At 34.8% G+C, this 57,455-nt stretch carries 61 protein-coding genes, 1 other RNA gene, 3 pseudogenes and 1 riboswitch (2 of these 66 cut by a window edge); of the genes and pseudogenes, 17 read left to right on the top strand and 48 right to left on the bottom strand.

Annotated features, from left to right (window positions below):
* From CIB29_RS11520 to CIB29_RS11585, 14 genes and pseudogenes are all read right to left on the bottom strand, one after another.
* On the bottom strand, positions 1–545 hold the start of the coding sequence (locus CIB29_RS11520) for a hypothetical protein (protein ID WP_094549827.1). It extends 3,580 nt beyond the left edge of the window; only the first 545 of its 4,125 coding nucleotides appear in the window; it begins with the start codon at positions 543–545; the stop codon falls past the left edge of the window.
* Positions 546–880: 335 nt separating this feature from the next.
* A complete protein-coding gene (locus CIB29_RS11525; protein WP_094549829.1) occupies positions 881–1,087 on the bottom strand; it encodes a hypothetical protein in 207 nt (68 codons plus the stop codon).
* 28 nt (positions 1,088–1,115) lie between these two features.
* The gene (locus CIB29_RS11530; protein ID WP_094549831.1) at positions 1,116–1,997 is read right to left on the bottom strand and encodes a coiled-coil domain-containing protein; all 882 of its coding nucleotides are present in this window, start codon (positions 1,995–1,997) and stop codon (positions 1,116–1,118) included.
* Positions 1,998–2,013: 16 nt separating this feature from the next.
* Entirely contained in the window at positions 2,014–2,955 is a 942-nt protein-coding gene (locus CIB29_RS11535) for an MvdC/MvdD family ATP grasp protein (RefSeq protein WP_094549832.1), read from the bottom strand.
* Positions 2,955–3,434: a hypothetical protein gene (locus CIB29_RS11540; protein WP_094549834.1), complete on the bottom strand. Its 480-nt coding sequence runs from the start codon at positions 3,432–3,434 to the stop codon at positions 2,955–2,957. Before CIB29_RS11540 ends, CIB29_RS11535 begins: the two co-directional genes overlap by 1 nt.
* A gap of 361 nt (positions 3,435–3,795) precedes the next feature.
* On the bottom strand, positions 3,796–4,008 hold the full coding sequence (locus tag CIB29_RS11545) for a hypothetical protein (RefSeq protein ID WP_073027609.1): 213 nt from the start codon (positions 4,006–4,008) through the stop codon (positions 3,796–3,798).
* Positions 4,009–4,592: 584 nt separating this feature from the next.
* Positions 4,593–5,306, bottom strand: coding sequence for an HAD family hydrolase (locus tag CIB29_RS11550; RefSeq protein ID WP_094549837.1), 714 nt, complete (start codon positions 5,304–5,306; stop codon positions 4,593–4,595).
* 122 nt (positions 5,307–5,428) lie between these two features.
* Positions 5,429–6,427, bottom strand: a pseudogene (locus CIB29_RS11555) (TnsD family Tn7-like transposition protein).
* 1,253 nt (positions 6,428–7,680) lie between these two features.
* Positions 7,681–8,280 carry a recombination mediator RecR gene (gene recR / locus CIB29_RS11565; RefSeq protein WP_094549843.1) on the bottom strand — a complete coding sequence of 200 codons (600 nt, stop codon included), beginning with the start codon at positions 8,278–8,280 and terminating at the stop codon, positions 7,681–7,683.
* A gap of 107 nt (positions 8,281–8,387) precedes the next feature.
* Positions 8,388–8,723 (bottom strand): YbaB/EbfC family nucleoid-associated protein, encoded by a 336-nt coding sequence (locus CIB29_RS11570; protein WP_094549845.1) that lies wholly within the window; start codon positions 8,721–8,723, stop codon positions 8,388–8,390.
* Positions 8,724–8,845: 122 nt separating this feature from the next.
* Entirely contained in the window at positions 8,846–10,480 is a 1,635-nt protein-coding gene (gene dnaX, locus CIB29_RS11575; protein ID WP_094549847.1) for a DNA polymerase III subunit gamma/tau, read from the bottom strand.
* Positions 10,481–10,738: 258 nt separating this feature from the next.
* Positions 10,739–11,003, bottom strand: an RNA gene (gene ffs, locus CIB29_RS11580) — signal recognition particle sRNA large type.
* 352 nt (positions 11,004–11,355) lie between these two features.
* Positions 11,356–11,478 (bottom strand): hypothetical protein, encoded by a 123-nt coding sequence (locus CIB29_RS19470; RefSeq protein WP_278335849.1) that lies wholly within the window; start codon positions 11,476–11,478, stop codon positions 11,356–11,358.
* Positions 11,479–11,637: 159 nt separating this feature from the next.
* Positions 11,638–12,036, bottom strand: coding sequence for a hypothetical protein (locus CIB29_RS11585; RefSeq protein ID WP_094549849.1), 399 nt, complete (start codon positions 12,034–12,036; stop codon positions 11,638–11,640).
* 292 nt (positions 12,037–12,328) lie between these two features.
* Here CIB29_RS11585 and CIB29_RS11590 point away from each other — a divergent pair, with 292 nt between their 5' ends.
* The gene (locus CIB29_RS11590) at positions 12,329–12,661 is read left to right on the top strand and encodes a hypothetical protein (protein ID WP_242965177.1); all 333 of its coding nucleotides are present in this window, start codon (positions 12,329–12,331) and stop codon (positions 12,659–12,661) included.
* Between the two features lie 165 nt (positions 12,662–12,826).
* Here CIB29_RS11590 and ribH read toward each other — a convergent pair whose 3' ends face one another.
* From ribH to ribD, 4 genes are all read right to left on the bottom strand, one after another.
* Positions 12,827–13,288, bottom strand: a complete 462-nt coding sequence (gene ribH, locus CIB29_RS11595) for a 6,7-dimethyl-8-ribityllumazine synthase (RefSeq protein ID WP_094549852.1) — start codon at positions 13,286–13,288, stop codon at positions 12,827–12,829.
* Positions 13,289–13,290: 2 nt separating this feature from the next.
* Entirely contained in the window at positions 13,291–14,502 is a 1,212-nt protein-coding gene (locus CIB29_RS11600; RefSeq protein WP_094549854.1) for a bifunctional 3,4-dihydroxy-2-butanone-4-phosphate synthase/GTP cyclohydrolase II, read from the bottom strand.
* Positions 14,503–14,582: 80 nt separating this feature from the next.
* On the bottom strand, positions 14,583–15,233 hold the full coding sequence (locus CIB29_RS11605) for a riboflavin synthase (protein WP_094549856.1): 651 nt from the start codon (positions 15,231–15,233) through the stop codon (positions 14,583–14,585).
* The gene (ribD, locus tag CIB29_RS11610; RefSeq protein ID WP_423241302.1) at positions 15,233–16,324 is read right to left on the bottom strand and encodes a bifunctional diaminohydroxyphosphoribosylaminopyrimidine deaminase/5-amino-6-(5-phosphoribosylamino)uracil reductase RibD; all 1,092 of its coding nucleotides are present in this window, start codon (positions 16,322–16,324) and stop codon (positions 15,233–15,235) included. Before ribD ends, CIB29_RS11605 begins: the two co-directional genes overlap by 1 nt.
* A 321-nt stretch (positions 16,325–16,645) precedes the next feature.
* Positions 16,646–16,762, bottom strand: a riboswitch (FMN riboswitch).
* A 230-nt stretch (positions 16,763–16,992) separates the two neighbouring features.
* On the opposite strand from ribD, the gene CIB29_RS18555 reads away from it, so the two are divergent.
* Together CIB29_RS18555 and CIB29_RS19640 are read left to right on the top strand one after the other, a co-directional pair.
* The gene (locus CIB29_RS18555) at positions 16,993–17,148 is read left to right on the top strand and encodes a hypothetical protein (RefSeq protein WP_157910283.1); all 156 of its coding nucleotides are present in this window, start codon (positions 16,993–16,995) and stop codon (positions 17,146–17,148) included.
* Between the two features lie 124 nt (positions 17,149–17,272).
* Positions 17,273–19,014: pseudogene (locus CIB29_RS19640) on the top strand (IS1634 family transposase).
* A gap of 103 nt (positions 19,015–19,117) precedes the next feature.
* Here the strand turns inward: CIB29_RS19640 and CIB29_RS11620 are convergent.
* Both CIB29_RS11620 and CIB29_RS11625 read right to left on the bottom strand, forming a co-directional pair.
* Positions 19,118–19,897, bottom strand: a complete 780-nt coding sequence (locus CIB29_RS11620; protein ID WP_094549860.1) for an acyl-CoA dehydratase activase — start codon at positions 19,895–19,897, stop codon at positions 19,118–19,120.
* Entirely contained in the window at positions 19,894–20,895 is a 1,002-nt protein-coding gene (locus CIB29_RS11625; RefSeq protein WP_094549862.1) for a 2-hydroxyacyl-CoA dehydratase family protein, read from the bottom strand. The genes CIB29_RS11620 and CIB29_RS11625 overlap by 4 nt, the downstream gene beginning before the upstream one ends.
* A 480-nt stretch (positions 20,896–21,375) precedes the next feature.
* Between CIB29_RS11625 and CIB29_RS11630 the strand changes: the two genes are divergently transcribed.
* Positions 21,376–22,233 carry a radical SAM protein gene (locus CIB29_RS11630; RefSeq protein WP_094549864.1) on the top strand — a complete coding sequence of 286 codons (858 nt, stop codon included), beginning with the start codon at positions 21,376–21,378 and terminating at the stop codon, positions 22,231–22,233.
* A 30-nt stretch (positions 22,234–22,263) separates the two neighbouring features.
* Here CIB29_RS11630 and CIB29_RS19580 read toward each other — a convergent pair whose 3' ends face one another.
* The 3 genes from CIB29_RS19580 to CIB29_RS11640 all read right to left on the bottom strand — a co-directional run bounded on the left by CIB29_RS19580 (position 22,264) and on the right by CIB29_RS11640 (position 24,267).
* The gene (locus CIB29_RS19580; protein ID WP_198543854.1) at positions 22,264–22,569 is read right to left on the bottom strand and encodes a transposase; all 306 of its coding nucleotides are present in this window, start codon (positions 22,567–22,569) and stop codon (positions 22,264–22,266) included.
* A gap of 19 nt (positions 22,570–22,588) precedes the next feature.
* Positions 22,589–22,738 (bottom strand): transposase, encoded by a 150-nt coding sequence (locus CIB29_RS19585; RefSeq protein ID WP_198543855.1) that lies wholly within the window; start codon positions 22,736–22,738, stop codon positions 22,589–22,591.
* 836 nt (positions 22,739–23,574) lie between these two features.
* On the bottom strand, positions 23,575–24,267 hold the full coding sequence (locus tag CIB29_RS11640) for a hypothetical protein (RefSeq protein ID WP_094549866.1): 693 nt from the start codon (positions 24,265–24,267) through the stop codon (positions 23,575–23,577).
* Positions 24,268–24,943: 676 nt separating this feature from the next.
* Here CIB29_RS11640 and CIB29_RS19645 point away from each other — a divergent pair.
* Positions 24,944–25,099 (top strand): accessory gene regulator B family protein, encoded by a 156-nt coding sequence (locus tag CIB29_RS19645; protein ID WP_278335850.1) that lies wholly within the window; start codon positions 24,944–24,946, stop codon positions 25,097–25,099.
* 37 nt (positions 25,100–25,136) lie between these two features.
* Here CIB29_RS19645 and CIB29_RS11650 read toward each other — a convergent pair whose 3' ends face one another.
* The 3 genes from CIB29_RS11650 to CIB29_RS11660 all read right to left on the bottom strand — a co-directional run bounded on the left by CIB29_RS11650 (position 25,137) and on the right by CIB29_RS11660 (position 27,249).
* On the bottom strand, positions 25,137–25,637 hold the full coding sequence (locus tag CIB29_RS11650; RefSeq protein WP_341444427.1) for an REP-associated tyrosine transposase: 501 nt from the start codon (positions 25,635–25,637) through the stop codon (positions 25,137–25,139).
* Between the two features lie 130 nt (positions 25,638–25,767).
* Positions 25,768–26,631 (bottom strand): hypothetical protein, encoded by an 864-nt coding sequence (locus CIB29_RS11655; RefSeq protein WP_094549868.1) that lies wholly within the window; start codon positions 26,629–26,631, stop codon positions 25,768–25,770.
* Positions 26,632–26,667: 36 nt separating this feature from the next.
* Entirely contained in the window at positions 26,668–27,249 is a 582-nt protein-coding gene (locus tag CIB29_RS11660; RefSeq protein WP_157910284.1) for a papain-like cysteine protease family protein, read from the bottom strand.
* 562 nt (positions 27,250–27,811) lie between these two features.
* On the opposite strand from CIB29_RS11660, the gene CIB29_RS11665 reads away from it, so the two are divergent.
* From CIB29_RS11665 to CIB29_RS18390, 3 genes are read left to right on the top strand one after another with little or no spacing between them, the layout of a single operon-like run.
* Positions 27,812–28,231 (top strand): accessory gene regulator ArgB-like protein, encoded by a 420-nt coding sequence (locus tag CIB29_RS11665; protein WP_242965179.1) that lies wholly within the window; start codon positions 27,812–27,814, stop codon positions 28,229–28,231.
* A gap of 5 nt (positions 28,232–28,236) precedes the next feature.
* Entirely contained in the window at positions 28,237–28,374 is a 138-nt protein-coding gene (locus CIB29_RS19755) for a hypothetical protein (RefSeq protein ID WP_479724524.1), read from the top strand.
* Positions 28,371–28,511, top strand: a complete 141-nt coding sequence (locus tag CIB29_RS18390; protein ID WP_117434607.1) for an AgrD family cyclic lactone autoinducer peptide — start codon at positions 28,371–28,373, stop codon at positions 28,509–28,511. Before CIB29_RS19755 ends, CIB29_RS18390 begins: the two co-directional genes overlap by 4 nt.
* Here the strand turns inward: CIB29_RS18390 and CIB29_RS11670 are convergent.
* Complete coding sequence (locus tag CIB29_RS11670; RefSeq protein WP_242965181.1) at positions 28,503–28,853, bottom strand: sensor histidine kinase; 351 nt, start codon at positions 28,851–28,853, stop codon at positions 28,503–28,505. The genes CIB29_RS18390 and CIB29_RS11670 overlap by 9 nt on opposite strands.
* 293 nt (positions 28,854–29,146) lie before the next feature.
* Between CIB29_RS11670 and CIB29_RS11675 the strand changes: the two genes are divergently transcribed.
* Positions 29,147–29,416 carry a GHKL domain-containing protein gene (locus tag CIB29_RS11675; RefSeq protein ID WP_094549874.1) on the top strand — a complete coding sequence of 90 codons (270 nt, stop codon included), beginning with the start codon at positions 29,147–29,149 and terminating at the stop codon, positions 29,414–29,416.
* Here CIB29_RS11675 and CIB29_RS18560 read toward each other — a convergent pair.
* Both CIB29_RS18560 and CIB29_RS11680 read right to left on the bottom strand, forming a co-directional pair.
* On the bottom strand, positions 29,405–29,545 hold the full coding sequence (locus CIB29_RS18560; protein WP_157910285.1) for a hypothetical protein: 141 nt from the start codon (positions 29,543–29,545) through the stop codon (positions 29,405–29,407). The genes CIB29_RS11675 and CIB29_RS18560 overlap by 12 nt on opposite strands.
* Positions 29,546–29,551: 6 nt before the next feature.
* Positions 29,552–30,130 carry an accessory gene regulator ArgB-like protein gene (locus CIB29_RS11680; RefSeq protein WP_242965183.1) on the bottom strand — a complete coding sequence of 193 codons (579 nt, stop codon included), beginning with the start codon at positions 30,128–30,130 and terminating at the stop codon, positions 29,552–29,554.
* Between the two features lie 388 nt (positions 30,131–30,518).
* On the opposite strand from CIB29_RS11680, the gene CIB29_RS11685 reads away from it, so the two are divergent.
* Positions 30,519–31,421, top strand: coding sequence for a hypothetical protein (locus CIB29_RS11685; RefSeq protein WP_094549876.1), 903 nt, complete (start codon positions 30,519–30,521; stop codon positions 31,419–31,421).
* Positions 31,422–31,842: 421 nt separating this feature from the next.
* A pseudogene (locus CIB29_RS11690) lies at positions 31,843–32,873 on the top strand (transposase); the annotation flags it as partial.
* A 134-nt stretch (positions 32,874–33,007) separates the two neighbouring features.
* On the opposite strand, the gene CIB29_RS11695 reads toward CIB29_RS11690, so the two are convergent.
* The 5 genes from CIB29_RS11695 to CIB29_RS18565 form a co-directional block, all read right to left on the bottom strand.
* Complete coding sequence (locus CIB29_RS11695; protein ID WP_094549878.1) at positions 33,008–33,448, bottom strand: hypothetical protein; 441 nt, start codon at positions 33,446–33,448, stop codon at positions 33,008–33,010.
* A gap of 21 nt (positions 33,449–33,469) precedes the next feature.
* Positions 33,470–33,883, bottom strand: a complete 414-nt coding sequence (locus CIB29_RS11700) for a hypothetical protein (RefSeq protein WP_094549880.1) — start codon at positions 33,881–33,883, stop codon at positions 33,470–33,472.
* Between the two features lie 544 nt (positions 33,884–34,427).
* Positions 34,428–35,417 (bottom strand): transposase, encoded by a 990-nt coding sequence (locus CIB29_RS11705; RefSeq protein WP_198543856.1) that lies wholly within the window; start codon positions 35,415–35,417, stop codon positions 34,428–34,430.
* Between the two features lie 100 nt (positions 35,418–35,517).
* On the bottom strand, positions 35,518–35,943 hold the full coding sequence (locus CIB29_RS11710) for a transposase (RefSeq protein WP_094549884.1): 426 nt from the start codon (positions 35,941–35,943) through the stop codon (positions 35,518–35,520).
* 167 nt (positions 35,944–36,110) lie between these two features.
* The gene (locus CIB29_RS18565; RefSeq protein WP_157910286.1) at positions 36,111–36,254 is read right to left on the bottom strand and encodes a hypothetical protein; all 144 of its coding nucleotides are present in this window, start codon (positions 36,252–36,254) and stop codon (positions 36,111–36,113) included.
* 277 nt (positions 36,255–36,531) lie between these two features.
* Between CIB29_RS18565 and CIB29_RS11715 the strand changes: the two genes are divergently transcribed.
* Complete coding sequence (locus CIB29_RS11715; RefSeq protein WP_094545964.1) at positions 36,532–37,725, top strand: IS4 family transposase; 1,194 nt, start codon at positions 36,532–36,534, stop codon at positions 37,723–37,725.
* A gap of 114 nt (positions 37,726–37,839) precedes the next feature.
* Here the strand turns inward: CIB29_RS11715 and CIB29_RS11720 are convergent, their stop codons facing one another.
* Positions 37,840–38,472: a hypothetical protein gene (locus tag CIB29_RS11720; protein WP_094549886.1), complete on the bottom strand. Its 633-nt coding sequence runs from the start codon at positions 38,470–38,472 to the stop codon at positions 37,840–37,842.
* Between the two features lie 658 nt (positions 38,473–39,130).
* Here CIB29_RS11720 and CIB29_RS19650 point away from each other — a divergent pair.
* Positions 39,131–39,619, top strand: coding sequence for an accessory gene regulator ArgB-like protein (locus tag CIB29_RS19650; protein WP_242965200.1), 489 nt, complete (start codon positions 39,131–39,133; stop codon positions 39,617–39,619).
* 295 nt (positions 39,620–39,914) lie between these two features.
* Here the strand turns inward: CIB29_RS19650 and CIB29_RS11730 are convergent, their stop codons facing one another.
* From CIB29_RS11730 to CIB29_RS11740, 3 genes are all read right to left on the bottom strand, one after another.
* Positions 39,915–40,250, bottom strand: a complete 336-nt coding sequence (locus tag CIB29_RS11730) for a transposase (RefSeq protein WP_094549890.1) — start codon at positions 40,248–40,250, stop codon at positions 39,915–39,917.
* A 177-nt stretch (positions 40,251–40,427) separates the two neighbouring features.
* On the bottom strand, positions 40,428–41,285 hold the full coding sequence (locus tag CIB29_RS11735) for a hypothetical protein (RefSeq protein WP_094549892.1): 858 nt from the start codon (positions 41,283–41,285) through the stop codon (positions 40,428–40,430).
* 36 nt (positions 41,286–41,321) lie between these two features.
* Positions 41,322–41,903 (bottom strand): papain-like cysteine protease family protein, encoded by a 582-nt coding sequence (locus CIB29_RS11740; protein WP_157910284.1) that lies wholly within the window; start codon positions 41,901–41,903, stop codon positions 41,322–41,324.
* Between the two features lie 562 nt (positions 41,904–42,465).
* Here CIB29_RS11740 and CIB29_RS11745 point away from each other — a divergent pair.
* From CIB29_RS11745 to CIB29_RS18395, 3 genes are read left to right on the top strand one after another with little or no spacing between them, the layout of a single operon-like run.
* The gene (locus tag CIB29_RS11745; RefSeq protein WP_242965179.1) at positions 42,466–42,885 is read left to right on the top strand and encodes an accessory gene regulator ArgB-like protein; all 420 of its coding nucleotides are present in this window, start codon (positions 42,466–42,468) and stop codon (positions 42,883–42,885) included.
* A 5-nt stretch (positions 42,886–42,890) separates the two neighbouring features.
* Positions 42,891–43,028, top strand: coding sequence for a hypothetical protein (locus CIB29_RS19760; RefSeq protein ID WP_479724524.1), 138 nt, complete (start codon positions 42,891–42,893; stop codon positions 43,026–43,028).
* A complete protein-coding gene (locus tag CIB29_RS18395; protein ID WP_117434607.1) occupies positions 43,025–43,165 on the top strand; it encodes an AgrD family cyclic lactone autoinducer peptide in 141 nt (46 codons plus the stop codon). The genes CIB29_RS19760 and CIB29_RS18395 overlap by 4 nt, the downstream gene beginning before the upstream one ends.
* On the opposite strand, the gene CIB29_RS11750 is transcribed toward CIB29_RS18395, so the two are convergent.
* The 3 genes from CIB29_RS11750 to asnB all read right to left on the bottom strand — a co-directional run bounded on the left by CIB29_RS11750 (position 43,157) and on the right by asnB (position 47,316).
* Positions 43,157–44,410: a sensor histidine kinase gene (locus CIB29_RS11750; RefSeq protein ID WP_094549894.1), complete on the bottom strand. Its 1,254-nt coding sequence runs from the start codon at positions 44,408–44,410 to the stop codon at positions 43,157–43,159. The genes CIB29_RS18395 and CIB29_RS11750 overlap by 9 nt on opposite strands.
* 14 nt (positions 44,411–44,424) lie before the next feature.
* Positions 44,425–45,153 carry a LytR/AlgR family response regulator transcription factor gene (locus CIB29_RS11755; protein WP_094549896.1) on the bottom strand — a complete coding sequence of 243 codons (729 nt, stop codon included), beginning with the start codon at positions 45,151–45,153 and terminating at the stop codon, positions 44,425–44,427.
* Between the two features lie 318 nt (positions 45,154–45,471).
* Entirely contained in the window at positions 45,472–47,316 is a 1,845-nt protein-coding gene (gene asnB / locus CIB29_RS11760) for an asparagine synthase (glutamine-hydrolyzing) (RefSeq protein ID WP_094549898.1), read from the bottom strand.
* A gap of 375 nt (positions 47,317–47,691) precedes the next feature.
* Between asnB and CIB29_RS11765 the strand changes: the two genes are divergently transcribed.
* Positions 47,692–49,308, top strand: coding sequence for a methyl-accepting chemotaxis protein (locus CIB29_RS11765; RefSeq protein WP_094549900.1), 1,617 nt, complete (start codon positions 47,692–47,694; stop codon positions 49,306–49,308).
* A gap of 170 nt (positions 49,309–49,478) precedes the next feature.
* On the opposite strand, the gene CIB29_RS11770 is transcribed toward CIB29_RS11765, so the two are convergent.
* The 7 genes from CIB29_RS11770 to CIB29_RS11800 all read right to left on the bottom strand — a co-directional run.
* Positions 49,479–50,699: an ABC transporter permease gene (locus CIB29_RS11770; protein ID WP_094549902.1), complete on the bottom strand. Its 1,221-nt coding sequence runs from the start codon at positions 50,697–50,699 to the stop codon at positions 49,479–49,481.
* A 5-nt stretch (positions 50,700–50,704) separates the two neighbouring features.
* Positions 50,705–51,916, bottom strand: a complete 1,212-nt coding sequence (locus tag CIB29_RS11775) for an ABC transporter permease (protein WP_094549904.1) — start codon at positions 51,914–51,916, stop codon at positions 50,705–50,707.
* Between the two features lie 53 nt (positions 51,917–51,969).
* Complete coding sequence (locus tag CIB29_RS11780; protein WP_094549906.1) at positions 51,970–53,721, bottom strand: DUF6583 family protein; 1,752 nt, start codon at positions 53,719–53,721, stop codon at positions 51,970–51,972.
* 24 nt (positions 53,722–53,745) lie between these two features.
* Positions 53,746–54,507, bottom strand: coding sequence for an ABC transporter ATP-binding protein (locus CIB29_RS11785; protein ID WP_094549908.1), 762 nt, complete (start codon positions 54,505–54,507; stop codon positions 53,746–53,748).
* A 153-nt stretch (positions 54,508–54,660) separates the two neighbouring features.
* Entirely contained in the window at positions 54,661–56,085 is a 1,425-nt protein-coding gene (locus CIB29_RS11790) for a peptidoglycan D,D-transpeptidase FtsI family protein (protein ID WP_242965185.1), read from the bottom strand.
* Positions 56,066–57,367, bottom strand: coding sequence for an FtsW/RodA/SpoVE family cell cycle protein (locus CIB29_RS11795; RefSeq protein ID WP_242965187.1), 1,302 nt, complete (start codon positions 57,365–57,367; stop codon positions 56,066–56,068). The genes CIB29_RS11790 and CIB29_RS11795 overlap by 20 nt, the downstream gene beginning before the upstream one ends.
* Positions 57,354–57,455: the 3' portion of an FHA domain-containing protein gene (locus tag CIB29_RS11800; RefSeq protein WP_094549912.1), read on the bottom strand. Its footprint extends 345 nt past the window's final position; only the last 102 of its 447 coding nucleotides appear in the window; its start codon lies off the right edge, out of view — the gene reads right to left on this strand; it ends in the stop codon at positions 57,354–57,356. Before CIB29_RS11800 ends, CIB29_RS11795 begins: the two co-directional genes overlap by 14 nt.

The following is a 57,455-nucleotide window of genomic DNA, read 5'->3' on the forward strand; positions in this document are numbered from 1 at the left end:
TTAAACCATTCATCCGTTAGTTTTAACAATATTTTATCACTACAAAAATCATTTCTTACTTGTTGTAATTCATCCTTTACTTCTTTTAATTGTAATTCTATGCTTCCTTTCGTCTGAATAATAGTATATATTAAATACCTATCATCTGGATTAACTTTATTTTTTGCAAAATTTTCTACAATGGAATAAATCATTTCAACAAAGCCCTTTGTTATATTCTTATCGGTAACTTTTGGCTTGTATCCATTTTCTTCACAATATGTAATAATGTTTTCAGTCATATTGTCTACAAATATTGCTTTTGGAAGTTTAGATATATCTGGCTGCAGTACATGTTCCATTATTTTAAATAAAACATTATAATTATTTACATAGTTATTAAACTGACTACTAACTATAATAGTGCCATCATTCCTTCTTTCAAATTCTATTGTTTTTTGTTTCAAGGTTTCTATTAATTTTTGCAAAGACTTTCTATCAATAAATTTTTTTAATTCTTCATACATTTTACTTGATGCTATACTTATTAAAAAATCAAATATCATAACATCATTTCTCCTTTTACGCTTATTTAATAATTAATCCTTTAGTAAGAAATTAATTTTCTAAATGAGCATATAATGGTTTTGATTTATATCTTTTTAAAGATGATTCCCTGTATAATATTATATTGTAGGATACTAATGCAGCCATCATAGTTCATCTGTTCTAGTTCTAAAGTTAGGTGGTTCATTTTGATATCATATCCATAAACTTGATATACGCATTATACAAAACTAGTGTTCTCACTTCAATTGTATTCCTATTGTATGCCTCGTTAGGTTCCACTTCATTATTTTCCATTAACTCCATTAAATAAACTTGTTCCGTTAGTATAGGGTTAAGGGGTTAGGGTTAAGAGGTCAGGTTCAGGAGCAAGGATAGCCATCCCTTTAATAAACAAATCCTTCATAATCCACTTATCATACAAATTACGAAGAATTTTTCTATTTCCTCTATCTACCCATAATAATTGCAATATTGTATACTGATTTAGTTTAGAAAAAGTATTCTTAAGATAGTCTGTAAGAACAGTAAATACCCCCATTGCTTTACCTTACCTTTCTCATAAGTATTTAATTACCTTCTATATTAATGCTATTCTCTATATTTTCTAATCTTTTTAACAAACTTTCATAATTTGTCTTATATAATTCTAATTCATTTGATAATCTGTTAATCTCTTCTTGCAACTTTTCATTATCTAAATTATTAATGTTATTACTAATTTGTTCTAATGTCTTATTCATAATATCTAATTTGCCTTGAATATCTTTTAATTCAACTTGATTTTCTATTTTTACTGTTGTAGCAGCATCAGAAGTTTTAAAATAGCCCCCAATACCTGTAATAAATCCAATTGTACTAACAATCAAAGCCAGCGCCAAGATATATCTTGCTGCTTTTAAAATATCAGCGGTATTGTCTCCAATATTTTGATTATATATTGCAGAATTTAATAGTTTCTTTGATATAACCTTTTTATCGAAATTATCCTTAGGAATATCTGATTTGAAGTCAAATACATCTGGTATAAAAAATGACTTCCTTCCTTTTACATTAACACACCTAAAGGAAATCAACATTGATAACACTAACAACACCATTGATATTGCTAATATTAATTTTGTAAGGATAATTGAAGTATTTATAAATGCGAAAGATATAAATGCAAAGAGAGCCGAAACATAAGACAATAACTTTATCGCTTTTTCTTCTAATTTATCAATTCTCTCGTTAGCATCATTATAAAATTCTCTGCAAACACTATATACCATATCAGTATCTTTAGATGTAAAGTCAGGTAATTCTTCATTAGGTTCTTTAGGTGTCTCATGAAAAGATATCGAATGTATAAACAGGAAACTAAAATCATCTACTAACTTCTTAACCTTTTTCAAATTAAACTTCTCTTTTTCTATCAAAGGACATAAATATTTATCTTGCCAATTATCCATTATCTCAGCCCCCCTTTTAGTGCAGTAATTCACTAATAATTGCATCGCTAATTGGCAAGTTAAGTTCCCGTTCCAACCATACCCATTCTCCAGCAGGGTTAGTTTCAAGAAAATAATATTCTCCTTCATGAGTTAATATAAAGTCGAATGCCGAATACACTAAATCTAATTTTTTATGCATTTCAAAAATTAAAGCCTGTAAATCATCAGGTAATTTATGTTCTTTGTAATCTTTTAATAGATTGGGTTTTCTCCAATCAGTTTTGTCTATATCATTAGTTTCTATTTCGACTGAAAATATTTGTTTGCCAATAACAGTTACTCTAATATCACGATATTTCTTTATTTTATTTTGTATAAGAACAGGAGATTCGAAAATTGCATCCTGTTCCAACCAGTCAGTATCTTTAATTTCAGAAGTATAAATTGAGTATGCTCCATTCTTTGTAATCTGTAATCCGTGACAAATTGGTTTAATAATGCAGTTGCTATTATTTTTTTTAAAATTTGTTATCTGCTTAGGGTCATTTGATAAAATGGTATTGGGTATCTTAAATCCTACTTCCTTGGCTACAGATAACTGATATATTTTTCTTTCCGCTTTATATGTAGAGAATAATGGATTAATCCATTTACAATTTAATGCCAAATACAGGCCTTCTAAAAAATCCCTTCTTTCTCCATTGATAAAATTAGTGTCATCTAAGTTTTGACAATTAGGAAATATTGTAGGAGCCCTTCTAAAGTAAACTGAATGTAGGTCCCTAAAGTTATACTTATAATCGTTATATTTCACACTAATATCATCAGTAAAATCAAAGGTTATGCTGTATTCTACAATATCTTCTGAGTTTAATCTCAAATATGGTATTTTTCTATCCTTAAAATTATATATCAAATAATCTATTGCTAAATCATCTTTATTCGTTACAAATAACACTTTAGGGTATATTAACATTATGATTTTTCACTCCTGTCTATAGACTCCCTAGTAAAAGTGGTTATAGTTTGAAAAAGCAAATTATCACTGCTACCTGACCTTTCCGTCCTATCTATTCCTTCTCTCGTCCTTGTTATTAATGTTTCACCAAATGCATTCATTTCATTTTCTTGCATATTTTCATCGTATCCGTAGGCTTTCTCCGACCTGTCTATTCCTTCCCTAGTCTCAGTAATTAAAGTTTTATCAGCGAAGGAGAGATTGTTTTCAATGCCTCTTGACCTTTCTGACCTATCAATACCTTCCCGTGTCTTTGTAATCAATGTTTCTGTTCTCCCACTAAGACTTGATGATTCAATATATTTTCTAATTAACGGCTCTCCTGATTCATCAACCCATAACCCTGATACAAAGTCATAACTTTTATTGGATGACTCAGCAGTTTCATTACAGCCACATTCAATCCTATATTTTAACAACGGACTTTTTTGGTTCATGTTTTAACTTCCTTTCTATAAATAATTTTTATATTATATATTTCGTCAAAAACATACAACTTCCTTTATGTTACATGTCAAAATGTGAATATTGTAAATACTTCACTATATAAAAAAGGCTGAACGTTTATGAAAATAGGCGTCCAGCCTTTAGCAAAAATATTTATTCTGACTCAATTAAATTCTCCAATCTATTTCTATATTTCCCTCATGTTCCTTCCGAATTCCAGCCGTTCTCCATCCTTTTACTCTTATCTCTTTTCTTAACTCCTAAACGCCCCACGTTTTCCGCCTAATCCTGAAAATATAACATTTCCTTCTCTAAAATATTTTAAAAAAACTTGTTATTAAATAATATAGTTTATCCTTTATGACATAGTGGACAACAAGTTGCGCATCCATCAGCGTCACTGTAAATTTCTTTTGCTTTCTCTACAGCACCCACACAATTAGCAAAATAACCTAGATATGTTTTGTTTGAAATATTCAGTTCATTCGCATGTTCCTCAGTATGTACTTCATGATGTAAACCAGGATTTCTGGTTTGGTCGTTATTAACATAGTAGTATGGCATTATTCTGCCTCCTTTCTAAAAATAATAGTAGTTGATATATTCATATGAAGCAAACGAAGTGAGTCTATATATAAGTCATTAAGAATGTATATCCTACTATAGATTGTATATTAAAAGTATAAATTTGTCAATAAATCCACAATTTTATTTCTTCTTGCCTAAATTTCTTCCGTACTTTCGACCATAACCTATATATTCCCATGTCAGATATCAATAATGTTTTCTTTACCCTTATTCCTTTCCCCTTACCCCTTAATCCTGCCTTCTGTGTAAACATCAAATAAACTCTTTCCCTTGCAAATAAAGTCGTTCCGTTGCAAAAAAACTTGTTCCGTGAGTATAGGGTTAAGGGGCAAGGTGCAAGGGTCAAGGATACCCTTCCATAAAAACAATCAATCCTTCATAATCCTTTTATCATGCGGATTACGAAGGATTTTATTTTTTCCCTTATTCCTTTCCCCTTACCCCTTCTCCCCCTATTTCGGAACATCTTTATTTTCATCCATTTTATCCCATCCATCAACCATGCGGGTTTGCGGGGATGAGATTAGAATGCGTTTATTTTATATTCACACAGATATTTTTCAGTCTGAATAAATATCTACTATCATATCTGTTATTTCTCTCATGCTTTTTATTTCTATACAGTCTATATTGCTATTAACAGATTTATTTTTTCTGTTATACCAAATTGGAAACATTCCAGCATTTTTAGCCCCTTCAACATCATGTTTATAACTATCCCCGATAAACCAAATATCCTCTGGCTTAAAACCTAATTTTCGTCTTGCTAAATCAAATATAATTTTGTTTGGTTTGCGTAAACAGTAATCACAACTCGATATTATGAATTCGAAATTCGGATGAAGTCCATGTTGTTCAAGTTCAAACTTTAAATTATCTGCAGTAAATGATGAATTACTTAATACACCATATTTTATTTTTAATCTGTCTAATTCATGAAATAAGTCTTGTATTCCTTCACTTGGCGAACTCTTATATGAATATTTAACAAAAATCTTTTCTATTTCATTAATATCTTTTTTAAACTTAATATCAACGTATTCAAATAATAACTTTTCAAAACTCATGAAACTAATTTCCAAATTAGTTTTATCACGCTTATCAAAAGTTTCCTTTGTCAATTCTTTTGCTAACTCTTGAATTTGTTCCGCAGTTATTTTATGTGGATTATCTGAAACTTCTAATATTCTTTTAATTCCTTCAATTGGATTATTATGATAATATTCTAAAACTGTATCTCCCAAATCAAATAGTATCCCTAAAGGTTTATTCATAAAACACCTCTTACTATTAATAATGAAGATTTAATTATTAATACCCAATATCATACAACTGTGTTTTCTATTTTTCGATTATATCATATGCATTTTAATAAATCATCCAAATATTACAATTCTTATAAACCCATATCCTCCAACACTCTTTTAATCTCCTCCACCACCTGCTTTCTATATTTGTTCCCTACTCCTACCATATCCACAATTGTATAAACCCCAAAATCTTTTCCTTCTTCCTTCAACTTCCTGACTGCCCACTGTATCCGTCTCTTGTGCAAATCTACAGGTATCTCTATAACGGAATTAATGAATGCCTTAGTCAATGATAATTTATCCAGTTGAAGGTCAAAACTTTTAAGTCCTGACATGGTTTTAATTAATCGCAGGCTGATTCTCTGAGGCTTTTCATCACTTTCTAGAATCTTTTGAACAGTTTGCCTTACACATTTAAGGATTACTTTATCCCTTGCTTCCCAATCAACATTGCTGTAAGCCTGAACATATTTCTTTGCAGGGGTGTTTTTCTCCCACCACTCCCTGTCATTTTTGCATAGCCAGACACAGGTGTATTTGGCCAGCCGCCACAACTCAAGCCTGCCTTTATCTGGATTTTCCCTGACTATCTGAAGCCATTTTTCCCTGTTAAACCGTCTCTTGATTTCAAACTCCGCAGAACTGATGCCTTTTTGCTTTGCTACCTTTCCGTTTTTCCCCTGCTCTTTTTTAAAAGCGTACCTTTTCACAGTTTTAATATCCGCATTAAGTTTCGCTGCAACTTCCTGAATGCTCACGCCGCTATCAAGCAATTCCCGAACCTTAGCCTCTCACAAAGGCCTATGCTTTGCAACCCTGACAAACCTGCGCTGCCCCTTACCCCTTTCACCTTGCTCCTTTGTCACTGTTTCCATATACTCAAACCCGCAGGAACAGGAGAAAAATCCATTCACATTTTTATTCCTGCGGCGGTACTTTATCAACAGGTTTTCCACTATAGGCTCAAGAAAGTGGTCGGCGGCAGGATTTAGGCAAACCCAGGGTCCTTCTCCGAAAGGTCTGTAATTTAACTCTTTTATAAAAAGTTCATCTGCTCCTATACCTAAAAACCTTGCCAGTACCAGACAATAACTTTATTTTCATTTTAATAGGACTTTCCTTTCTAGTAAAAATATTTTTTGTTTCTAAATTATAATCTATATGACTTTTGAAACAGAAAAAACAGGGCATGTTCTATAGAAAATGCAAATAAATCCCTTACATGAACTCCCTACAATTACCAATCATCTTATACCTTAAACCCATATCAAATCTCGTATTTCCAATGTTTGTCCTTGTTCCTTATACCTTTCAATACCACAACTTTATTTTTATTTTAATAGAACTTTAACATCCGTAAAAATACCTTTTCTTTTTCTAGAATTTCTTCTTCATCATTTCTGAAACAGAAAAAATATGCCAAGTTATTATAAAAAATAAATAATGTCCTAATTCCTTTTCCCTTTTATCCCCATTTCCCTTGTATTTTATATACTTTATCCCCATTCTTGCATCAAGAAATGTGAATAAAATCTTAATATAAGGACTTTATTTTCATTTTGATAGAACTTTACCGCTTATGAAACAACTTTTCTGTTTCTAAGAATTTTTATCCATATGATTTTTGGAAACAGAAAAAAAGCCCTATGTTATATCTAAAAAGTAAATAATGTCCTTTCATAAAATTCCTTTATTTCCCTTTTCCCTTAAAGCCTAAAAATACATGAAAGCCAATATTCTCAATACTTTCCTTTATCCTTTATCCCTTTAGATAATACTACTTTATTTTATTTTTGAAACAACTAATTAAGCCCTATTTTAAGCCTAAAATATTTCCTATTTTCCTTACCCCTTTTTCCTTAATCCTAACTATATGTAATCAAAACAAACTCCTATCAAAAATCAAATAAACTCCTTTCACAAATTCCCCTCAAACCCTTGATACTACTTACTTGTTATTCTCTTCCAATTTCCCATTTAATTCCTATTCACTTATTCCTTACTTCCTAAAGTCCTTTCATTCCTCAATTTTTGGGGCAAAAAATGAAAATAAAGTGCTTTTAGGATTGAGGGTTAAGGGGGAAGGATTAAGGAGAATATTATCCATTTCTCCTCTCCATTTTCTTTTCCATTCAATCTCTCAATTCCTTTATTTTACTGGGCTTGAGCCTTATTCCTTGTTCCTTATACCTATCAATCTTCTAAACAAAAAACCATAGTTCCAAGGTAATCCTCATACCTTTTCCCTATGGTCTCCTGAAACAACTTTATTTGCATTTTAAAAAGAATTTGCAAAATGAAAGGAGTTTATTTGGTTTAGACAAATCTTTGTCTTTATCTATATCTCTCTACGTCCTTCTATTGCTTTAGTAATCGTTACTTCATCAGCATATTCCAGGTCGCCGCCGATAGGGATACCGTGGGCAATTCTGGTAACTTTTATACCTAGCGGCTTTAAAAGCTTGGAAATATACATCGCTGTCGCTTCCCCCTCAATATTGGGGTCTGTTGCCATTATAACTTCTTTTACATTACCATCTTTTACTCTATTCAGTAGTTCTTTAATCCTTATATCTTCAGGACCTATACCTTCCATGGGAGATATTGCACCATGCAGTACATGGTACACCCCATTGTACTCACGGGTTTTTTCCATTGCGATTACATCTCTCGGATTTTCTACAACGCAAATGGTGCCTGCATCTCGTTTTTCACTGCTGCATACCGCACATGGATTTATATCTGTAAGGTTTTGACAGACTGAGCAATAAGTCATCCTGCTTTTTGCTCCCTGGATAGCGTCTATGAGATTTGCTATAGCAGAGGGAGATAAACTTAATACATGAAATGCAAGACGCTGGGCAGTTTTATGACCTATACCCGGCATTTTTTCAAATTCTTCTATCAATCTCGCCAATGGCGCAACATAATAACTCATCGTAATCACCCCCCAAAAGAATTGAGAATTGATAATTGAAAATTGAGAATTACAGTGTTAATTTTTAATTTTTAATTCTCAATTCTCCATTCTCAATTCTCTATTCATTAAAACATTCCCGGTATATTAAACCCTCCAGTAATCTTACCCATTTCTGAAGATACCATTTCGTCTGCTTTTCTCATGGCTTCGTTTACGGCTGCAAGTATTAAATCCTGTAACATTTCTACATCATCAGGGTCTACAACTTCCGGGCTTATTTTTATTTCCTGAATCTGTTTCTTTCCAGTTGCTATTACCGTAATAGCACCACCACCAGCAGAAGCTTCGACAGTTCTCTGTTCCAGTTCCTCCTGAAGTTTGGCCATCTCTTTCTGCATTTTTTGAGCCTGCTTTATCATGTTATTCATATTCCCCATGCCTGGGAATCCACCTCTAGCCATTATTATACCTCCTTATTTTTAGCTCAGAGTCCGGAACTCGGAATTTGGAAAGACAGCTCCGGGCTCTGGACTTGTTTTTATTCTAAGCATATCAAATATATTGCCATTAATCAATGATTATCTTATTCGTCATATATCTGCATTGTATCTCCCAATTCGTCTTTTAATCTGATGAGCTGATCTAGCATGTCTTCTTGGCTGGCTTTGCCATTTTGTTCTAGTTCTTTTTCCAAAAAGCATTTTACTTTTACAGGATTGCCGGATAATTTTTCAATTACCTGCTCCAGAAGTTCTATATTCTCACTTCTTGAAGATACCATTAGCTTATTAGTTGCAGAAGAATTTTTAAATATTATCCCCAAAGTACCTTCTACCGGTTCTACTTTTACGTCTGATAGGTGACCATATAGTGCAAGTTTTCCCATTCTTTTTACTTCATTAATGATTTCCGGCCATAAGTCTAAAGCTTTATTGATTTCTATATGAGTGGAACTATCCGCTTTTTTCACAGTTCTAGGTTTCTTTTCAGGCAATTTGTTTTGTTTGCTGTTATCCTCTTTAATTCCAACGACCGGCACTTTTTCATCCATCTTAACTGCTACTACCCCATTCGCCAGCTTGTACTCTAGTTCAGCAATTCTATCCAAAAGTGACTCTGTGGATGTATCCAGATTCTGCTGGCATAGTTTAATAACTGCAATTTCCAGTATAATCCTTGGGCTTGTTGCCCATTTTGCCGTTGAATGTGCTTCAGATAGTACTTTTATGCAATTTATTATTTTCTCCTGGGTGAAATTTATACTTTGCTCTTTTAGCCGCAATACTGTTTCCTGTGCTAACTCCAAAACATTTTCAGGCTTCTCCAGCACCTTACATAACAGCAAATTTCTAAAGTGTTCAATAAAATCATCCATAAAATGAATGATATCCCTTCCGTCCATTACAAGCTGATCAATTAACTGTACTGCCTTGTTAGGATTTCTATCAGCTACGCTTTGCGCTATATCAAATAAAAAAGAATTATCCACAACACCTAGAACTGCTGCTATATCTTCATATTTAATAGTATCTTTACTAAAAGCTATACACTGGTCTAAAATACTTAAAGCGTCTCTCATAGACCCGTCGGATACTCTGCCAACCAGCCGCAGCCCTTGTTCATCTATATTAATTCTATCTTTACTAATTACCTGTCTGAGTCTTCCTACAATATCGTCTACAGTAATTCTCTTAAAGTCAAACCTTTGACATCGCGATAATATGGTGGCGGGAATCTTATGGGGTTCTGTAGTAGCTAAAATAAACAAGACGTGTGAAGGAGGTTCCTCCAGGGTTTTTAATAATGCGTTAAACGCTCCGGTTGATAACATATGAACCTCGTCAATAATATACACTTTATATTTACTCCTGGCTGGTGAATACGCCACTTCGTCCCGGATTTCACGTACATTATCTACCCCATTATTGGATGCAGCATCTATTTCCACTACATCCATAATACTTCCATCCATAATACCCTTGCATATTTCACATTGATTACATGGATTGCCATCCTGGCTGTTAATACAGTTGATAGCCCTGCTAAATATCTTTGCCGTCGAGGTTTTACCTGTCCCTCGTGTACCGCAGAAAAGATAGGCATGGGCTATTCTCTGAGAGAGAATTTGATTTTTAAGCGTTTCAGTTATATGCTTTTGCCCTACAACATCCTCAAAAACCTGAGGCCTCCATTTTCTATACAGAGCCTGGTATGACATTGATACACCTTCTTTAGCTATAGTGGAGAGTGGAGAGTGAGGAGTGGGGAGATAAGTACCCTCAACCTACTTCCAACTACCTTTCTTTATAATATCATATTGCATTAAAAAAGGAAAAGACATTTAAAATAAACTGCTCTAAAAAAACCATACAACCATCATTTCATTAGCATAAATGAAAGAGAGTAGAGTTTCAGGAGTTTTGAGTATTAATTACTCCTCACTCCTGACTCCCCACTCCCTACTAAATATTAAAGGTCGTACACCCTTTTTCGAATTACCTTTACATGCGTTACTCCTGCAGTTAGCTCGGACCAGGCAACCTCACGGCACACGGAAGTATTCGCTTATCGCTGCTTCGTTCCCGACCTGACGAGGTTCACGAGTTTCCGTTGCGTAAGACCCAATCTTCATCACCACTTACAGAAGCCTGACCATACAAAGAATAACCCTCTAAAGGGAATTCGCCCTTGCTACAGCGGGTTGCAAGTACAGGGCACCGCTACCTCCCCGGCTAGTACGACCAAAACTTATTTCATTACAGAAATTGTGTACAGATAATAGAATCTCCAGTATTATTCATTTCTATACTATACACCATTCCGAATGAAATTTTAACAATATTAAAGGACATTTTCAGTGTCACAAAGTTTATTATAATACATTATGCAGAATAATTCAACTGCTAATTTTATAATAATATTGTTTAATCCATTGAATATTGTCAATATTTGTGTTATGATTTGCATAAGATTTTGTTGTTGCTACTTCATAACTCTGTTATGAGTAGCTTTCTTTTTTCTTTTTATTTTATCACACAAATACGTAATTTTACATCGGAAATTTGATAGATTTGCGGATTTTTTAAGCCGGCACTAACACATTTCTTGAATAAGGTCCTTGAAGATATCCTTTAGATAGGAACTGATATCTCCTACATTTTGAAAGTTGTTCCCTTTGATAATATCTCTAACCTGTTCTTTTGTTAATGTTGACATAAAGAATCTCCTCCTTAGCTTTAATTATTTCTAATTCTTGCCAAGAAGGAGATATTTAATCATCTATACACTAAATTTTTTACATCCTCTTTATGATGAATATTATGGCCAGAACATAGAAAAAAAGAATGAAGAATATCTTTCTTCCCTCTTGTGATACTACCTGTAACTATGCGGTACATAATGAAATTTAGCCTTATGTGCAATAATCTCTTTCTCTTTAAAAGCAGCTTTAAAACCATGTGAAAGCTTGGCAATGCATTCATCACAGTATCTGCCTGATTGTATTGAGGTTCCACAACACTCGCAGTGAAGAAATCCATTCTCCTTTTCAACAATTTGGAGTCGGCACTCCCTTAAATATCTTTTAATCTTACTTATTGATATATCCAAATTTGTTGCAACCTCATACATATTGGAATAAGGGTGCTGATACAGATATTCTTTTATCTTGTCAAATTCTTTTTCATCCAGTTCTTTACAAATTGGGCATATATCAAAAGTTTCATTTGACTGAAATATTTTACCACATCTTTTACAATTTTTAATTTGAAGCATGTTTTTCCCTCCCATTCTCTAACCACAAAAACAATAAACTTTTTTAATATAAGTATAAGACTTATAAGAAAAAATGTAAATGAATGGAATGTCTTAATTTTAACAGCCTTTATGCCTATATAAGTCAGGACTTAAGTCCTATGCCTTATAATTAAGTTTTATCGAATAATGTAAAAAATATCGATGTAGTTTGTTTGGCAAGGGGGCTTCTTTAGTCTTTCTGTCAGGGAAGAATTTAAATTTGAATAATACCAATATCATTTGCTGGTTATACTAAATTGAGGAGGTGTACATGATGCGTTTAATAGCTAGATTGCCAAATAAAGACCAGGTGAGCTTTCTTGTTGATTCCCTAAGAAACATCGGATTTGACCGTAAGGACATGATTATCAGCGACCTTGCAGAGGAACAAAAATGGAATACTCCTGAAGAAGCTGCTGAAGAAATATCTTTTATAAAAACTGAACGTGATGGTTTATGGGAGATGGGAACCTTTTCAGAAGGAATTAAGGGATTCAAAGGTGATACAGGAATAATTGTCGCCGTTAAAAGTCCCAAACATGAAGCTGATAAGGTTAGATCTATAATGAAACAATCGGGAGCAGTTGAAATTATTCAGGATTAGGGAGAGTTTTCATTTCATATATAGATATGTGCTTAAAAATGAGTCTTGGGATAGTGTAGAGTAAAAGGCTGGGAGACCCCAGCCTTTTACTCTGCACAGGTCCCCGTGTCTTCTTGTAATCGAAGAAAATTGTTTTTATATTTTCGAACATACCTATCAGCACTTTTAAATCTCTTTTAATAAATTTGCCATTTCAATTGCTGTTACAGCTGCCTCGTACCCCTTGTTGCCTGCTTTTGTACCTGCTCTTTCAATAGCCTGTTCAATGGTATCTGTTGTAAGTACCCCAAATATAATAGGTAGTTCTGTTTCCAATGATACATTGGCAATTCCTTTTGAAACTTCACTGGCAACATAATCAAAGTGGGGAGTGGAGCCTCTTATCACAGCCCCCAGGCAGATTACTGCATCATATTTTTTAGATTTTGCCATCTTTTTAGCTAACAACGGAATTTCAAAAGCTCCAGGCACCCATGCTATTTCAATTTCATTCTCTTCCACACCATGGCGCTTTAAGGCATCAATAGCTCCGGATAAAAGCTTATTTCCTATAAATTCATTGAATCTTCCTATGACAATACCAAATTTCAACCCTTGCGCAATTAACTTTCCTTCAAATATTCTCATCCTTATTGATCCTCCTTAAAATTTAGAATATGACCCATTTTTTCCTTTTTAATCCTTAAATAATATTCGTTTCTTTCATTGTGATTCACTTGTATTGGAACTCTCTCCACTATTTCTATTCCATGTCCCAGAATACCTGACAGCTTTTTCGGATTGTTTGTCATAAGTTTTATTTTCTTAACTCCAAGGTCTGATAAAATTTGCGCTCCTATCCCGTAATCTCTCATATCTGCCGGAAAACCTAAGGCTATGTTTGCTTCTACAGTATCCATTCCCTGGTCTTGAAGAGCATATGCCCTGATCTTATTGATAAGACCTATACCACGGCCTTCCTGGCGCATATATAGTAGTATACCCCGCCCTTCCTGATTAATTGCCTGCATTGCTGCTGCAAGCTGGTCCCCACAGTCACATCTGAGGGACCCGAAACAATCTCCTGTTAAACATTCTGAATGCACCCTCACCAGCACAGGCTCTCCATTTGTCACATCTCCCTTTACCAATGCTACATGATGTTCGCCATTAAGCTTGTTTTCATACCCAACAATTTTAAAATCACCATACTTAGTCGGCAATTGTGCTTCAGATACTCTCTCCACCAAGCATTCATTTTTTCTTCGATAAGCTATTAAATCTTCTATGGTAATTATTTTTAAATTATGCTCTTTTACATATTCCATCAGTTCAGGTACTCTCGCCATGGTACCGTCTTCATTCATAATTTCACATATTACTCCTGCAGGATAAAGGTTAGCCATTCTTGCTAAATCTACGGCTGCCTCAGTATGTCCGGCCCTTTTTAATACGCCCCCCTCTCTGGCTTCAAGAGGGAAGATATGACCAGGCCTGTTAAAATCCCTGGCTGCAGCTTTGGGGTCTATTAATTTTAACACAGTTGCAGCCCTTTCTGCTGCAGATATGCCGGTTGTAGTCCCAACTGCATCAACAGAGACAGTAAATGCCGTTCCCTTATAGTCGGTATTTTTTGCTACCATTGGATGAATGTCCAACTCATCCAATCTTCTTTTTTCCATAGGCACACATATAAGCCCTCTTCCATACTTAGCCATAAAATTAATGGCTTCGGGGGTAACTTTCTCTGCCGCCATAAGGAGGTCGCCTTCATTCTCCCTGCTTTCGTCATCAACAACCACTATCATTTTTCCGGCCTTGATGTCTTCTATAGCTTCTTCAATGGTATTAAATTTACACATATTCACCACTCCACAATTTAATAAATTTTTATCCTAAGGAAATAACCCACCAATCAAGCAGTTTATAAATATATTTCCTGTTATAAAAACCCGTTTTCACGCAGAAAATCCATATCTATAGATTTTTTTAGCTTTATATCCTCTCTAAACATCATAAGCTTTTCAACATATTTGCCAATCATGTCGCACTCCAGATTAACTTCATCCCCCACATTCTTTTCCAGAATGGTGGTCTCATCTCTGGTAAGTGGAATAATTGAAACTTTGAGCACTTTATCATCCACATATGCCACAGTTAAACTGGTCCCATCTATCGCAATGGAGCCTTTATGAACCACATATTTTAATATGTCTCCCGGTGCTTCTATTGATACCCAGGTTGCATTATCTTCTTCCTGAAAACCTGTAATAACACCAACTCCATCGATGTGGCCGGAAACAATATGGCCTCCAAACCTATCCCCAACCTTCAGGGCTCTTTCCAGGTTAACCCTGCTCCCCGTTTTTAAGTGTTTTAAATTACTCCTTCTCATGGTTTCGGGCATAACATCTACCGAAAAGCTATTATGGGTAAACTCTGTAACAGTAAGACATACACCATTTGTGCTAATACTGTCACCCTGTTTTATATCTTCTAAAATCTTACTGGCTGTAATGGTAATTTTAGCAGAATTTACACCCTTTATCACTGATTTAACTGTCCCTATCTCCTCAATTAATCCTGTAAACATCAGCATAATTCTCCTTTTGTCAGATAGGCTTCTATCATGATATCTTGATCAAATCTTAATATGTTGATATTATCCAAAATAAAGGCATCTTTTATATATTTTTTACCTTCACCCCCTACCGGTGTCTTCGCATTACTGCCCCCAATTATTTTAGGTGCAATAAATGCCAGAATCTTATCTACAATACCCTCATTTAATGCACTATAATTGAGGGTACTCCCCCCTTCCAGAAGAACACTATCTATTTTCTTTTCTCCTAATGCTTTCATCAAATAGGCTAGATCTATCTTATTATCTCTTATAGGTGTTTTTATAATCTCTGCACCTTTTTCCTCAAGGGCTTTAAGCTTATTTTTGTCAGCCTTTTCGGTGGTAGCGACAATTGTTTTGGCATCTGAGTTCAGGTTTAAAACCTTTGCCTCCAGGGGGATCCTTGCATAAGTATCTATTATTACTCTTACAGGGTCAACTCCTTTATTTTCGTCCAACCTGGTAGTTAATAAAGGATCATCGGTTAAAATAGTTCCAATTCCTACCATAATGGCAGCTACTCTATGTCTTAATTGATGGACATATTTTCGTGATTCTTGATTGGTTATCCATTTTGAGTCTCCGGTTACGGTAGCAATTTTTCCATCTAACGTCATAGCAGTTTTTAGTATACAGAAGGGTGTTTCGGTAGTTATGTATTTTATAAAAATTTCGTTTAGCTTTTTTACTTCTTCCTCCAGGACTCCGGTTATTACTTCTATTCCATTATTTCTTAAAATCTCAATTCCCCTGCCTGCTACAAGAGGATTAGGGTCTTCCATGCCTACTACAACCTTTGATATCCCCTTCTCTACTATGGCATTTGCACAGGGAGGCGTTTTGCCGTAATGGGAACAGGGTTCCAATGTAACATACATGGTTGCTCCCTTTACATCTTCACTGGCATTTTTAAAAGCGTTGACTTCCGCATGAGGCCCTCCATAAAATGCATGATATCCTTCCCCGATAATTCTGCCATCTTTTACAATAACGGCACCTACCAAAGGATTAGGATTCGTATGCCCAACACCCAACTTCGATAATTCAATTGCTCTCTTCATGTATTCGATGTTCACGTAACCACCTCTGTTTCGACCCTTAAGTAGTAACTATTCAGCAGTTGACAAACATCCTTCCAATTGAAGCCGTCGGCATCAACTGGCATCCGTACCAGATTAGACTTATAACGTCGTCCATAGCGTTTTTCCGGCCTCAATTTCCAGGATTGGTTTATCAACCGCTGGATAGTTACCTTAAGTATATTGTTAGCAAAATACATAAAAATAGCATAACAAAAGGCCCTAAAAATAATATTTTCAGGGCCTTTTATTTAATAGTTTTGCATAATACAGTTTAACTATAACGTACTAATTTAATAAAAAACGCATCTTCTCCCATCCAGACTTTACTGTCGGTCCTGGAATCTAACCAGGTCAACCATAGCATGGCTCGCGGACTTTACCGCCGGTCGGGAATTACACCCTGCCCTGAAGATTATTACAGCAAGTATTCATTTTACCTGTTTAAATTATATTACTTTACTCCTTTTCTGTCAATACCTATCTTTTCATGGACATACCCCGGGTCTTTGACAGTTGAATAAAGTACAAGTTTTCTGAAAGCCTTAGTAATAGGGCTTTTTTTATTGTTTTTTTGTCAATTTTTTGTGTTTTAACTTGCGTAGTTTTGCGTTATTTGGTATAATATAGGTGTTTGGAGGAATATTGCCATGAGATTACAGATATCTAGATCAAAAAATGCAGCTTCATTTTATGTTATAAAAACTATATATACCAATGGAAAAGAGCATACACAAATTGTTGAAAAACTCGGGACTTATAATGAACTTCTTAAGAAACTAAACGGCCAAGACCCGGGTATTTGACAGTTGAATAAAGAAAAAATCTTTAAAAGCCTTGATTTAGGCTTATTTTTTTGTCAAACTTTACGTTTTAATATTGCGGAATATGTAGTAATATGTTATAATATAAAGGTCTGGAGGTGTTAGTTTGAAACTTACTATATCCAAATCCAAAAATTCTACTTCGCTGTATGTAGCTAAGTCAATATATGTTAACGGAACAAGAACTTCTAAGATTGTAGAAAAATTAGGGACAGTTGCTGAATTAGAAAAGAAATTGAATGGTCAAGACCCTATCGAATGGGCAAAAAAATACATTGAAGAACTCAATAAGAAAGAAAAAGAAGAGAAGCGAGAAGTGCTCGTTAAATATTCTCCATCAAAGCTTATAAACAAAGGCGAGCAGCGCTCCTTTAACGGTGGTTATCTATTTCTTCAAAAAATATACCATGAACTCGGACTTCATAAGATTTGCAAGGAAATATCACAAAAATATAAATTTGATTTTGACATGAATTCTATTCTTTCAAGATTGATTTATAGTAGAGTGATCTTCCCATCCTCTAAACTTGCTACATATGAGCTTTCTAAAAAATTTATCGAGCAGCCGAATTTTGATTTGCATCAAATATACAGAGCTCTTGAATTCCTTGCTAAGGAGACAGATTTTATCCAGTCCTCCTTGTCTGAAAACAGCCTGAAGGTTTCCAAAAGAAATACCGGTATTCTTTACTATGATTGCACCAATTACTTTTTTGAAATTGAACAGGAGGAGGGCGACAAGCAATATGGTCCTTCTAAAGATCACAAGCCCAATCCGATCATTCAAATGGGACTGTTTATGGACGGAGATGGAATCCCTCTGGCTTTCAGCATTAACAGAGGGAATATGAACGAGCAGCTGACTTTAAAGCCATTAGAAAAGAAAATTATTTCTGACTTTGAGCTTTCTAAATTTATCCTATGTACAGATGCAGGGCTGGCTTCTGAAGATAATCGAAAGTTCAACAGCAAGGATGAGCGTGCTTTTATTACCCCACAATCTGTCAAAAAACTAAACGAACATCTAAAAAAATGGGCTCTTGCGTCAGATGGCTGGAAGCTTGCAGGCAGCGATAAAACCTATGATATTTCTAAACTTGATGAAATGATAGATAAAGCTGCTCCTGAAGATAAATCAAAAATACGGGCAAAAGTATTTTACAAGGAGCGCTGGATTAAAGAAAAGGCTTTGAACAAAGGCTTATTGTAACCTACTCAATCAAATACAGGGATTATCAGCGTAAAATCCGCAACTCTCAAATAGAAAGAGCTCAAAAGGCAATAGAAAACAACCCGACAAAAATCAAGAAATGCAATGCTAACGATTACAAAAGGTTTATTACCAAAACAAGCTGTACTGCTGATGGAGAAGTTGCAGAAAACGAGATATACAGCATTGATTCTGCTCTAATCCAGAAGGAAGAAGCCTTTGATGGTTTTTATGGGGTTTGCACAAACCTTGAGGATGATGTATCTGAAATAATCAAGGTGAATCACAGAAGATGGGAGATTGAAGAATGCTTTAGGATTATGAAAAGTGAATTCAAAGCAAGACCCGTGTACTTAAGCAACGATGACAGGATAGAAGCACATTTTATCACTTGCTTTATATCATTGATTATTTACAGGCTGCTCGAAAAAAAGCTCGAAGAAAAATTCACATGTCATGAGATTATTGGCGGGCTGAGAGATATGGATTTTTTGGAAGTTAAAGGCGAAGGCTATGTTCCAACCTACACAAGAACAGATTTTACCGATGCGCTTCCTGCTGTTTTTAACTTTCGTACCGACTACCAGATTGTTACTACGAGTATGATGAAAACAATTTTTAAAGAAACGAAAAAATAAAAACATTACGCACTTTTTATAACAATAAGAAATCCTGCAAAACCTTTTAAATCAAGGCTTTCCAGGATTTTTGTTTTGTTCAAGTGTCAAATATGGGATTATATTACTTTACTCCTTTTCTGTCAATACCTATCTTTTCTGCATAATAGCAACATCCTATTGCGCCGTTAAATTGGGGGTCGTCCAAGGGTATTACTTCATCATAATCATTTTTAAGATATTCTTTAATAGCACCGTTATGAGCTACTCCGCCAGATAGAATTAACTGCCTTCCCTTAAATTTTGTTAACAAGGGCTGCAGCCTTTTATACATGGAATAGTTAACTGCGGCACAAAGTCTGTGGATATCAACACCTTCTGCAATCTTTCCAATAAGTTCTGATTCTGAAAAGACTGCACAGGTGGAATTAAGTTCTACAGGACTTTCATAATACCTGGACATCTCCCCCAGAGGTAGTTCAAGGACATTCGCCATGTTCTCCAGATATCGTCCGCAAGATGCTGCACATTTTTCATTAAGCTCAAGATCAGTTATAATCCCCTTTTCTACCCTAACAGCTTTAACATCCTGTCCACCTACATCCAGGAGTATAAAATCGCTAAGTCCTGTCTGATAAAACACGCCATATACATGGGCCTTTATTTCATTAATGAGCCTGAACTCCCTAAGGTCTGTATTATTCCTGCCATAGCCGGTGGATATTGCCATATCAACATCTTTTAAATCCAACTTTTCAAGGTCAACAATTACTTTGCCGTCAAAACTGCAATAGTTTCTGTAAAATGTCATGGTACTCACTTTAAACTTATACATGATTTTGCGGTTTTCCATTAGGACAATTTTTACTTCCCTGCTTCCAAGATCAATTCCAAGTACTTTCAATTTCCCACTCCCTTCAAATCCAGCAGCATATCAAGAAAGGCCTCTATTCTAAGCTTGCTCCTTGAATCAAGACGGTTGAACTTGTCTCCTTCTATGTTTAAAACAGGTATATCCAGTTCTTTTTTTATTACTATATCCTCTATTGTCCTATAACAAAAAGCCTGGGTATAGTGAATGATTCCATCTATCTTTCTTTTCTCTACCTGTTTTTTTATTTCCTTTAACCTAAAATCTATATCATAGGGATAAGTATAATCATAGTATTGTTCATATATGTTTGATGCTTTATCGCTTCGCGGGAACGCGAATTCTCTTTGAACTTCGTTATACACAAAGTGGGCATTAAAATTTTCTACATATTCATATATATCACAGGTCATAGGAGGAACACCGATGAATCCAAGTCTTATTTTTTTATTGGTCGGGTTTCTCCTCTCTATTTCAAGCAGCTTGTCGCCAAGCAGTCTTTCAAATTCATCAACATCCCCGTTAAAATCACTAAGACTCACTTGATATAGATGATTTTCAAAACCGGTCACCTTGTTCTCTAAGAATGTCATCTCATCTATTCTTTTTGCCATTGCTCTAATTTTATTTAATCTTCTCCTAACCTCTTCTACATCAGCTAAATTAACACTAAATATATCCATTAATTCATCTATTGAAGCCTTGATATTTTCTACATTATGACAATGAGGATATGAGAAGGGGTATATTTTGACTCCATTCATTTTTAATACCTCAATCAGCGCCTTGGTGTTTGAACAGTCCCCTTCCATAACCCCAACTATTTCTTTAATGCCATTCTTAAGGCAGACACCATATATTCCTTTTATCCAGGCACAGGAACTTTTGGGAAAACCGTCTCTTTCTGCGAAATCTATATATTTTGCATATTCACCGGATGTAATAAAAAGGTTATTGAGATCTAAAACCCTATAGCCCGCTGCGAGCAAAACCTCTATAGGGACAGTTGTCGTAATACCGATGGTTTTCATACCTCACCTCCAGATATAACTTACACCTTGGTATAGATTCAGAATTTTTATCTGTTTTTCGCAACCTATCTACTTTTTTAAAATTTGCAACAAAAAAAGGGCGAACCTCCCCCCTATATAAACAAAAAAGGCCCATCTGGCCTTTAATAAACAAAAATTACTACCTTTACCGGTAGCTGGCCCATAGTTTTGTTTATAGACAGGATGGTTTCGAACTGTCTTATTTAATTTTCTGATTTAGTATAACATATAAAATAACGTATAGCAATAGGAAGAGTTTTCCCCTTTTCCCCTTCCATTACAGATACAGAGATATAAAAGTTGATTAAATTTAACTATTTTATAATAAAATTAATAAAAAATTTCATTTTGCATAACATAGGTTTTTGTTATGATATAGTTATACCCTTTTTAGTAACAAATACAGTACAATAGACTGCTTTCATTCATTTAAATATTGATGATTTTAGGGGGATATACATGGAAGTACTCAGAAAACTAGTTAGTAAAGATGGCTCAGTAAAGTATCTTTTTAAACTTGAAGATAGTAACACTATAGAAACTTTATATATGCATGATAGAAATCAAAAACTAACCTATCAAAGTACCGTTTGTGTTTCTTCACAAGTAGGCTGCAAATTAGGATGCATATATTGTGCTACAGGAATGCAGGGATATGTCAGAAACCTTTCAGCAGATGAAATTGTACAACAGGTAAGCATATGTAACTTTCACTATACATATTCCAAAATTCCTGCAATCGATGCTGTAGTTTTTGCCGGTATGGGTGAACCCCTACTCAATTATGAAAATGTAAAGATGGCTATACATAAGATTTATTCAGATTTGGGCATAAACCACTTTGAAGTGGTAACCGTAGGAATAGTACCTTATATTCATGAAATGATAAAGGATTTTTATGATAAAGGTATTCATATAAGACTAAACATTTCTCTCCATGCATCAACAAATGAACTAAGAAAAAAACTTATACCATTTACCGTTAAGTACGATATAGATGCAATCATAAGGGCAGCGGTTGAATATGCTGAAGCATTTGATACAAAAGTTAGAATGAGATATATGATTTTCAAAGGTTTAAATGATACCGGAGAAGATGTAGAAAGGCTTTGGAGACTTTTAGAGGACAAACCTATAAAATTAATCATCTCACAATATAATGAAAATAACGTTCCCGGATTAATTCCACCCAGTCATGCTGACATATTGGAATTTTGCGAAAAAGTTGGTAAAAAAATTGACTGTGGGACCTTCTATAACTTTGGAAATGATATTAAGGGGGGGTGCGGGCAGTTGAGACAGCACATTTCAGGATGACAGGGTGACAGGGGGACGGTTCTCTGTCACTTATCCAAAGTCTATATCCGTTAAAATGCCTTTTTGGCTAATATATTCAATATAACTACTCCACTTGTATTTTATAGCTTCTTCTACAATTCCCGCTTTTATAGGATTCTGATGGATGTATCTTAATACTGTTAATAAATATTTATCATCTTCAACTTTTTCACTTTTATATCTATCCTGAAACAAATGACCATATCTTTCATATTTCATATTATACCAATAAACATAACTTGCTCCTATTCGCTTCATTGCCTGGGATATGGCTTCTTTACCTTCCTTTAATAATAAATGAATATGATTATTCATCAGACAATATCCATAAACTTCATACTTCGCAGATACTTTTATAATTCTTTAATGTCTCAATAAATCTCATCTTATCTTCTTCATCGTGAAAGATATCTTGCCTATTTATCCCTCTTAGCATAATATGATATATCCCACTGCTGCTTCTTTCTCTTGCTTGTCTTGGCATAATAAAACACCTCCATTTCGAAGTGTATCACCCCAAAACAAAGGTGTCAATAGAACCGTCCCCTGTCACACTGTCACATCGAACCGTCCCCTGTCACATCAATCGACTATTTTGATTTTGCTTTGATTTTGTTCTGTTGATTGTCCGTGTTTTTTGTCCCTCTGATTTTCTTCCTTCTATTGCCTATCTTTGGACTCAAAACTTTTAATATACAGATCTAATAATTTGTTTCCTTTTCTTAAGAGGTTTATAAATAATATAATTGTATAAATACTAAGTCCGATAAATAAAAAATATAGAATAATTGGCAGTCCCATAAAAAGTGGTAATTGTACCTCTTGCATTAGTATCTTTTCACTCCTTTATACTAAGATAATTTAGTCGGTTGCAGAATATTGCAACCATTGATTTCAATGTCTTTCACAGTAGTTTTAATGTATATTTCACTTCGATGTGGTAAAATATATTTAGGAGACCAATTCACATAACACACCATCGCAAAGAAGGAAATAGCAATGTTTTACTTAACAAACTTTACACAATTAGATTTTCTTTTATAGATATTAGAACTTAGTAACCTATCATTTCAAAAGCCTGTTAAATTTATTCAGTTTCTTTAAAAGCACTTTAATAAAAATAATTATATCCCTCATTCTTTTTTAAGAGCTATTACAATCATCTGCAATCTAAGAGGAAACTTTAACTGTCGACAATATTCTCAACTCTTTTCATTATACATATTTTTATTATGCCTACAATAAATGTTAACTTTACTTAAAATTGAACAATAAGGGTGTATCAGTAGTAAGCATACACCCTTATTGTTATCCATAACTTTAAAATTCGACTCCGACAACACCAGCTGAATCAATTCGCATTATAATGTACATATTAAACCCAATTATATTAAATCCACCCTGATTACAACTATATTCTCCATATGCATCGCACTTAGCTGGTTGAGTGTCATTTTGAAGTATTGTTGATGTTGTATTAGATACAGTGCCTAATGCACAAATATAGCCTGGCCAAGAATTATTAATATGCACTGTATATCTATCTACATATGTTACATTAGCATAACAACGAAATTTAACTGCCGGGAGACCAGCTGCAAAATTGTAAGTTTTCTCAACATATTCATTTCTTGTACTGGAAGTAGCGGATGCACTAGATATAGATTTCTCAGACTCAATAGACTTATCAATATAATGAGTATATGTAACACTACTACCATCGTCCAATGTTATTGTTACAGGTTGGCCAAGAGTAAGCTCTATTACATTGTTTTGATATAGTTCTTTAGCTTTTTCTTTAACTTTATTTTCATCAAAGCATTCTAGGTTTTTCATTATCTCAACTGCATCTTTTTCCCCTCTTTTGATACTATCAATCAACTTTTGAACATCTTCCTTTTTTGATAAATCATATTTTATTTTATTATCATCTTGTGATTTAGCAAACACCGTAGAACTACACACACCCAAAAGTAGTGATAATGTTAATATAAATATTATCAACCTTTTCATATTATACTTATTACCTCCAATATTTTTTAATAAATAATACTGGTTTTTGTTCATTATGCTTATTGTATAAGCATCTCTTTAATGAGAATCTAAGCAAGAAAATATCCCCATTAAGTGATCTTATATATCTTAATTTCAAATTTCTTAATGCTTCTAATCCTCCTCTTTTTAACTACTATTTAAAGGCATACTTCATAAATTCTTGCTTTGTTCAATTTTATTAAGCGCTAATAAAAATCATTCTTCTTGTAAAACGCTATTCAATCTTAGTACCTATATGCCATCATGCTTTTAATACCAAACTAGCTTAGTATATTACCTACTATATCACACATCACCATTTTTTCAATATTATTGTAACAAAAGTGTATTTTAGTGTAATGAAAATGCACATAATGTTTTTTCGTTACACTAAAATACACTTTCATTACATTTGGGTTGTCTTATTTATATTTTTATGCTATGATTTCCGCAACTTGATGAGTGATTTTGCAGGAAATGCGGCTGTGGGATGGTTGTCCGGTTCTTCAATGATAAAGATTCATCAGTGATAATCTTTTGCAGCCGCTTTCTTATAATGCTATTGGAGAATGGGGTATACATGCACAGTTTGATAGATATTTTTGCGTACAAAGTCTATAAGGAATGATTATTATCCCACCGTGACCTTCGGAAGATGAAGTATGCGATGACGGTTGTTTGGAATGAAGTGATTAAGCTTGCTGCACTGCTAGCTCTGTTTTTTATGCTGAATAAAACCTATGAGTTCTTGTTTTGTTTCAGTATCTTGTTATCTATCAGGACTTTTTCCGGCGGTCTGCATTTTGAGTGACAAGGGGGATAGTGACAGGGGGACGGTTCTCTGTCACTTATCCAAAGTCTATATCCGTTAAAATGCCTTTTTGGCTAATATATTCAATATAACTACTCCATTTGTATTTTATAGCTTCTTCTACAATTCCCGCTTTTATAGGATTCTGATGGATGTATCTTAATACTGTTAATAAATATTTATCATCTTCAACTTTTTCACTTTTATATCTATCCTGAAACAAATGACCATATCTTTCATATTTCATATTATACCAATAAACATAACTTGCGCCTATTCTTTTAAATGCTACCCCCAAATCTTCTTTACCTTCTTTTATCAGTAAATGTATATGGTTTGGCATTAGACAATACGCGTAAATTTGATAGCTACACTTATCTTTGTAATCTGCTATTGTTTGTAACATCTTTTTATAGTCTTCATCATCTTCAAATATCTGCTGTCTGTTTATCCCTCTTAGCATAACATGATAGATTCCTGTTTCACTTTTTTCCTTGCATTTCTTGGCAAAAAAATCACCCCCGACGTATCTTATCATAAGCCAGAAGCATCGTCAACACAGAAGAACCGTCCCCTTGTGTCGTGTGCATCGCAAATCACCTCGGACTAGTTTTATAATAGTCCGAGGTGATTTTGCCAATAAGAAACCGTCCCCGCTGTTTTCGTATCTAGTTATATTTTAACCACTTTCTTTTGTAAAGTAAGAGAGCAATTAATAATATTCCTATAATAGCGATACTGATTATAAAATACAGTGAGTAATCTGTATGGCTATCACTAAGACCTCCGAACTTTTTATTTTCATTAACTTTTTCATTATCTACATTATTAGGGTCAATATATATCGGGCTTAATATATCTATAAAATCCGCTAACTTGTACAATTTAAAATTGGTAATCTTGAGCCTCTCAGGTTCATTTGCAAAAGGCACAACATACTCATCTTTTCCGTCTTTAATGTAATAGAAGTCTGTGTACAGCTCACGAATTCTTATATGTTTTACCATACTAGGATTCTTAATATTATTTTCTGTCAATATAGTCTGAATGTTTTCAGGATTGGAATAAAACTCTATAAGCTCTAATGGCATACTATGTCCTTCAGAAGTCACCCATTTTCCATTAAATTTAGAAGCTCGAATAGTAGATATAACTTCACCAGCTTCTGAAAGTACGGGAACTTCCCATACAGCGTTGTTTGATGAGATTAATTTTTCAAAGTTGTTAGAACTGTAATATTTTCTTATATTTTCTTTTAAATAATATACTTTATAGTAATTGCTAAAGCGTGATGGCACTCTTCTCCATTCTAACTTGTTTGCTGTGTCGTCTATATTCTTCATACTTCCTGTTATTGTGCTTACAATATCATTTCTTTCAAGATCTTGGTCAATCATTTCAATGTTTAATGCTTTATTTATTTCTTTAAACTTGTCATTAGCCGCAGCGAAAGAATTGGTGACCAATAGAGATAATAAGACACATACTAAGATAAGCGAAAAAGCTTTTTTTATACATATAGATTCCTCCATTTATATTGATTTACATACCTTTTCTTATAGTCTTGTTTAATTCCACTGACCATCTAAAAAGTAAGAAGCACCCGAAGGCTTTGCCCACACACCGTCAAAATAGTTTGCAAACAAATCACTTTCCTGCCACGGCCCTTTTGGATCAACAAAATATATTTTTTCCTGTGGGAGTGAATCATAACCATAGCAAGCGAGCATATGATATTCCCCAACATTTGTATAATTTACTCCAATTATAATAGGATTATTTGATGAATCAAGTTTCTGTGCTACATAATTAAAAGTATATGCACTGTTTGTATATCCTGTATTCTTTGTACTATTTGTATATAGTTTTATTGCAGAAGCTGTTTGCTGATGAGTTGCTGTTGCATCCCTTGTACTTGATCCTAATATTTTTGCTGCCATATCAGATTGTGTAAGAGTGACATTGTAACGATAATCTGCAACCATTCTAGCGCAAGCATTCCAGCACCATAAGGTTTTTTCCTGCTTATATTGATCCATTCCTCCATATATATGAGAAGCATAGAGTGCAAAAGCTGTACTAGTTACTACTAAAAGAATTGATAAGAACATTATCGATATTCTAAACTTCTTCATAGTCCAAAATTTCATAGTTAACTCTCCTTTATACATAAAATATAATTAATCAAAAAATCAAGTAACATTAAAAATCTATACAAAGGTTTTGGCTAGCAAACAAGGATAAGTAGCGTGAAAAAACTTATCTCTATTACAGGCTCTCTCTATACTAGCCAGAATTAGTATCTAATAAAAATATTTATGCAACTTCCTAAACATATCAAATCTCTTGTGTGCTTTCTATAAAACTATAGTATTCTTAATCATCCCCTTACTTTTCTGTTTTCTAACACCAAACACGCTTAGTATGCTCTTACTATATCACACATCCCCATTTTTTCAATATTATTGTAATGAAAGTGTATTTTAGTGTAATGAAAATGCACATAATGTTTTTTCGTTACATTAAAATACACTTTCATTACATTTGGGTTGTTTTATTTATATTTTTATGCTATGATTTCCGCAACTTGATGAGTGATTTTGCAGGAAATGCGGCTGTGGGATGGTTGTCCGGTTCTTCAATGATAAAGATTCATCAGTGATAATCTTTTGCAGCCGCTTTCTTATAATGCTATTGGAGAATGGGGTATACATGCACAGTTTGATAGATATTTTTGCGTACAAAGTCTATAAGGAACGATTATTATCTCACCGTGACCTTCGGAAGATGAAGTATGCGATGACGGTTGTTTGGAATGAAGTGATTAAGCTTGCTGCACTGCTAGCTCTGTTTTTTATGCTGAATAAAACCTATGAGTTCTTGTTTTGTTTCAGTATCTTGTTATCTATCAGGACTTTTTCCGGCGGTCTGCATTTTGAAAATAATTTCGCATGCTTTGCAGCCAGTGCGGTGTTTTTCTGTATTGTTATTCTATACTTGCCGTTTTTATTTACTGTAACTATAGGTATAAGTATCATCTTAATGATTATAAGTACCGGCATTATTTCTATTTATTCTCCTACGCCGTCTCCCAACAGGCCGATTATAAACAAAAAAAAAGACGGAACTTAAAGTATCTGTCCGTCTTCTTTACCCTCGCATGGATATTTATTTTATATACATTTATTCATGATCATACTCTTTTTGAATGCGGCATATGGACAATTAGTCTGCAAGCATTCCAATTACTAATAGGAAAGGAGTGTAACCAATGAAGAAGATTTCTCCTGTATTGAGAGCAATTTTATATTTTTTTGCATTTATGTTTGTTGTCGCTGCGGATTTGATTACCGCATCAGGCTCGTTTCTTATGTGGGGAGAGCCAAAATGCCCCAAGGATTTGTTAAAATAGTACTGTGAATACTATATACTCCTCCTCAAAGGAAAGCTCGATGGTGCCGTTATAAGCATCGACAATCTTTTTTACATTATAAAGGCCGTACCCTCTATGCTTTCCTTCCTTTGTTGAATAACCCCTGTTATAGATGTGCACTGTATTTGTCCTGGATATGGATTTACCCGTGTTCTTTACCCGGATCATCTTGAATTTTCCTTCCATACCAAGTGTCAAAACCACACTGCCGTTTTCTCCATTTTCAGCAGCCTCGATTGCGTTATTTAACAGGTTTCCCAATAGTTCAACAAGTTCATGCTTGTCCAACGGATATTCGGGTATTTCTCCTTGGAATTCCACATGAAAAGCAATTTTTTTCTCTTGGGGGGATGACAGGGGGGACGGTTCTTGTTGAGGATGACAGGGGGGACGGTTCTTGACAGGGGGGACTTGACAGGGGGGACGGTTCTTGTTGATAGATTACTTGAACAGAGCTAGGGAAATTAGAAGTTATGTCTGTTCTGGATATATTTTAGGATAACAGGTATTAATAAAACTGCTGTTAGCAAATCTTAACAATGAGAACCGTCCCTATTGCCCGTACTTTAACAATGAGAACCGTCCCTATTGCCCCCTAATGAGAACCGTCCCTATTGCCCGTATTGCCCGTTAGTCATAGAAGAAATGTTGTTTTAACACTCGGAATAGAAGGAATGAACAAAATAATTGAAGTTAGAAATACATGTAATTCGATAGCTGGGATAGATACTGCACGTATATTCAACAGAGGATATTCAACAAAAGAAGGAAAGCACCGGGTCTATGGTTTGTATAATGCGAAAAGAATCGTAGATATTTATCATGGCGCCATGGAGCTTTCCTTTGATGAACAATACATCGTATTTAAAGTCTTATTTTATTAAGTGTTTCGAGCATTTAGGTTCTCCCCAAAAAGCAAATGAACCTGATGCAGTGATCAAATCTGCAGCTGCAACAAATATAAACGCAAAAGAATATAGTACTGCTTTTAATACCGGAGAAGTCTTTTTCATAAGTTTTCACTCCTTTCCTATTATTAGTTGGAATGCTTGTACGCTAATAGTCCATATACCGTATTCAAAAAAAGTATGATCATGAATAAATTTATATAAAATAAATATCCATGCAAGAGTAAAGAAGACGGACAGATATTTTAAAGTCTGTCTTCTTTTTTTGCTTATAACCGGCCTGTTAGGAGACGGCATAGGAGAATAAATAGAAACAACGCTGGTACTTATAAGCATTAAGACGATACCTACACCTGTAGATACAGTAAACAATAGCGGCAAGTATAAGATAATGATACAGAAAAATACCGCACTGCTGACAAAGCATGCAAAATTACTCTCAAAATGCAGACCTCCGGAAAAAATTCGAATAGAAAATAAGATGCTTATACAAAGCAAAAACTCATATGTCTTATTCAATATTATAAATAAAGCCAGCAGCGCAACAAACTTAATCACTTCATACCACATAACCGTCATCGCATACTTCATCTTCCAAAGGTCACGATGGGACAATAATTTCTCATTATAGACCTTATATGTAAAAATATCTATCAAATTGTGCATGAATATCCCATTCCTTAATATCATAATAAGAAAGCGGCTGCAAAAGATTCCCACTGATGAATTTTTATCATTGAAAAACCGGGCAACCATCCCACAGCCGCATTTTCGGCAAAGTATATTACTATTCTGCGGAGATGATAGCACAAAAATACAAATAAAACAACCCAAATGTAACGAAAGTGTATTTTAGTGTAACGAAAAAACATTATATGCGTTTTCGTTACACTAGAATACACTTTCGTTACAATAATATTGAAAAAATGGGGATGTGTGATATAGTAAAAACATACTAAGCGCGTTTGGTATGGGAAATAAAAAACATTGGCAAGATTCTAGGTTTCTAAACGAATATGTACTAAATCTATGAAAGCTAGAACATACTTAAATTAAAATGATAAAGGGGTGTTTATAAATGTATAGAAAATGGATATCTACACTTTTATTATGTATAATGCTGTTAAATATGCTTTCCTCTGTTGTATTTGCACAAGAATCTCCTTATAATAAAGATATTACGCCGAATGATATTCTAAAAGTTAGCAAAAATATGAAACAAGAAACAATTGTTAAGGATAATGAAAAGAAACAATTTATTATATCTTCTTCATTAGAAGATAAGAAGATTTTTGGAGTATCTATAAAAGATACTGCTGTAAAAGCACCTGAAAATATACCAGAAATGCAGGCAGAATCAATTAAAGATATTACTCAATTGTCTGGCATGCCGGAAGATGGAATCCTAGTGAATCGCATTTACTTTGGATTATATGATAGTGAAGAGAATGCTAAAAAAGCATTAAAAGATTATAATGATGCTTTTGAAAAAAATAACAAAACAGTTAACAATGTAGCTGCACAATTAAGTAGCATGCAAAGCAGCACATTCTGGCATAATAGTACTGTTTCTTACTATTATAGTTCCACTTATGGTTTCTACTATGTCATAAATCTTTCAGCAAGAGATGCGTCTTATGTATTTAATGTTGGGTCGGTGGCTGCAGTGACAATATGTTCATTAATAGGAATAGCAATGGGCGGAACTATTGGAGCGGTGACAGGTGTGCTTTTGGGTGCTGTAGTTGCAATAGCTATACAGACACTATATTGGTCCTGTCAAAATTCGGATGGTAGTTTTACTGTTCTTCTACCAGCAGGAAATATTCCATCTATGTTTAAGCAGGCCATTAGTGCAACTAAATATCTTCTACCCGCTAATACGTATTTAGGTGGGACATATCGAGCTGGTTCTAGCAACTGGAGCTCCTACTATTGGGATGATTATGACTGTGAGTTTGATTTATCAAACTATCAATAATATAAGAAAGGCTAATAATGCATATGAAAAAAATCTTTGATATTTGTCCAATAATTGTTTGGTTATTAATTATAATTGTTACAGCAGTGATTCTTCCAAAGTTTTCATTAGATTCTAAGATATCACCGATTATATTTATATACATTATAGCTATTACAGCTTTTCAAACGATTGCTGCGTTAATATTATTACACATTTTTAAGAAGAGATAACGTAACAACAGTGCCAGGAGACGCTTTGAAACTAATAGAAAACGTTGAAGATAACAGGGGATACAAATGAGGGGACGGTTCGAGACCACTGAAAAACGTTAAATAAAAATTGTAAAAATTTCAACAATCTTCTACAAGAAAGTAGTGAAAACCCCCTTCATATGGTATAATGAATTTGACTAGAACTCAATACCAAATGGGGTTTCGTTATGCTTAAAGACAAAAATATGCAATTAAGCATCTATTCAATATTATACAATAAAATTCCAGAAAAACATATCCTAAAATTAATAAATAATGCAGTTGATTTTAGTTTTATCAATAAACTGCTTGAAAAGTCCTACTGTAAGTACTATGGGATACCTGCAAAAGAGCCAGAACTAATGATTCGAATTTCAATACTGCAATACTTATACAATTTATCTGACGAACGAGTAATTGAAGATGCTTCTTTGAATCTTGCATATATGTGGTTTCTCGGAATAAATCCGGAAAAGGAATCTGCTCTTTGATAGATCAAGATGCAAGAGTAGGATATAAATCTAAGCCGGACAGTTTTTTTGGGTATAAGACAGAATTTACATTAACGACAGATGAAAGAATAATTACAGCAGTAAGAGTATATGACGGGGCATATGTGGATGGATCAGGAACTAAAGAGTTATGTGAGTTAACAATCGGTGCTGGTATTGATGTAAAAGAATTTTATGGAGATAAAGCATTTTTCAGAAAACCAATCCTTGATTTACTCAAAGAGCACCAGGTTCAAGCCTATATTCCTGTCAGTGAATCAGTATATAGAATTGACGAGGATTTATATAAGTATAATAAAGATTCGGATCAATGGCTGTGTGATTATGGAAATGTAATTATAAAGAAAAAGAAGAAAACAGATAAAAAAGGATATGAGACTATTTCATATTATTTCGAAAAGGAATTATGTAGGAACTGTCCAAATCGTAGTGAATGTATAAAAAAGGGCAGGGCTATCGGAAAGATATTAACAATCAGTATTAACACGCCAGAATTCTATGAATACAGTCAAAGAACAAAGACACAAGAGTTTAAAGAGAAATATAAAAATCGAGCTTGCCATGAATGGAAGAATGCAGAGATAAAAAGGTTTCACGGTATGAGTCGTGCCAAAGGGTATGGCTTACGAAGTATGAGCATTCAAGCAAAATTAACCGCATTGGCGGTAAATCTAAAGAGGATAGCCGCGCTGGTATCCTCTTTAAACATAAAAATATTCCATTTAATGTTAGAAATTCGGTGGAAGAAACAGTTTTATTGGAATGAACTGAATAAAGTAGCTTAAAAAACAGCACTTTGTCAGTGGTCTCGAACCGTCCCCTCATTTTCCTACATCCCCGATTAATTGGCATTGATATCGAGAATCGGAGCACCTTTTACTTTCTTTTCAGACATTTCCCACGAGTTCTCTACTTTTTTGCTTTTTAACATTACATTGGTTCCATCTGCTTCTTTGTATAGTACCATTATTTCTTTAAAATCGTTACTAATAAAATATACCGGTTCGGTGCCACCAATTGGAGCTTGTTGGTCTAAAAGGTCCATCTCTCTTGCAACATCTCCGCCCATTCCGATTACCTCAGTATAGGTTACTCTCCTGAATTTACCTATTCTTTTATCAAGTTGAAAGCTTGCTTTAATATCATTATAAGCATGTTCCAGTCTTTTTTCTGTTTTTTCAACAATCTTTTCGTCTTTCTCGCTACTTGCATTAGCGTAGGTAATAGCACCAAATACCATAACGATGACTAACGCAATTATTACCGTTTTTCTTACTAACATAATAATAACCCTCCTTTTATCCTAATTTGAGTCATACTCTTCGACTGAATGAACCACCGTATAGTAAGTTTGAGCCCCTGTTTTACAGTAGTGTGTCCTTACAAGTTTCCATGAATTTGAGTAATTCGTACTTGAGCAAGCTCCACTCTTAGTAACTGAGTAAGGCGAAGTAGTATCATCAGCGGACACATCAGTAACTTTGATGCCATTCTTATAAACTGTAGTCCTTACTCTTACCCCTGTAACATCTGTATAGTATCCATTTGAATTAACGGTAGCTCCGGTTGTACCACTAAAGTCACAACCATATCCATATGCATCAATATAACCAGTGCTTGTAATGATGTATTTGGTCGCCGCAAACGCCATCCCAGTTGAAAACAATAATACTATTGCCATGATCATGGATAATACGATAATACTTCTCTTCTTCATTATTCCACTCTCCTCTCGCATGCTTAATTAATAATTTTTGTACCAGACATATTTTTTAGCTAGCAAATTTTATAAACAATAGAATTCAACTAGTGATTTTAAACTACTTCTTAGCCTATCAAAATTTTAACTACTTGTAAGATCAAGATCTCTATATAGACTCTTAATTATCCACAAATCAAGAGACAACTAAGATCTAGATAGGTAAAGTAATATAGGAGTAATACCATCTTTACTCGGTGATATTACATGTATCACTATTTTATCACACATCCCCACTTTTTCAATATTTTTGTAATGAAAGTGTATTTTAATGTAACGAAATTGCACATAAAAAATATTAGACCAAACAAACAAAGGGACAGGTAACGTAATCCCGCAAACAAAGGGACAGGTAACGTGTTTGAGTTAATCCCGTAAGTCAAACGCATTGCTTGTCTCTTTGTTTGTTGTTTTATTTCGTAGTTAAGACACTATGACAGGGGGGACGGCAGACTGTGTAAAAATGGAAAATTAGACTTATATTAATTTATGTTAATTTCCATTAATTCACACAATTAAGCCCCTGAGATTTCCAATATATGTTGATATGTAGTTTGCAGAGATTAGAAGGATGTAATAATCCCTCTAATCTCTTAATAACTTCCTTAATTCCTAATATATTTATTACTCTTTTCATGTTATACGCTAAAAAAGCCAAAGAGGCCTCCTCCTTCACTGACTCCAATCCTCTTGTCAGAAAATACGATAATCCCCAACCCCTTTTTATCGTACCAAAAGGGTGCTCTACAATCATTTGACGTTTTTTATATAATTCTTTATTTTTAGCCGTTCTTTCGTCAACCACATCTAAAAAATCTTGGTCTATACACCTTGTAATAGCTCTTCCTTCTTTACTTTTAGTACATTTATCTTTATACTCACACTTACTACAAGCTTCATAATTTGCATACTTAATTTGCTTAGTATTTTCATTTATCGGCGTTTTCCTTGTGCATCTTAATTCATGCCCAGCAGGGCAAATATAAACATCTTTTTCTTGATCATATTTAAACCTGTCACAATAAAACTCTTTTTCGCCTGTAGAGTTTGAAAATACCTGCTTTGCAACATATGTCGTTATATTTTCTTCTTCACATATTTTTAAATCATCTGCATTGTAATACCCTTTATCCGCAAGAGCTTTAATACTTTCTACTCCGAATACTTCCTTAGCACGTTTGCCCATTTCACTTAACTGTCCATGGTCTGTCGGATTATTAATAACATTACAGTCTACAATAAGGCAATGTTTACTATCTACAACAGTTTGAACGTTATAGCAGATATCAACGCCATTGTTATTCACAGCCATTAGTCTTGCATCCGGGTCTATTGTTGATATTTCATTAATTTCTTTTTCCTTTAATTCCTGCTGATAACTTTCATACAGTTCTTTACGTGTTTTTAACTCTTTTATCCTATCTTTTATTTCTTGTGCATCGGGCTTTCTGCTTGATTCTTCACAACTATCATTTTCATCTAACTGAGCCATATATTCTTGTGTTTTTTCTTCAAGATATTTAATTTTACGAGCTAAATTCTTTTCATTATAATTATTTTTCTTAGAATTACAAGCCCTAAATTTGGACCCGTCAACCCGCAACTACTTCCATGCCAAACAAATCCCATTGCTTGCACAATGCAACAAATTGTTTAAATACCTTTTGTATAGCATCTTTATTATCTTTTCTAAAATCAGCTATTGTCTTAAAATCAGGTCTTAGTTTTCTAATCAACCACATTAACTCGATGTTTCTAGTTGCTTCTGCTTCAAGCTTTCTTGATGAAGTAATCTTATTCATATATCCATAAATATATAGTTTTAGTAGATCTTTAGGACCAAATCCCAATCTCCCGGTGTGTGCGGGAGTAGCATTTTTAAATCCTAATTGGACTAAATCTAATGAATCGACAAATGCATCCATGACTCTAACAGGATTATCATCTGTAATATAATCATCTATATATTCCGGATAGGAAATTTTTCTTTTTCTATCAATACCTTCGATATATCTCATAATCCACCTGCTTTCTATTTAACAGATTAGATTATAGCATATTTCTAATAGATTATGTTAGCCAATTTATGGAGTTTTCACACAGTCTGCCGTCCCCTGTCACACTAATGCAACTAGTACATTTTCCAATTTTTCTTACAATCAGTCAGTTCGCTTCAACTGGAATCTTATTTGTTTTTTCCTATTCTTTGCCATAAATCTTTAAAGAATTCTACTATCTGTTTACCAACAGAATTTGCCACAATCATATAAATTTTTACAATTAATACAAATGTTAATATAATGAGTACGCCTTTTAAAATGTTATGCATATAAACCTCCTTAACAGCCAATTAATCGTTTACGGAATATAAGAAGTACCAAATCTTGTAAATCCCTCTACAGTGTTTTCAGTTACCGGAACACTCCAGTCACCAACACCAACATATGATTTAACAGTATATTTATAGTCCAGTTCAGTATTGTTGCATAAAATTTTTTAGCAAAAATCAACGGTAATAAATACCTGTTGGTAAAATGAAAACTCCTTGTTAATATTAGTGGTAGTACCCAACCAACCACATTCTATTAACGAAGGAGTTAACAAACATGAATGATTGTACTACAGTTTTTGAAACTTTAAAAGGCTTTTTACCAATGAACTTACTGGAAAAAGCCGTTGACGAAACCGATGCAGACCACGGAACCAAGAAATTTACTGTTCTTCGGCAACTGAATACTATGATGTATGCACACTTGGTCCAGAAAGACAGCCTTAGGGATATTGTTACAGGTATTATGGCTGACCAGAAACTCCAGAAATATACTGGCACAATAAGTTTTTCACAGCTATCCCGCAAAAACAGCGACCGTGATCCGGATGTTTTTAGAAGGATATTTGAAGCTGTTCTTGCTAAACTTAAAAAGCATCACGGTATACGTATCATACCTGGTAGCTGGGGCACGCTAAAGATACTGGACGCTACTATAATAAGGCTTTGTATCTCTCTCTTTCCCTGGGCTGACTATCGGGAAACTAAAGCTGCAGTCAAGGTGCATACCCTGTACGATGTTCTTTTAGGTTACCCGGATCAGATTATAGTGACAGAGGGTATTATACATGACAAAGAGAAGATGGATTCCCTTATTACCAAACCCAACATCACATATATATTTGACCGCGGCTATTTAGACTACAAAGAGTTTGACAGGTACTGCAAGGAGGATATATTCTTTATCACAAGGCTTAAAAAGAATGCTGTAATGGAGTTAGTTAGTATAAACTCAATATCCCAGGGAGGCCCTGTACTATCTGATAAAGAAGTAATTCTCGGTGGCTTTTATACAAAGATGCAGCACTCCTTGAGAGTTGTGGAAGTAATCGACTCTTCTACAGGTGAGCCCTTTTATATAGCCACAAACCGCTTTGACCTTACAGGTGAGGAAATAGCTGAAATCTACCGTCTAAGATGGCAGATAGAGCTATTCTTTAAGTGGATAAAGCAGCATCTTAAAATCAAGAAGTTTTATGGTACCAGTTTTAATGCAGTCTTAAACCAGATTTACACGGCATTGATTCTGTTTTGCTTGTTAAAACTCATGCATATTCTGGTGGGTACCAATCATAACTTCTTGGAGATGGTAAGACTCATTGCAGGCGGACTGTGGAATACCATTGCCTACCTTAAAAAGTCTCTATCCACTGTAAAACCTCCAGGTCGCAAACGAAAGCGGTTTAATTGGAAGAGAGAGTACGTTGATTTCTACATCCAGTGTATGTTTGGTAAGGTTTCGTCATATTAAGTTTTTAAATTTAATATTGTTAGGCTTAGGTGGTCACTCCCCTTTTCTCTAACGTTAACCATAATTTTCTTATGGGTGCAGGTTATACCTGTAAATTATTACTATTGATTTTTGCTAAACTTTTATTTGCAACAATACTGAGTCCAGTTGTAAATATGAGCTGGTTGTCCCACCATTCTTTAAAGTATTTGTGCATTTACTTATTTTTGATATTTCATATGAAGTACCTGGAAGCCCACTACTACCCAACCCTGTGATATTCCCTCCGTATGCTTCTGTCCAATACTTTGTCGTACCATTCTTATAATATTTCCCGGAAGCCGAATATCTTACAGAGAAGTGGGTGAGGACTTGACTATCATAGAATACAGTTATACTACTGCTTTCACTGGTAGAGGTTGCATTAGTTGTTACTTTTACACCAGTAGGATTATCATCATGGATAGTTATTGTATCAGGCAGTTGCCTGAGTTTCTTAATAGCCGTTTCAAGGTCGCGCACTGTTGCAACTTTTTTATTGTAATATAAACCATTAACTGGTTTATTCTTTTTTATGGCAGCACTTGCATTCAGTCCATAGTATTCAAGGATATCATTCATGTTATCTTCTGTAATTACGGTATCCTGGGAAAAAGTGAATTCTTGTCGGGCAGGTTCTGTAGCAGTAGTCGTTGACTCAGCGGCAAAAGCCATTGTTGATAAAATTGTGATTACAGTTAAAACCAAAATTAAAATTCTCTTATGCATAATGTCCTCCTCTGTTAAAATCAAATTTTCAATTATATTTTAGAAACTGAGATGTTACACGGATTCTGTTGAAACAAAATGATTATCTTTTGTTATCGTCAGAATTTATGTAATCTCCACAGCAGAGACAAGCAAAATTTACACAGCACACAGACCGGTGTGCATATGTCATTCATTACTCTTTTCTTCTTCATTGGAAACACCTCCCTCCCTTATTAAATTTTATTGAAACACTATTCACATGCATTACTCAGAGCATACTAAAATTCTATATCAAACGCGCTTAGTACATTACCTACTATATCACACATCTCCATTTTTTCGATAATTTTGTAACAAAAGTGTATTTTAATGTAACGAAATTGCACATAATGTTTTTTCGTTACATTAAAATACACTTTCGTTACATTTGGGTTGTTTTGTTTTTATATTTGTGTTATCATTTCAGCAGCTTAGTAAGCTATCTTTGCCGGAAATGCGGCTGTAGGATGATTGTCCAGTTTTTCAATTATATTATAAAGATTCAGCAGTGATAATCTTTTGTAGCCGCTTTCTTATTCCGGTATTGAGGAATGGGATATAAATGCACAGTTTGATAGATATTTTTACATATAAGATATATAAAGAAAAGCTGTTATCCCACCGTGACCTTCGGAAGATGAAGTATGCGATGACGGTTGTTTGGAATGAAGCCATTAAATTCGTTGCGCTGCTGGCTTTGTTTTTAATGCTGAATAAAACCTATGAATTCTTATTTTGTTTTGCCATATTGATATCCATCCGGATTTTTTCCGGCGGTCTGCATTTTGAGAGTAATTTTGCATGCTTTATAGCCAGCATAGTTTTCTTCTGTATCATTATTTTATACTTGCCGTTTTTATTTGCTGTGACTACAGGCGTAAGTATAATCTTAATGCTTATAAGCATTTGCATTATTTTTATATGCTCTCCTGTGCCATCTCCTAACAGACCGATTATAAGCAAAAAAAGAAAACGGCATTTAAGATATCTGTCCGTCTTCTTTACACTCGCATGGATATTTATTTTATATAAATTTATTCATGATTACACTTTTTTTGAATGCGGCATATGGACCATTAGTCTGCAAGCATTCCAATTATTAATAGGAAAGGAGGAAAACCAATGAAAAAGATTTCTCCGGTATTGAAAGCAGTTTTATTTTCCTTTGCTTTTATGTTTGTTGCAGCTGCGGATTTAATTACTGCATCAGGCTCATTTCTTATGTAGGGAGAACCAAAGTGTCCGGGGAGTGACAAGGGGGAAGTGACAAGGGGGACGGTTCTCTGTCACTTATCCAAAGTCTATATCCGTTAAAATGCCTTTTTGGCTAATATATTCAATATAACTACTCCATTTGTATTTTATAGCTTCTTCTACAATTCCCGCTTTTATAGGATTCTGATGGATGTATCTTAATACTGTTAATAAATATTTATCATCTTCAACTTTTTCACTTTTATATCTATCCTGAAACAAATGACCATATCTTTCATATTATACCAATAAACATAACTTGCTCCAATTCGCTTCATTGCCTGGGATATGGCTTCTTTACCTTCTTTCATTAATAAATGAATATGATTACTCATCAGACAATATCCATAAATTTTATATTCGCAGATACTTTTATAATTCTTTAATGTCTCAATAAATCTCATCTTATCTTGTTTATCGTGAAAGATATCTTGCCTATTTATCCCTCTTAGCATAATATGATATATCCCACTGCTGCTTTTTTCTCTTGCTTGTCTTGGCATAATAAAACACCTCCATTTCGAAGTGTATCACCCCAAAACAAAGGTGTCAATAGAACCGTCCCCTGTCACCAGATGGTTCTAAGTTTTTGAGGTATTATATCTAACCCTCGTTATATTTTTTAACTCAGCCCTGTTTCAGGGCTTTTTGTCGTGCCATGCAACACAAAATCTTATCTTTCAAGCTAACCACTTTCTTTTGTAAAGTAAGAGAGCAATTAATAATATTCCTATAATAGCGATACTGATTATAAAATACAGTGAGTAATCTGTATGGCTATCACTAAGACCTCCGAACTTTTTATTTTCATTAACTTTTTCATTATCTACATTATTAGGGTCAATATATATCGGGCTTAATATATCTATAAAATCCGCTAACTTGTACAATTTAAAATTGGTAATCTTGAGCCTCTCAGGTTCATTTGCAAAAGGCACAACATACTCATCTTTTCCATCTTTAATGTAATAGAAGTCTGTGTACAGCTCACGAATTCTTATATGTTTTACCATACTAGGATTCTTAATATTATTTTCTGTCAATATAGTCTGAATGTTTTCAGGATTGGAATAAAACTCTATAAGCTCTAATGGCATACTATGTCCTTCAGAAGTCACCCATTTTCCATTAAATTTAGAAGCTCGAATAGTAGATATAACTTCACCAGCTTCTGAAAGTACGGGAACTTCCCATACAGCGTTGTTTGATGAGATTAATTTTTCAAAGTTGTTAGAACTGTAATATTTTCTTATATTTTCTTTTAAATAATATACTTTATAGTAATTGCTAAAGCGTGATGGCACTCTTCTCCATTCTAACTTGTTTGCTGTGTCGTCTATATTCTTCATACTTCCTGTTATTGTGCTTACAATATCATTTCTTTCAAGATCTTGGTCAATCATTTCAATGTTTAATGCTTTATTTATTTCTTTAAACTTGTCATTAGCCGCAGCGAAAGAATTGGTGACCAATAGAGATAATAAGACACATACTAAGATAAGCGAAAAAGCTTTTTTTATACATATAGATTCCTCCATTTATATTGATTTACATACCTTTTCTTATAGTCTTGTTTAATTCCACTGACCATCTAAAAAGTAAGAAGCACCCGAAGGCTTTGCCCACACACCGTCAAAATAGTTTGCAAACAAATCACTTTCCTGCCACGGCCCTTTTGGATCAACAAAATATATTTTTTCCTGTGGGAGTGAATCATAACCATAGCAAGCGAGCATATGATATTCCCCAACATTTGTATAATTTACTCCAATTATAATAGGATTATTTGATGAATCAAGTTTCTGTGCTACATAATTAAAAGTATATGCACTGTTTGTATATCCTGTATTCTTTGTACTATTTGTATATAGTTTTATTGCAGAAGCTGTTTGCTGATGAGTTGCTGTTGCATCCCTTGTACTTGATCCTAATATTTTTGCTGCCATATCAGATTGTGTAAGAGTGACATTGTAACGATAATCTGCAACCATTCTAGCGCAAGCATTCCAGCACCATAAGGTTTTTTCCTGCTTATATTGATCCATTCCTCCATATATATGAGAAGCATAGAGTGCAAAAGCTGTACTAGTTACTACTAAAAGAATTGATAAGAACATTATCGATATTCTAAACTTCTTCATAGTCCAAAATTTCATAGTTAACTCTCCTTTATACATAAAATATAATTAATCAAAAAATCAAGTAACATTAAAAATCTATACAAAGGTTTTGGCTAGCAAACAAGGATAAGTAGCGTGAAAAAACTTATCTCTATTACAGGCTCTCTCTATACTAGCCAGAATTAGTATCTAATAAAAATATTTATGCAACTTCCTAAACATATCAAATCTCTTGTGTGCTTTCTATAAAACTATAGTATTCTTAATCATCCCCTTACTTTTCTGTTTTCTAACACCAAACACGCTTAGTATGCTCTTACTATATCACACATCCCCATTTTTTCAATATTATTGTAATGAAAGTGTATTTTAGTGTAATGAAAATGCACATAATGTTTTTTCGTTACATTAAAATACACTTTCATTACATTTGGGTTGTTTTATTTATATTTTTATGCTATGATTTCCGCAACTTGATGAGTGATTTTGCAGGAAATGCGGCTGTGGGATGGTTGTCCGGTTCTTCAATGATAAAGATTCATCAGTGATAATCTTTTGCAGCCGCTTTCTTATAATGCTATTGGAGAATGGGGTATACATGCACAGTTTGATAGATATTTTTGCGTACAAAGTCTATAAGGAACGATTATTATCTCACCGTGACCTTCGGAAGATGAAGTATGCGATGACGGTTGTTTGGAATGAAGTGATTAAGCTTGCTGCACTGCTAGCTCTGTTTTTTATGCTGAATAAAACCTATGAGTTCTTGTTTTGTTTCAGTATCTTGTTATCTATCAGGACTTTTTCCGGCGGTCTGCATTTTGAAAATAATTTCGCATGCTTTGCAGCCAGTGCGGTGTTTTTCTGTATTGTTATTCTATACTTGCCGTTTTTATTTACTGTAACTATAGGTATAAGTATCATCTTAATGATTATAAGTACCGGCATTATTTCTATTTATTCTCCTACGCCGTCTCCCAACAGGCCGATTATAAACAAAAAAAAAGACGGAACTTAAAGTATCTGTCCGTCTTCTTTACCCTCGCATGGATATTTATTTTATATACATTTATTCATGATCATACTCTTTTTGAATGCGGCATATGGACAATTAGTCTGCAAGCATTCCAATTACTAATAGGAAAGGAGTGTAACCAATGAAGAAGATTTCTCCTGTATTGAGAGCAATTTTATATTTTTTTGCATTTATGTTTGTTGTCGCTGCGGATTTGATTACCGCATCAGGCTCGTTTCTTATGTGGGGAGAGCCAAAATGCCCCAAGGATTTGTTAAAATAGTACTGTGAATACTATATACTTCTCCTCAAAGGAAAGCTCGATGGTGCCGTTATAAGCATCGACAATCTTTTTTACATTATAAAGGCCGTACCCTCTATGCTTTCCTTCCTTTGTTGAATAACCCCTGTTATAGATGTGCACTGTATTTGTCCTGGATATGGATTTACCCGTGTTCTTTACCCGGATCATCTTGAATTTTCCTTCCATACCAAGTGTCAAAACCACACTGCCGTTTTCTCCATTTTCAGCAGCCTCGATTGCGTTATTTAACAGGTTTCCCAATAGTTCAACAAGTTCATGCTTGTCCAACGGATATTCGGGTATTTCTCCTTGGAATTCCACATGAAAAGCAATTTTTTTCTCTTGTGCCAAAGCTTTTTTACTATAGATTACCGCGCTTAAGATATGGTCTTTTATATTAAGGAGCTTATCCACCGGTTTTATCTTATCAATGAGTGTCTGTAAATAGTTCTTTATTTCTTGCTTTGCTTCATAATCGTCCTGCATCTCTGCAAGCCCATAAAGTACATTCAAATGGTTTTTAAACTCATGCTGGCGCTGCCTTACCTCATGCACCAGATTTTCCAAGAAAGGTGTGTATTTTTCATGGACTTGAATTATTTTTTCCTGCTGCCTCATTTTTATCATCTGATAGATAAAATAAATATTTAATCCTTCCCATATCAAGATCATCGTTAATAATACGGCATAATGATTCCATATAAAGGCTTTGTCAACTTGCCATATATAAAAGAATAATACAATAACCCCCGCAACATTGACTATAATTGTCAATATCACTCTATAGTAACTTAAAGATAACTTTTGAATTCTATTCAGCCACGAAGTTCTATAAATAATAACACATATGATAAAAGTTGCAATATTGACTTTAAGTCCGTTGCTAAAAGAATAACTCATATCTTCCTGCATAATCGATAGGATATAAGTAACTATCATCTGAACGCTTAAGGCAAAAATTAATACAATGAAAAATTGTAAAAGCGTTTGTTCCAACCGTGTTTGAAACAAAATTGTGACCATCGTACATAATAGTGCAAAACTTATTACAAACCCTATGTCAATAGTATAATAATCAAGAATCACCGATACGCCAGATAAAGCAGCTATTGTAAATAGACTTCGTACCTTGTATTTATAGAAATTGGGATTCAGCTTGCTCCAAAGTACTAAAAATGCCAAAATTTCTATATTTGAGAGTACAAATATCTCATACCATTTCATGATATTCCTCTCCTCTAAACTATTTTATTTGATAATCTTTTCATAAAACTCTCCTTATATTTGTCACTGATATATGCCGTCAGTGAATAATCTTGAAAATATGCCCGCCAAGAACTTCTATCTACTTTGTCTATCCTTTCAACACTTTTAATATTTACAATATACGACTTATGAGTCTGAATAAAAGTTTCATCCGCTAGCTTATCCAGCATTTTTTTCATTGCTATGTTAGGTATAGTATACAGCCTGCTGCTTGTGTGTATAACACAATTCCTTCCCCGGGATTCAATAAATAATATATCATCCGTCCTGATTTTAAGGATAAAATCCCTTAGCTCAAAACAGATTGCTTTTTCAGCAGGAGGAATGCTTTGAACACCCCTTATCAAGCGCTCGGCAACCTTCAAAACATCTTCTTTGGTATAGGGTTTTTCAATATAGTCATAGCAATGGTATTTTTTGAAAGCCTCAAGTTGATATTGAACATGTGCGGTGACAAATACGATATAGGTCAATTCGTATTTTGGGATAGATCGTATGGTCTCTGCAACTTTCAGCCCTGAGATGTCGGGTAATTGAATGTCCAGAAAAAACAAATTGATATGTGTTTGCTTTAATAGTTGTATTGCTTCTTTTCCTGTAGAGGCTTCCAGTATTTTAATCTCTTCACTCAAAGACTGAAGCATACGTGCTAAGTTTGTTCTTGCTATTTGCTCATCTTCAACTATTAATATGTTTATCATTGACTCTCCTAAATAACATTATAGTTTATGTAAGCACAATACAATCTTATCATAAAAAGGTAATATTTTCAATGATTATGTAATATTCTGTATAATATTGAAGTCTCTAAATCACATTCCTTCTGCTCAAAAATTTGAAGCTTTTCATTGATTTCGGATGGTTCTGCCCACATAATCTTATATCTGTTGGAGCGCTACCGCACGCTACTAAAACATCCTGAATTTCATACATAATTTTGCTGAAATTCAGGATGTTTTTTCTATAATTCATATCCAAGGACTGTCGATCATTTTTTATTTTGAGACAGTTCCTTTTTATTATACTATTGTCACCTTATATTCTTTCATCCAAGTATCTATTTGTATTAAGTAAGCAAACAACTGTGCACTGGTCATTAACTGTCCGAACCACGGCACACCAAAGGCTGCTCCATCAGAATCTACGATTTCTTTGACTCTTTCTTGGTTAATCACTTGCAGTAGTGGTGAACTGGAATCATTGAGTATTTCCTGTAGCCAACCTTTTACTGTTCTCATATATGCAGGGTTGTGTGTCTTTGGATATGGGCTCTTTTTTCTCCATAGTACATCTTCAGGTAGTATCCCTTTTAGTGCATGTCTTACAAGTCCTTTTTCTCTTTGGTCGGCATACTTCATCTCCCACGGTATATTCCATACATATTCTACAATACGATGATCACAGAACGGAACACGTACTTCCAGACCCGTAGCCATCGACATACGATCTTTTCTGTCCAGAAGTGTCGTCATAAACCAGGTGAGATTTAAATACATCATTTCCCTCATGCGCTTTTCCTGTTTACTCTCTTCATGTAGTATTGGTACTTCTGCCAGTGTATCCAGATAGCGCTGTCTCACATATTCCTCACCGTCAATATTTTTTAATATCCCCGGTGCCAGGATACCCATTCTCTCCTTCACCGACCTTGCCCATGGGAAGGTATCTGCATATAACATTTCCGGCTTATAGAACCACGGATAACCTCCAAATATCTCATCGGCGCATTCACCCGATACGGCAACAGTCGCATCTTTTTTAACCTCGCAGCAGAATAAGTAAAGCGATGAATCTACGTCAGCCATACCGGGCAAGTCACGGGCTGTTACCGCCCTTTTAAGGGCTTCTGTCAATTGAGGTGTATCTATCGTAATATAATGGTGCTGCGTACCCAGGTATTCTGAAACCCGTTTGATCCATGGTGCATCTGAATTGGGTTGAAAGAGGCTGGACTTAAAATATTTATCATTATCTACATAGTCAATGGAATAGGAATGAAGTGGTGCCATTCCATTCTTTTTGTAAACCCTGCTTGCATGGGCAGTAATAGCACTGGAATCCAATCCTCCTGATAAGAATGTACATAACGGCACATCCGATACCAGCTGCCGTTCAATCGCATCCTGCAATAACTCACCCACTTTAGCAACTGTAGTGTCTATATCATCAACATGTGGATGGCTTTCCAACTGCCAATATTTTTGGATACGTAATCCATTGCGGTTGTAAACAAGGAACTGTCCCGGCCTTAATTCGGATATTCCCTTAAACACTCCATGTCCCGGTGTACGTGACGGTCCCAGCAGGAATATTTCCGCTAATCCTTCTGCATCTATCTCCGGCTTCACTTCAGGGTGGGCTAATAATGTTTTCAATTCGGAACCAAAGATGAGTGAGCTTCCCCTCTGTGCAAAGAATAGTGGTTTTACTCCCATCCGGTCGCGGGCTAAAAATAAACTCTGCTCTGCCTCACTCCACACACCGAAGGCATAAATACCATTGAGATAATCAACACACTTTTCCCCCCATTCCATATAGGATAGCAGAAGAACTTCCGTATCTGAATGTCCTTCAAAAGTATAGCCTTTTGACATCAGCCTATCTCTTAGTTCAGGGGTATTATACAATTCTCCATTGTAGGTAAGAACGTAGGTGTTTTCACCACGCTTCCTTACCATAGGTTGGGCTCCCCCTTCGGGGTCAACCACTATCAGTCTCCGGTGTACGATCCCGGCAGATGTTGAAGTCCAAATCCCCGATGCATCCGGACCTCGATACTTCAACGTCTCTCCCATTGCTTCCAAAATAGGTTGTTGTTCCTTAAGATTTGCCTGCCAATCTATCCATCCGGCAATTCCACACATAATATTCACGCTCCTTTATTGGTGGTTGTGGATACCCACAAAAATAAACGTCCCCCAGTAATTTGCATCCAAATTACCCAGAGAACGCCGTTGCCCTCAATGCTTATTGTTTAGTAGTCTTTTTCAATTATTAACTTTTCTCTAATAACAATATATGATAATCCCTGCTATTGGTGATTAATTATAACTAAAATTTTGTAAAAAAATAGAGGGCGACTGTAAGAATGAATTTTATTAAGTTCGAATCTTGCAATACTATCCTCAGTATGCTATTATATCCATATAAAACAAAATGACTTTTAACATCAACAAAGAAGTTGATTAAGCAATTTGATTGCCTGATTGACTTCTTTTATTTTTGGGGAGTGAAATGTAATGATAAAAAATTATTCAATAATGGTTACAGGTATTTTTTCATACCTTTATTTCCAACTTGCCGTATTTATAATTCCCATGCCATGGCTGCGTATCGCCGTATATTTTCTTTTAATAGGCATTTTCGCCTTTTATAACAGTTTTGTTATGAATAAAAAACTTGCCGATTTACATAGTCTGTCTTTAGAAATTGCTAAGGGAAATTACTCTTTTCACCTGCATAATACCAAGTATAGCGGTCCATTAAAAGATATATTCCAGTCTATAATAGACTTAAAGAATAAACTTTTAAAATACATTTTTGAAATGCAGGTGGCTTATAGCCAGATTTCTTCAGCTTCACAACAGCTGACAGTTACCCTGGATGAGAGCAATGCCTTTGCGCAGCAATTATATGCTGAAACCCAAGAAATACATGCTCTCAATAGCAATAGTTATGAAAATATTAAATCTACAATCAATGCGGTTAAAAATATTGTCAGGCTTCTGGAAAGTGTTAAAGATACTTCTGAAGAAATGAAAATCACCAGCATACAATCAAGACAGACTATCAATGAAAGCCTGAGGGAGATTATGGAAATTGTTAATTCAGTAAACGATATTCAGCAATCCACCAATATTACAGTCAAATATATGGATAAGTTAAATGCCGCTACCAAAGAAATATCTCATATACTGCAGACTGTAGACAACATTGCAAAACAAACCCATCTTTTGTCTCTGAACGCTTCCATTGAATCAGCAAGAGCCGGAGTACATGGAAGGGGATTTGGTGTAGTGGCGGAGGAAATAAGGAAGTTATCCGAAGATAGTAAGGATGCTGTTTCAGAAATTGCTGCCCTGGTAAGTAAAATAACCTCAGAGGTATCTAATGTAACCCATAAAATCAACGAGAACCTGGCAAACGTACATAAAAGCGTAGCATGTTCCAAAAAAGTGGAAGGGAGCCTGAATAACATAGAGCGGACCTATGATAAGGTACAATCCATGATACAAAATATCATTGATATATCTGAAGAGGAATATAGGCTTGCATCCGGCATCAATAATAAAATCGAAGCTGTTGAACGCATCTCGCAGGAAGTTGCCGCCGGTTTTGATATGGTATATATGTCAGTACACAAACAAAAGCGTAATCTAGAGGAACTCTCCTCACTGGGCGAATGTCTCTCAGGTGCATCCCAGAGTTTGGCCATACTGACTGAAAAAGCGGATGTCAATATGCTGGAAATTAATTCATCAAAAATCGACAGTATTTCACAAAGTATTATTAAGCTGCTTAAGGAAAGTGTATTGTCTGCTGATGATATCTTATCCATGGACCCAAAGAAACACCAGGTATTATTGGATGAGGTGCTGGCACAACACCATTCTATCGAAGCAATATGGACAAACGACCCAAAAGGCCGGTTTATTTATTCCAATCCTCCTGCCGGTATTGCAAATGCAAAAGTAAGGGATTGGTTCAAGGAAAGTATAGCAGGCAAAGAATTTGTATCACCGGTCTATATTTCTGCTATCACCAGAAATCCGTGTATTACTGTATCATTACCTATCAAGGATTTTTCCGGGAAAAATATTGGTGTAATAGGTGCCGATTTAAAGCTGCATATCTAATTTAAAGTTTTAGATTCAGATTGCCATACATGAGCAAAAGTCACAAATAATGATGAAAATATGCTAAACCGGACTTTTTCTGTGGTTTCGGTTTTACTCCCCACTGTTCACTCCCCACTACTTTCATATTAAGACCGGGAATGAGATTCTTGTTCATCTGAATTTGAACCTTATCTATCTCCTGTAATTTTTAGAACTATTATGCTTAAAAAGAAGAACAAAATAAATCCTTCCAGCAGAATTAACATCTGCTGTCCCGCTCCCCAACCTGTGCCTGATATATATGTTTTTCTCAAGCCTTCCATGAACCAATGCTGGGGTGTTATCATGGAAATCTGCTTAAATCTTTGACTTATTTCTGACAGATTAATAAACGAACCTCCAAAAAAGCTTGTTATCAATGTGGTCACGGGAGTAACAACTTGCAATTGTGAAATAGACTTCAGTATAGTGGCTAGAAATAAACTTATTGAGCTTAGGCATAACAAATAGGCTATTAACAACATATATACCTGATTCAGGCCTATTGATTGCATGCTGAAAAATCTTTCTAATAGATATATCATAAGTGATACACCAATAAAATTGATAATGGCAACAGCAAAAATATTACCCATTATATATGTTGATAACTTCATCGGAGAGGAATAAATTCGCTTGATAATACCGTCATTTTTTTCAGTAATTACCCAACTGCCGCCTACCAACATGTTAAACATCAGATAGGATATAATCATTCCATATATCACATCAAGAGTGTGAAACAGCCCTTTGTTTCCGGAGCCACTTTTTAAAGTGCCCTGCTGCATCTCTTTATATTCAATGGTCATCAAAGGTTTTGGCTCCCATTGAGCATCGGTATATTTCCATGCCTCTTCCCATGTTTTTTGCTGCGCCTCTTTCCCAGAAATAACTTTCATTTTCTTATATTCACTTACTACATAATTAGCAGCGGTAACATTGCTGGACAGGCGGATGACTTCACTTGAAATTATCTCTCCTATTATTTCGGCAGATATACTGGAAGGAGATTTAACCATTTCTATTAGACCTTCTATATCCTCATCCAATATCCTCTCCATAAATCCCTTCTTAATGATATAGGCTGCTTCATATTTTCCGGTACTGACTTTTCTTATGACATCCTGCATATCACCTGTTTGAACTTTCACTGAAGGCTTTTGGAATATTCTTTCCACAACCAGCCGTGAATATTCACTATGGTCATTATCTACTATCGCAATGGGAATACGCAAATCTTTCGCTGCCCTATTCAATACTAGACCTGAAAAGAGCACAACCGTAACGGGCATTCCTAATAGAACAATTAAGTATATAGGACTGGTAAGCAACATTTTTAAGCGGTAAACAACTACTTTTATGAACCCCAATTTGCTCACCTCGCAGTTCTCGCAAGAGAAAATATGGAACCAATTATACAAACAACCGATAATAGTACTAAAACACCAATACTAGTTATGACAATATCCTGCCTGTTCCAAAAAACCGAATATATAAGCCCTTGAGCAGCCCATTTGTTAATGGAAAGAAAACTAACCTTTTCTATACTTGCAGGTAAATATGTCAGCGGAATTATACTTCCTCCTATAAACGCCATGGTTAATATCCCTATATATGCAATCATATCGGCTAAAAATATGCTGTTCACACAGGAAGCAATAAAAATCATAAATGAACTGACAGCCACCACTATTACTGCAAGTACAAGTGCTGCATTCATACTGTTTCCTCTTAAATACCTGTCAGCTGCAAGGACAAGGACAGCAAAAATAATAAACGACTGTATCAACTGAAATAAGAATAGAGAGATAAATTTGGATAATATAATCTTCCAAACGGATATTCCTTTTGATATTATTCTCTTTAGCACTTCAGAGTGCTTTTCTTCTATCAAAATTCTTAATCCCGACATACCATTAAAAAGCATAAAAATTACTATTATAGAAATAGAATAATACTCAAAGGGAGAAATATCTGCAATGGGTGAAACAACTTTTTTTACAAATACCTGGTTTCTTCCCAACGACTTTAAGGAGAATTCCATTACTGACTTATTAAACCACTGGTTTAATTTTTCTGAAGATGCACCAGCCTTTTTTAAAAAATCCCATATTGTATTCACACCGCTCTGTGCAGCTGTAACAAGGTCTGCTCCACTGGTCATCATCGCTTTGATGATCTGGGACTGGACAGGTTTATTCCTGTTTCCTATTACTGTTACAGGAGTATTTTTCCCTACAGCAACATCTTCGCTAAAATGTTCAGGTATCACGATAATTGCTGCAATTTCATCCTTATCCATTAATTGAACGGCATATTCATAATCGGTATGTATTACTTCGGCTAAATTTTTTAACGATTCAGAGCTCTCAAAGTGGTTGATAAGTGTCCGGGTCTCTATGGAGTTTTCTTTGTCTACGATGGCAATCTTGAATTTATCAATATACGAGTTAGTATAAAATAGTGGAGAGATTGCATAGGAAACCAGAAAAATGACAATAAGAGGCATTACCATCATAAAGAAAACTGCCTTTTTGTCTTGAAAATATTTTTTGAAATCATACCATGTCATTGTAATTATATCCATGTTTCAACCCACCAATTTATTGCACCCACCATAAAAGGCGGGTGCACAACAAGTTAATTCAAATTAAAGAGCTGACTATTTTTCATATAAAACTTGAAAGCTTGCATTTGAATTTCCTGTATTATTTCCATTTTTTCTGCTTCATTTACATTTATCAAATCTATGGAATTGCTGCTGCCCAGTTCTGGAAAATCCGGAGTTTCATCCAGCTTGATGTTTTCTTTCACTTTCAATTTTAACTCTAATGCCTGGTTTCCAATGCTGCTATCGTTTACATCAACCTTGAACTTCATATCCGAATCAGCATCAAACAATTTGTCCTTAAGGGTACCTTTCAGGTCCTGTAAGATTTGACCGTTTAACTTGATATCGTAACTGCCGCTGTCTTGTTCTCCTTTTGCAGTTACAACCAAATCTGTTTCTATTCTTTCCTCACCCTGCTCATCTTTTTGATTGTTTATATTGATTTCACTTTTTCCATTCAATACTTCTCTGTCGTTGTTATATAATTTAGTGTATACTTCCAGCTTTTTCTTGAGAGTATTTTCTTTAGTATTAGGGACAGTATAGGAATTTAACGCAAATGTTAGTTCATTCTTGCCTTTGAAAGAACTTCCCCGCGGCTTTATTGCTACATTCAGCTCACTTATTTCTGATTGGTCTTTATTTGCCAGATTACTATTAAAAATCATGAATAAAATTCTCTCATCTTCCTCTTTATATCCTATTTCAAATTCTATTTTTCTATCTACAATATTATTCTGTTTATCCACTAAAACAGACATCTTTATTCCATTAGGGAATTTAAGGTTTGCCACTAAATCTTTAAATTCTAGAGCTCCATCTTTAATAACCGATTTTATTTCATTTCGATCAGTTAATTTTCCCAACTCCTCACTGGAAATGTTCCCTGTGTTCTCCATTAACCTGGCTATATTATACACATTTTCTGTGAGCAGCTCCAAAAGCTTTTCATCATCTTTGAACTTACTTACAAGCCCAGCCAGTAAGTCTTTAGCCCTATCTTCCGACATGGTAAGGGTAAATTTTTTACACTTTATCTCAGAATCACTTATTTTAAAAGTTACATTTTTCGTTAATACAATTTCCTCTTCCTTAATAGAAGAAGTGATAAATTTTCCATAATCCAGACCTATTGACCGTAACTGCTCTTTGGGAAGTTTTATTACACCCTTAAAATCTTCCCATGTCAGTATTTTTTCTGGAATATTATCCTCTTGGATTCCTATGTTTTCGAGACTTTGTTTAAAATTATCCGTATCCAGAACAAAGTATTTATCATATAATAAAGGAACCTTCAAACCTAATTTTCTGTCCGATTGAAAGATATGAGCATCTACAAGATTGCTTCCGTTTAGTTGTAACGAAATTTGTGACAGGCTTTTCTTTTCCTTTGGATTATTTTTTGTGTCTATGACAAGTTTTGCTTTTTTTAACAAGTCTTTGATAGTATCCAATTGTTCCGCAGCCATACCGTTCCCATCAAGTGAAATATTTCCTGATAGCTCTGTAACAACATGAGAGGGATTTTCCAGTAAGTATTGTACCAGTTTTACCCTTTCCTTTTCCTGAATCTTTTTTATCTTTTCAGCAAAAACTTTATAGTTTCTATATTCAGCTTCTAAGTACAGCTGTTTGGGTGTTTTGCTGAAAAACATCTTATATCCTAATGCCGTCCCTGCAATGGTTAATAATGCAATAATGGTTGTGAGGATTATTTTTATCTTATTGCCGGCTGCCAGCACTGATAATAGATTCATTTGTCGCTGTGAATTGCCCTTCATGCTACCCCACCTTACCTTTCTTAATTAATCTGATTCCCAATTTCCCAGATAGCATAAAATATCATCCAGCCTGGGAGGCCGGCCCGAAAATAACGAACTGATATTCCGTTCTTCAGCCTGTTTCCGCGCTTCTTCAAGAGAGCCTTCAAATAACAGCTTCCCTTCATTTAACAAGGCTATCCGGTTACATAAAACCTCAATTTCTTCTGAGCTGTGACTGGTATAAATTACAGTTTTACCCTGATTGGCCAGGTCCTTTATAAATCTCATAATTTCCCTTCTGGCTTTAATGTCTACACCTACCGTAGGTTCGTCCATAATGATAATCTCAGGGTCATTTAACATTGCAACGGCTATATTTAGCCTCCTTTTCATACCGCCTGACAGCTGTACTACCTTTATATTAAGCTTTTCCTCCAAACCTACAATAGCTGCAATGCGCCTTATGTCTGCACTGGTAACCTTCTTTAATCCAGTAGCGGTTATTCCTGCCCAAAACTTTAGATTGTCAGCAACAGATAGTGTGGAATAAAGGGCTATCTCCTGCGGTACATACCCAATTTTCCTTCTTATATGTTCAGGATTCTTTATGATACTGTATTCATCTATTACTACATCTCCTTCTGTTGGCTTTAGTACTGTAGAAATTATAGAGATGAGCGTTGATTTACCTGCGCCATTTGGTCCTACTATTCCGAAAATCTCACCGGTTTTTATTGTAAAACTAACATTGTCAAGAGCCTTTACTTTTCCATATTGCTTTGTGAGATTTTTTATCCATATCATAACTTTCCCCTCACTGTATTCTATATATAAGATCACCACGTCACTGTCGCTCCACGCAATGGCAAAAGAGAAAATTACCGCGCCAATATTATCTTTTATATCATTATACCAACTCTGCAATTAAAAAAAAAGAGCAACATCATTCTATATAGATTACTTTTTATTCAACCACATTATCATCAAATCCCGGGCAATAGGTGCAGCTATTTGGCCCCCTGTAGAACCACTGTATTCTATAATCACTGCTACTGCTACCTGAGGATCTTCAACCGGTGCAAAACCTATAAACCATGCATGTTCCTTATTTTTTTCTCTCCCTGTTAGTTCGTTTTCGGCTGTACCGGTTTTACCTGCTACATTAATTCCCCTGATTCTTGCATTTCTACCTGTACCCGCTGTTACAACCTCCTGCATCATCTCTTTTACTTTTGCAGCTGTTTCCACTGACATCACCTGATAAAGAACAGCAGGTTTGCGATTGTACAGTACATTACCCCCGGGAGACACAACTTCATTCACTAAAATAGGCTTCATCATTGCACCGCTATTGGCAATACCAGAAGCAATCATGGCCATGTGAAGGGGAGTTACCAGAAGTTTCCCCTGTCCCATTCCTACTGCCGCCATATCCGTTTTGCTCATGTTTCTATATGGAAAAATACTCCGATTTAGAGAAATATCAAAAGGGATTTCTTTCCCGAACCCGACTTTTTCAGCAGCATTTTTTAAATTTTCCATCCCCAAATCTACACCTATCTGTGAAAATACCGTATTGCTAGACACAGCCAGCGCACGTTTTAAATCAATATTACCGTAAGATTTATCCCCAGAATTTTTAATTTTTTTTCCGTCGATAATGATAAATCCCTTATCGTCAAAAGTCCGGCCGGCCATTCCATTTTCTATAGCAGCTGCACTGGTCACCACTTTATAGGTTGAACCAGGCACGTAAAGCCCTTGTGTGGCACGTGGAAGAAAAGGATGTTCTTCCGATTCCACCATCTCTCTCCAGTTTTGTGCAAGATTTTGATCATTGGGATTAAAATCGGGCTTGCTCACCATTGCCAAAATTTCTCCGGTTTTTGGGTTCATCACTACGATAGCTCCTTTTTTTCCTTTTAAAAGTCTTTCTGCCTGGATTTGAAGCTGGTGGTCAATGGTTAAGTAGAGGTCATTTCCTTTTTTCTCTGAACCACTTAGTTTATTTTTTAAATCAAATACAGCACTGAACTCATTAATACCCAGTAAATACTTATTAAAATTTGCTTCAATCAGAGACTTTCCATAGGTTCTGGAATTATAGCCAATCACGTGACTGTAGAGATTTTTATAGGGATATATTCTTTCCTGTTTCTCACCCTCAACCTTGCTCTCTGCCAAAACAATTCCATTTCTATCATAAATCTTTCCCCTTATGGTATCATCCTCACGCTCCCATTGCCTGCGATTGTAGGAATTGGTAATAATCTTATCTTTGATAAAAAGTTCAAAATATGTCAAATATCCAATGATGGAAAGAAAGAGTATACTCATTGCAATAAGAATATGAATAATCCTTTTATTGTTCTGCAACAGCATTCTTCTCCTCTCCTTCATAGATTTTCCTGGAAATAGCCTGTAAAATTCCCAGTGCAATAAAACTTGTGGTCAGAGAGCTTCCACCGTAGCTTACAAACGGAAGTGTAATACCTGTTAACGGAATAAGTTTAATGACACCGCCGATAATGATAAACGTCTGGAACCCAAACATAAGGGTAATTCCCAGTGCCACTGTTTTGTGAAAAAGGTCTTCGATTTCCAGGGCGATTTTAAATCCTCGGTAAGCCAATATAAAGCACATCAGTACTACAGCTACACCTCCAAAGATACCCATTTCTTCACAAATAGCAGAAAAGATAAAATCTGTCTGAACTTCAGGAATGAACTGCGGGCTTCCCAAGCCAATACCTGTCCCAAAAAAACCTCCAGACGCTATGGCAAATAAAGATTGGGCAATCTGATATCCTTTTCCTGCAATGTCCGCCCAGGGGTTTAACCAGACATCCACCCTAACCTTGATGTGATATACAAATATAAAGCCTCCCAGGCTGCCCAAAACAGCAATAGCAGCATTGATCAAGAGTACTTTTATACTATTCTCAAATACATAGAGCAATGTGAAATAGATTAGGAAAAATAGAAGAGCACTCCCCCACTCCCTTTGTAAAACCAGAAAGCCCATGTGAGCATATGCAGCTGCCAATAAAACAACTTTACTTCCTATGATTATTTGTCTATCTCCTAACGGTATGACAGGAGGCTTTAACTGTTCAGGATGCCTATAATAACAGGCTAAAAAGAAGATAAAGATAATCTTAATAAGTTCCGAAGGCTGAAAGCTATGTCCTTTTATAACAATCCAGTTGGTTGCACCCTGAATATTTCTTCCCAAAAACAAAGTCAATAAAAATAACGAAAAGGAACCGCCAAGGTACAAATATATCAGACGATCCCATATGTTTAACTTTAGGTAAATATAGTAGCTTAAGAAAAATAAAATAATGCCTCCCGTAAACCAGATGATCTGTTTCACACCTAATTCCTTATCCAGGCGGTAAATCATGATGATTCCCATACTTACAAGCATGGCAACGATTAAAAACAAATATTCATCTCCGCAATTTTTCTTTATAAGAATAAAATAGGTTAGATATATGATTGCAACAACACCTAGTCCTGCTAATAATGTATACCTATCAAAGGATGCCTTATAAAAGGATAAAAGAATAAAAGCAATAACATTGGCCAATATAATCATTCTAACAGGCCGGCGATAATTCAAAAGTTTCCACATAATACTTGCTACCTCATTTTTTATCATTTACAAACAAAAAATCGATCTGTCCAATATGAATTCTGTCCCCGTTTTTTAACGCTACCGGTTCCACACCTATCTTTACATCATTTAT

Origin of the sequence: Petroclostridium xylanilyticum (genome assembly GCF_002252565.1) — a bacterium.
GTDB classification, from domain to species: Bacteria; Bacillota; Clostridia; order SK-Y3; family SK-Y3; genus Petroclostridium; species Petroclostridium xylanilyticum.

Excerpts from the sequence above, each read along its gene's own strand:
- CIB29_RS11740 (WP_157910284.1), bottom strand. The coding sequence starts at position 41,903 with ATGAAATTTTGGACTATGAAGAAGTTTAGAATATCGATAATGTTCTTA.
- CIB29_RS11550 (WP_094549837.1), bottom strand. The coding sequence starts at position 5,306 with ATGAATAAACCTTTAGGGATACTATTTGATTTGGGAGATACAGTTTTA.
- CIB29_RS19580 (WP_198543854.1), bottom strand. The coding sequence starts at position 22,569 with ATGAATAATCATATTCATTTATTATTAAAGGAAGGTAAAGAAGCCATA.
- recR (WP_094549843.1), bottom strand. The coding sequence starts at position 8,280 with ATGAGTTATTATGTTGCGCCATTGGCGAGATTGATAGAAGAATTTGAA.
- CIB29_RS11650 (WP_341444427.1), bottom strand. The coding sequence starts at position 25,637 with ATGATAAGATACGTCGGGGGTGATTTTTTTGCCAAGAAATGCAAGGAA.
- CIB29_RS11745 (WP_242965179.1), top strand. The coding sequence starts at position 42,466 with ATGCACAGTTTGATAGATATTTTTGCGTACAAAGTCTATAAGGAACGA.
- CIB29_RS11730 (WP_094549890.1), bottom strand. The coding sequence starts at position 40,250 with ATGCCAAGACAAGCAAGAGAAAAAAGCAGCAGTGGGATATATCATATT.
- CIB29_RS11535 (WP_094549832.1), bottom strand. The coding sequence starts at position 2,955 with ATGTTAATATACCCTAAAGTGTTATTTGTAACGAATAAAGATGATTTA.
- CIB29_RS11640 (WP_094549866.1), bottom strand. The coding sequence starts at position 24,267 with ATGAAAAGGTTGATAATATTTATATTAACATTATCACTACTTTTGGGT.
- CIB29_RS18560 (WP_157910285.1), bottom strand. The coding sequence starts at position 29,545 with ATGAAAAAGACTTCTCCGGTATTAAAAGCAGTACTATATTCTTTTGCG.
- CIB29_RS11785 (WP_094549908.1), bottom strand. The coding sequence starts at position 54,507 with ATGATATGGATAAAAAATCTCACAAAGCAATATGGAAAAGTAAAGGCT.
- CIB29_RS11695 (WP_094549878.1), bottom strand. The coding sequence starts at position 33,448 with ATGTTAGTAAGAAAAACGGTAATAATTGCGTTAGTCATCGTTATGGTA.
- CIB29_RS11665 (WP_242965179.1), top strand. The coding sequence starts at position 27,812 with ATGCACAGTTTGATAGATATTTTTGCGTACAAAGTCTATAAGGAACGA.
- CIB29_RS11655 (WP_094549868.1), bottom strand. The coding sequence starts at position 26,631 with ATGGAGGAATCTATATGTATAAAAAAAGCTTTTTCGCTTATCTTAGTA.
- CIB29_RS11715 (WP_094545964.1), top strand. The coding sequence starts at position 36,532 with ATGAATGATTGTACTACAGTTTTTGAAACTTTAAAAGGCTTTTTACCA.
- CIB29_RS11780 (WP_094549906.1), bottom strand. The coding sequence starts at position 53,721 with ATGAAGGGCAATTCACAGCGACAAATGAATCTATTATCAGTGCTGGCA.
- CIB29_RS11705 (WP_198543856.1), bottom strand. The coding sequence starts at position 35,417 with ATGGCTCAGTTAGATGAAAATGATAGTTGTGAAGAATCAAGCAGAAAG.
- CIB29_RS11775 (WP_094549904.1), bottom strand. The coding sequence starts at position 51,916 with ATGGATATAATTACAATGACATGGTATGATTTCAAAAAATATTTTCAA.
- CIB29_RS19470 (WP_278335849.1), bottom strand. The coding sequence starts at position 11,478 with ATGTCAACATTAACAAAAGAACAGGTTAGAGATATTATCAAAGGGAAC.
- CIB29_RS11790 (WP_242965185.1), bottom strand. The coding sequence starts at position 56,085 with ATGCTGTTGCAGAACAATAAAAGGATTATTCATATTCTTATTGCAATG.
- asnB (WP_094549898.1), bottom strand. The coding sequence starts at position 47,316 with ATGTGTGGAATTGCCGGATGGATAGATTGGCAGGCAAATCTTAAGGAA.
- CIB29_RS11605 (WP_094549856.1), bottom strand. The coding sequence starts at position 15,233 with ATGTTTACAGGATTAATTGAGGAGATAGGGACAGTTAAATCAGTGATA.
- CIB29_RS18395 (WP_117434607.1), top strand. The coding sequence starts at position 43,025 with ATGAAGAAGATTTCTCCTGTATTGAGAGCAATTTTATATTTTTTTGCA.
- CIB29_RS11685 (WP_094549876.1), top strand. The coding sequence starts at position 30,519 with ATGTATAGAAAATGGATATCTACACTTTTATTATGTATAATGCTGTTA.
- CIB29_RS11585 (WP_094549849.1), bottom strand. The coding sequence starts at position 12,036 with ATGCTTCAAATTAAAAATTGTAAAAGATGTGGTAAAATATTTCAGTCA.
- CIB29_RS11630 (WP_094549864.1), top strand. The coding sequence starts at position 21,376 with ATGGAAGTACTCAGAAAACTAGTTAGTAAAGATGGCTCAGTAAAGTAT.
- CIB29_RS11540 (WP_094549834.1), bottom strand. The coding sequence starts at position 3,434 with ATGAACCAAAAAAGTCCGTTGTTAAAATATAGGATTGAATGTGGCTGT.
- CIB29_RS11570 (WP_094549845.1), bottom strand. The coding sequence starts at position 8,723 with ATGGCTAGAGGTGGATTCCCAGGCATGGGGAATATGAATAACATGATA.
- CIB29_RS18565 (WP_157910286.1), bottom strand. The coding sequence starts at position 36,254 with ATGCATAACATTTTAAAAGGCGTACTCATTATATTAACATTTGTATTA.
- CIB29_RS11720 (WP_094549886.1), bottom strand. The coding sequence starts at position 38,472 with ATGCATAAGAGAATTTTAATTTTGGTTTTAACTGTAATCACAATTTTA.
- CIB29_RS11710 (WP_094549884.1), bottom strand. The coding sequence starts at position 35,943 with ATGAGATATATCGAAGGTATTGATAGAAAAAGAAAAATTTCCTATCCG.
- CIB29_RS11755 (WP_094549896.1), bottom strand. The coding sequence starts at position 45,153 with ATGATAAACATATTAATAGTTGAAGATGAGCAAATAGCAAGAACAAAC.
- ribH (WP_094549852.1), bottom strand. The coding sequence starts at position 13,288 with ATGAGAATATTTGAAGGAAAGTTAATTGCGCAAGGGTTGAAATTTGGT.
- CIB29_RS19585 (WP_198543855.1), bottom strand. The coding sequence starts at position 22,738 with ATGCCAAGACAAGCAAGAGAAAGAAGCAGCAGTGGGATATATCATATT.
- CIB29_RS11530 (WP_094549831.1), bottom strand. The coding sequence starts at position 1,997 with ATGGATAATTGGCAAGATAAATATTTATGTCCTTTGATAGAAAAAGAG.
- CIB29_RS11625 (WP_094549862.1), bottom strand. The coding sequence starts at position 20,895 with ATGAAAACCATCGGTATTACGACAACTGTCCCTATAGAGGTTTTGCTC.
- CIB29_RS11735 (WP_094549892.1), bottom strand. The coding sequence starts at position 41,285 with ATGGAGGAATCTATATGTATAAAAAAAGCTTTTTCGCTTATCTTAGTA.
- CIB29_RS11700 (WP_094549880.1), bottom strand. The coding sequence starts at position 33,883 with ATGAAGAAGAGAAGTATTATCGTATTATCCATGATCATGGCAATAGTA.
- CIB29_RS11590 (WP_242965177.1), top strand. The coding sequence starts at position 12,329 with ATGATGCGTTTAATAGCTAGATTGCCAAATAAAGACCAGGTGAGCTTT.
- CIB29_RS18390 (WP_117434607.1), top strand. The coding sequence starts at position 28,371 with ATGAAGAAGATTTCTCCTGTATTGAGAGCAATTTTATATTTTTTTGCA.
- CIB29_RS19650 (WP_242965200.1), top strand. The coding sequence starts at position 39,131 with ATGAAGTATGCGATGACGGTTGTTTGGAATGAAGCCATTAAATTCGTT.
- CIB29_RS11600 (WP_094549854.1), bottom strand. The coding sequence starts at position 14,502 with ATGTGTAAATTTAATACCATTGAAGAAGCTATAGAAGACATCAAGGCC.
- dnaX (WP_094549847.1), bottom strand. The coding sequence starts at position 10,480 with ATGTCATACCAGGCTCTGTATAGAAAATGGAGGCCTCAGGTTTTTGAG.
- CIB29_RS11750 (WP_094549894.1), bottom strand. The coding sequence starts at position 44,410 with ATGAAATGGTATGAGATATTTGTACTCTCAAATATAGAAATTTTGGCA.
- CIB29_RS11795 (WP_242965187.1), bottom strand. The coding sequence starts at position 57,367 with ATGATAAAAAATGAGGTAGCAAGTATTATGTGGAAACTTTTGAATTAT.
- CIB29_RS18555 (WP_157910283.1), top strand. The coding sequence starts at position 16,993 with ATGAGATTACAGATATCTAGATCAAAAAATGCAGCTTCATTTTATGTT.
- CIB29_RS11525 (WP_094549829.1), bottom strand. The coding sequence starts at position 1,087 with ATGGGGGTATTTACTGTTCTTACAGACTATCTTAAGAATACTTTTTCT.
- ribD (WP_423241302.1), bottom strand. The coding sequence starts at position 16,324 with ATGAAGAGAGCAATTGAATTATCGAAGTTGGGTGTTGGGCATACGAAT.
- CIB29_RS11545 (WP_073027609.1), bottom strand. The coding sequence starts at position 4,008 with ATGCCATACTACTATGTTAATAACGACCAAACCAGAAATCCTGGTTTA.
- CIB29_RS11765 (WP_094549900.1), top strand. The coding sequence starts at position 47,692 with ATGATAAAAAATTATTCAATAATGGTTACAGGTATTTTTTCATACCTT.
- CIB29_RS11680 (WP_242965183.1), bottom strand. The coding sequence starts at position 30,130 with ATGATATTAAGGAATGGGATATTCATGCACAATTTGATAGATATTTTT.
- CIB29_RS19645 (WP_278335850.1), top strand. The coding sequence starts at position 24,944 with ATGAAGTATGCGATGACGGTTGTTTGGAATGAAGTGATTAAGCTTGCT.
- CIB29_RS11660 (WP_157910284.1), bottom strand. The coding sequence starts at position 27,249 with ATGAAATTTTGGACTATGAAGAAGTTTAGAATATCGATAATGTTCTTA.